The sequence below is a fragment of the Bordetella tumulicola genome, assembly GCF_054779135.1.
The window spans coordinates 1263181-1320851 of the sequence record NZ_BAAGYU010000007.1 but is presented as its reverse complement, the minus strand read 5'-3'; the positions used below and the strand labels follow the sequence as shown (position 1 = coordinate 1320851).

The following is a 57671-nucleotide window of genomic DNA, read 5'->3' as shown; positions in this document are numbered from 1 at the left end:
GTCATGGCACTTCTGAATTGTCGGCGTATGCTGTGTTCAGCATGCGATTTTCGGGAAAATGAAAAAAATGACAGTTGACTTTTCGATTGGCCTTCATAAATCTCCGCCGCCGCTGGCGTTTGAATCCTTTGATCAGGCTCAGGCCGCCGTTGATCGTTTGATGGAGATTTATGGGCGAAATACCGCCTATCTTCGAGCCGCATTCCAAGACGTTGTGAACGGTCGCGATTTACCCGGGCCCGTGCGGGCCTGCTATCCCGCCATTCGCATCCGGGTGACGACCTACGATCTTATTGATACCCGGCTCTCGTTCGGGCATGTGGCCGAGCCGGGTGTGTACCAGACCACGGTGACCCAGCCGACGCTATTTCGCGAGTATTACCTGGCGCAGATCGGCCTGTTGATCCAGAACCACCACGTGGCGGTCGAGGTGGGCGAGTCGGAGGTGCCGATTCCTTTGCATTTTGCATTCCCCGAAGGCGCCTATGTCGAGGGCGAGCGTCTGGAAGGAATGCGGCGGCCGTTGCGCGACCTGTTTGATGTACCCGCTCTGGCCGTGACTGACGACGCCATTGTGAATGGCTCGTGGCGCGGCCGGGAGGGCGAGCCGCGCCCCCTGGCGCCGTTTACCGCGCAGCGCGTGGACTATTCCCTGCATCGCCTGCAGCACTATACGGCGACGGCGCCCACGCATTTTCAGAACTACGTCCTGTTTACGAACTACCAGTTCTATGTGGATGAATTCTGCGCGCGCGCCCGGGCGCTGATAGCCGACGGCACAGGCGACTACGATGCGCTGGTCGAGCCTGGCAATCGCATCACGCGTCGAGGCGAGGCCGCCGCCAACCCGCCTTCGGGCGGGGCGCGGTTACCGCAAATGCCCGCGTACCACCTGGTGCGCCCCGATCATGCCGGCATTACCTTGGTGAATATCGGGGTAGGGCCGTCCAATGCGAAAACCATTACGGACCACATTGCCGTGCTGCGCCCCCACGCCTGGCTAATGCTCGGGCATTGCGCCGGGCTGCGCGATTCCCAGCGCCTGGGCGACTACGTGCTGGCGCACGGGTACGTGCGCGAAGACCACGTGCTGGACGACGATTTGCCCACCTGGGTGCCCGTGCCGCCGCTGGCAGAGGTACAGGTGGCGCTGGAACAGGCCGTCGAAGAGGTCGCAGGTCTGTCGGGCTGGGAGCTCAAGCGCATCATGCGCACGGGCACCGTTGCCAGTATCGACAACCGCAACTGGGAGCTGCGCGACCACACTGAGCTCGTGCAGCGGTTTACCCAGTCGCGCGCGATCGCGCTCGATATGGAGTCGGCCACCATTGCGGCGAACGGATTCCGGTTTCGCGTCCCGTACGGGACCTTGCTGTGCGTGTCAGACAAGCCTCTGCACGGCGAGTTGAAACTCCCCGGCATGGCTAGCGCGTTTTACCGGGATCAGGTCAACCAACATCTGGAAATCGGAATTCGGGCATTGGAGCTCCTGCGAGAGATGCCGCCCGAGCGCTTGCATTCACGCAAGCTGCGCACATTTATGGAAACCGCTTTCCAGTAAATAATTGGCACTTAAGTAGTATTATTAGTTAATAAACTACTTTAGTGCCATTTTTATATTCTTGTTTATGGCAAAATAATACCTATATTAGTTATTACACTACTTTGGTGCTATAACGATAGCTATCTCTCTATAGTGAGCCTCTCGTGACTCACAAAAGGTGACACGATGAACAGCCTATCCGACATTGCCGCCACACTGCGGGCGCGTTTACGTCAACAGGGCCAGACCCAAGCCGGCTTGCGCGAATCCGCGGGCATTGCGCAGCGCACCTTGACCAACGTCCTCAGCGGTGAGCAGGATTTCAAGGTCAGCACTTTGCTCGCCCTGGCTGACCGCCTGGGCCTGGAAATGATGCTCGTCCCCAAGGGGGCGGTGGTCGGCATGGACGCAGGGGGCGCCGCCAAGGCCAAGATCCCCACCCGTATCGAGGTCGCGCGGCGACAACTGAGCGACGCCTCCTCAGAATGACCCTGAACGGAGCCACCTCATGAATGTTCAAGCATTAGCGATTTTCGTCGGCACGCAGCGCGTGGGCGTGCTGTTTCAATACAGCATGCCGGGTGCGGATGTCGTCACGCGTTTCGTCGCCGACGATACCTTTGCCCGGCAGGCCGCGGCCCCTGTCGTCTCAGTGTCCTATTTGGCCGACTCCGCCGAAGACCAGGCCGCATTCTGGGCCGACGTGCGCAGCGAACCGCTCAACGGCCGCCATTCCTCGCAGAATGGCTGGCTGTTGCCGGCATTTTTCCAGAACCTGTTGCCCGAGGGCGTGTTCCGCGATCATGTCGCCCGGGTGCGCGGTTGCGATCCCAAAGATCATTTCGAAATGCTGGCCGCGTGCGGCGGCGATCTGCCGGGCAACGTCTACGCGCGGCCCGTCGAGCTCTCGCGCAACGAACTCGCGCACTATGTGACCCAAGATCAGGACGCCCTGGAGATGACCGTCACGGCGGATCCCATGGAGCAGGGCGTTTCCCTCTCGGGCGTGCAGCCCAAGCTGGGCGTGATTAAGCAAGGCCAACGCTACGTCGGGCGAACTCGCGAGCACGACACCCATATCATTGCCAAGTTGCCTGTCGTCGGCCAGCCCCTGCTACCCGAGCTCGAAGCGCTCTCCCTCCAACTGGCACAGGCAGCGGGCGCCACCGTTTGCCAGGCCTATCTCGAGCCCCTGGAAAACCTCGTCGCCGAGCACGGCTACGACCTGGGTGACGCCGATGCGCGCACGCAGTTTCTGGCCGTCGTGCGCTACGATCGTCAACCCGGCAAACGTATTCATTGCGAAGACTTCGCGCAAATACTCGGCGCCATGCCCGAGGAAAAATACCGCGCCGCGACCTATCTCGACGTGGCCGCCGTCCTCATGGCCTTTCCGTCATTGGGCGAGCCCGCCGTGCACGAGCTTTTACGCCGCATGACGGTCAACGAAATGCTCGGCAACCCGGACATGCATCTGAAAAACCTGGGCCTGATCTATCCCGATGGCCGGACGCCGCAGTTCGCGCCCGCCTACGATATCGTTGGCTACGCGGCCTACCATCCGTGTCAGGGTCATGCCTTGCGCATCATGCCCGAGAGCATGGAGCCACGCCGTACCTCGCGAGCGGACGGTGCCCAGGCTGATGGAAAATCCACGATAAAACCCGCACTATCGCCCGCCATGCTGCGCGCCTTTTGTGCCCAACTGCGTATTCCCGAAAAACCCGCTGCCAAGGCCGTGAGCGACTGCGTCAAAGCCGCCCATGCGCAGTGGCCCGCCTTGATCGAACACGCTAAACTCACCGACCGCCAACGGCAGAATCTGCTGACGCATTTTCACTCGCATCCGATGGTGCAATCCGTGCGTGTGAAATAGCCATCCAATCACAGGAATCGACATGAAAATAATAGCTGCGTTAGCCGTTGGTCTGATGTTGACCGCTTGCACCTCTCTGGACGAAACCGTTGCCTCCGCACCCTCGACCACCGTCCAGTCCGCCAAACCGGTCAGCGACGTTCTCGACTGCATCAATAGTGCGTGGGTTCTGCAAGCTACCGTGCGCACCGAGCAGATACCCGGCGGTCACCGCTTATACACCGACGACTCCCGATTCCGCGGCCCGGCCCATGTCGTCGAAATTGTCCAAAACAGCAAAGGGACAACGGTCCGTTATTGGGAGAACACCCAATGGAACACGCAGGAATTTCAGGGTCCTGTGATGGCTTGTACCAGAGGGTAAGTGCCGCTCCTAGTGGCGGCAATGAAGCGGGCTTGGGAAAAATAGGACGTCAGAGCGTTTTCGAACGGCTTGCCTAATGATCTTCGTCACGTGCCAACTGCCATACGATCTAAGGGCGTCAACAATCGTGCCGCCTCAGGATCCCCTCGAGTATCAGGCTACTCAATATTCTGCGCCTGCTCGCGCATTTGCTCGATCAGCAGTTTCAAGTCCATCGCCGCGCGGGTGACGTCCATGCTGCCGGCCTTGGAGCCCAGTGTGTTGGCTTCGCGGTTCATCTCCTGGAACAGGAAATCGAGCCGCTTACCCGCGCTGCCTTTGGCGCTGCCGCGTTTGCTGTCGGCCTTGCCTCCATTGTTCTCAGCACCGCCCAGCAGATGACGTAGTTCTTCCAAATGCGAACGCAATCGTGCGAGTTCTTCGGCGACATCGATGCGCAGGGCGAACAGGTTGGCTTCGTGCGCCAGGCGTTCCGATAGCTCGGTCCCCGAAATGTGATTAAAGCCGCCCGGAAACGCCGTTTCCACGGATTCGCGCAGTTTGTTGGCGAGCTTCTCGCGATGGTCGGTCAATAGTTGGGGCAGATGAGTTTCCACCGATTCGACGATGCGGGCGACGCCGTCGGCGCACTCCATCATGATCGCGGCCAGGCGTTGGCCTTCGCGTTCGCGGCCTTCTTTTAGCTGCGTCAGTGCTTGTTGCCCGGCCTGTACACAGGCGGCGCTCCAGGCTTGGGGATCGAGGGCATCGTTGCCGCGTTGGCCGGGCCAGTTAAACAGCTCGGCCAGACGAGGGGCTTCGACTTCGGGCAGGACAGTGCGCGCGGCCTCGAGTTGCGTGGCCAGGTGTTGCAGCCAGACGGGGTCGAGCTTGCTCAATTCGGTGCCGACGCTACGGGTGTAGGACGCGCGCACTTCGACTTTGCCGCGGCCCAGATTGGCGGTCAGTAGTTCGCGCAGCGGTGTTTCCGCGTGACGCAGTTCGTCGGGCAGACGGAAATACAAGTCCAGATAACGGCTGTTGACGCTGCGCACTTCGAGCGCCAAGGTGCCTTGTTCGATATCGACACGGGCGTTGCCGAAGGCGGTCATGCTGCGAATCATGGGGAATGTCCTGAACGTAATCTGAAAGATGGCAGGGCTGCGTGGGCCCTTGTTTCCAGCAGGATACCGCAAGCCTGTAGGTGATGCTGTAAATGCGCGTTGGCTGCCGATCCGACATTCTGGGTTCCGTAGCCATGCGGGTATGCATCGCATCACAACGCAAGACAACGTCGCGCCACACGCGCCTCGATCCGTCGCAACGATGGCTGCTATGGGGCGTTGACAATGGTGTCGTCACCAAGGCTGACGGGTAACCCCCGTACAATGCCGCGAAACCCTCTCTTTTCAGGAGTCTTCTGTGTCCACATCACCCGTTATCTCTCGTCCTTCGGGCCGCGCCGTCGACGAACTGCGTCCGTTCAGCCTGGAGCGCGGCTTTACGCGTTATGCCGAGGGGTCGGTGCTGGTGCGCGCCGGCAATACGCACGTGCTGTGCACGGCGAGCGTGCTGGAAAAGGTGCCGCCGTTTCTTAAGGGGCGCGGTGAAGGCTGGGTCACGGCGGAATACGGCATGCTGCCGCGCGCCACGCATACGCGCGGCGATCGCGAGGCTGCCCGGGGCAAACAAAGTGGCCGCACGCAGGAAATCCAGCGCCTGATCGGTCGCAGTCTGCGCGCGGTGTTTGATATGCAGGCGCTGGGCGAGCGCACGCTGCATCTGGATTGCGATGTGCTGCAGGCCGATGGCGGCACGCGCTGCGCCAGTATTACGGGCGCCTGGGTCGCAGCGGCGGATGCCGTGGCCTTGTTGATCAAGCGCGGCGATCTCACCATGAACCCCATTCGCGATACGGTCGCGGCGGTGTCCGTCGGGATGGTCAGCGGCCGTCCTGTGCTGGACCTGGATTATGAGGAAGATTCGGCCTGCGATGCGGACGTGAACGTGGTGATGACGGGGGCGGGCGCTTTTGTGGAAGTGCAAGGCACAGGCGAGGGGGCGACGTTTGCGCGTTCGGAACTGGATGCCATGCTGGGCCTGGCGGAGCACGGGATCGCACAATTAGTGCAAGCGCAGCACGCTGCGATGCAGTCTGTGCGCTAAGGCCCGGCCGCAACTAAAAAAGTCACAAGAGTGTTGCGAAGGGTCACGATGTAAAAGATAGCATTGCGTGCGCGGTCGCAAGTCAATCTCTGTTGATATAACCCTGTTGTTTGGGTAACCAGGGGTATAAATAAGATGATCGGCTTGCGTACGTTGTCATGCGCGGTGGCTTTGCTCTGTCTCGCGGGCTGTTCCAGCGGCCGTTATTATTCTCACCCCGACTTGATGGTGCCGGTCTCGGCTGCCGATTCGGCTGCGGCGCTATCGGCCAGCTTGACCGAAGGCACTTGCCCAGTGCCAATGGCGCAGACGGTATCGAATGACGGCGCCGTGACGAATAACAAGAAGAACACTATCTTCGTGCATCCAGGCATGTTGTCATCGAGCGCCCGCTGGGATCAAGGGTTGGCCGTAGACGGCGGGAAATGGCTGGTGCAGCGCGGCTATGCCGCCCGAATTCTGGAAGTACACGGCCGCGATCCGGAGCGTATTTCGCAGGTCATGGTTGGTGATCCGGGGACGCATTTCATAGGCCTGCACTACAGTTTGGGAGGCCGTGCGGATCTGGTGGTGCGCAGTGTCGCTGCCACGGCGCGAGCATCAAAGCGCTCGGGCCGGCAGTTGTCCTATTTTCCTGTCGTGATCGATCCCGCGTCGTTCTCCTCGGTGGGCGACGAGCTGGATATGAATTCGCCCTATTTAGGGCAACTGTTCTTGCTTGTGTCCGAAGAAGGCGCTGCATTTCGGACCAGCATTACCTCGGTGTCACGAAAAGTGCTGGACCATGCCAAGACGCATCTTTTGTATGCCGAGGATTTTGGCCTGACTTGGGGCCATTTTGATGTACTGGAAGGCTTGATCGCAGAGCAGCCCACCGATGAGCAGCAGCGAGTGCAAGATGTGTTTGAGGTGATCGCGCGCGGGATTGATGCGGGAACCGACGCGAATCAAATCGAGGGGCAGTTGGATGCGTTGAAAATCGACTATGCACGCGCTGACAAGCGGCCAATATTACGGGCGTGGTTGCAGCATACGCGCGGTGCTTGTGGCAGTCAGCGAACCGCGCAGCAGGCTTGCGAGAGCTCGACGCCACAGAGCACGTGCGGCGTCGAAACGGTCAACGTAGACCGATTTTAAGCTGCTGCGGCCACGGCGCAAAAGATGGGCACGTAATTACATTACGTGCCCATCAACCAGAAAACATAACCTTTAGCGCCGAACTAGGATCTCAGCCAGGACTTCAACGGTTCGGTAATAGTGTCCCCATACGGGCGATGTTTTCCAAATCCCATATGGTGTTGATCAAATCGCGAATTTCCCCTTCGCTCGCCGCCTGTGCATACATCCCCAGGCGCATTACCTTTTCCTCGATTTCTTCGCGGCTCAGCGTATTGCCAGGATCACCTTTCGGCTCATCCACGCGTCCCTGCAGGATGCGCCCATCGGTGGTATGGACCGTGACCTTGCCGATCCAGCGCTCGGGATAGGCAGCATCGACTTCGGGGTCCAGCTCCATACGAACCTTGGTGCGTAGCGCGGCCACGTCGGCGTTGCCCAATGCCGCATCGAACTCGGCCAGACCCGCACGATCTTCGCGGGCGATCAGTGCCAACACGGTGCCCATCGAAAACTTCGATTGGTGCACGGTTTTGGGATCCACCACGGGGCCCAACACGTCGATGGCCCCTTGATGCACATGCGTAATCACTTCGGCGAGATCGGTGTCGCGCAGTTTGTATTCACGCATGACCTGTTGCAGCGCGTCGGCGGCCGGATGAGTGTGACGGCACGACGCGTGATACTTGAACGAGGTCTCCGACAGCGCCCAGCGTTCGCCTAGTCGATCAACGAGCCTGGCGGGATCGGCGTCCGTGGACATGCCGGCGGCCAGGCCTTGCTCGCCTTCCAGAATATGGCTTGCGCCGGTAAAGCCCTCTTTGGCCAAGTAGGCCGCCGTCAGGCCATCGGCCGCGGCTTTGGCGGTATGCAGTTGCTTGGAGTCCGCGGCATCGCGCAGAAATTCCCACAAGCCCGCCGCTTGCGTGCCCGCCGAGCCCAGTGCGTGCAGCATTTGCTCGGCATTCAAATTCAGCAAGCGACCCACGGTCACGGCCGCGGCCAGGGTGCCAGCGGTGCCGGTGGTATGGAAAATCTTGTAGTGCGAGCGGCCCAGGTATTCACCGATACGGATGCCGACCTCGTAGCCGGCTACGGACGCGACCAGCAGGTCCTTGCCGGATCGGCCCAGGGCCTGCGCGACGGCCAGGGCAGGGGGGAAGACGACGGCGGCGGGATGAAACACCGAGCCGTTGTGTACGTCGTCTTGCTCCACGACGTGCGCGGCGGCGGCGTTGACCATCGCCGCGAATAACGGCGAGGTTTTCCGCCGGGAGATCAGGACTTCGGCTGCGCCATCGGTCGGGCCCATGGCGGCGGCATAGCGCTCCATCGCCTGGATCGGGCGCATATTGGCGCCGGCCAGAATCGACGCCAGGCAGTCGATCAACAGATCTTCGGCGCGGCGCAGAACGGGTGCCGGAATGTCTTCAAAGCGCAGGTTGGCGGCAAACTCCGCGAGGGCGGCGCTGGGGTGCGGATGAGGGGTGGCAGTCATGATAAGTGTGTGAATTTCTGCGGATAACGCTGCGATTAAAACGAGCGCGGCATGCCCAATACATGCTCGGCCACGTACGACAGAATCAGGTTGGTCGAGATCGGCGCCACCTGATACAAGCGGGTCTCGCGGAACTTGCGCTCGACGTCATACTCGTTGGCAAAGCCAAACCCGCCGTGGAATTGCAGGCACGCGTTGGCGGCTTCCCACGAGGCATCGGCGGCCAGCAGCTTGGCCATATTGGCTTGCGCGCCGCAGGGCTCGTGCGCATCAAACAGGCGGCAGGCCTCGTAACGCATCAGGCTGGCGGCCTCGACGTTGATGTGCGCGCGCGCGATCGGAAACTGCACGCCCTGATTTTGTCCGATGGGGCGGCCGAACACGATACGCTCTTTGGCGTACGCGCTGACCTTGTCGACAAACCAGTACCCATCGCCAATACACTCGGCGGCGATCAGGGTGCGTTCGGCGTTCAGGCCATCCAGAATATATTTGAAACCCTTTCCTTCCTCGCCGATCAGGTTCTCGGCGGGGATTTCCAGGTTGTCGAAAAACAATTCATTGGTCTCGTGATTGACCATGTTGGGGATCGGGCGCACTGCCATGCCGTGCTTGACGGCATGATGCAGATCGACCAAAAAGATCGACATGCCTTCGGATTTGCGAGTGACCTGCTCCAGCGGCGTGGTGCGGGCCAGCAAAATCATCAGGTCCGAGTGCTGGATACGCGAGATCCAGACCTTTTGCCCGTTGATAACGTAGCGGTCGCCCTTGCGCACGGCCGTGGTTTTGATCTTGGTGGTGTCGGTGCCCGTCGTCGGCTCCGTCACGCCCATCGATTGCAGGCGCAGTTCACCATTTGCGATGCGGGGCAGGTATTCGCGTTTCTGCGCTTCCGAGCCATGGCGCAGCAACGTGCCCATGTTGTACATCTGGCCGTGGCAGGCGCCGGAATTCCCGCCACTGCGATTGATTTCTTCCATGATGACCGAGGCCTCGGTCAGGCCCAGGCCCGAGCCACCATATTCCTGCGGAATCAAGGCGGCCAGCCAACCGGCTTCGGTCAGCGCTTTGACGAATTCCTCGGGGTAACCGCGTTGCTCGTCGATTTTGCGGAAGTACTCACCAGGAAATTGCGAACACAAGTCGCGTACGGCTTCGCGGATATCCTGATAATCGTGATTAGTGCTGGGCATGGTTCGGTTCTATGATGAGGCCAATAAATAACAACGGCACTTTGCCTCAATCCGGGTGGACTTGCCAATTTACGATTAGTTAATACCGGGTTAGCAATAGCCGAAGAACAGAGGAATACATGGCAGGGCACTTTGATCTGACAGATCTGCAACTGATTGTGCATATCGGCGATCGCCAAAGTTTGACACGCGCTGCTGAAAAAACGCACTTGTCCTTGCCGGCGGCCAGTACGCGCATCAAAAACCTGGAAGAGCACTTTGGCACGCAATTACTGTATCGCACCAGCCAAGGCGTGACCTTGACCCCCTCGGGTGAGGCCCTGACGCGTCATGCCCGTACGGTCATGCGGCAGGTCGAGCAGTTGCGCGGCGACATGCAAGAGTTTGCCCGCGGGGTAAAAGGCCATGTGCGCGTGCTGGCCAACACCACCGCCATGACCGAGTTCATGCCCGCCGTGCTGGGGAAGTTTCTGGCCGCGCACCCGGATGTGAACGTCGAGCTGCGCGAGCGACTGAGCTATCTGATCATGCGGGCCGTGGCCGAGGGCTCGGCCGATCTCGGCATCGTGGCGGGCTACACCGCCGACCCAAAGCTGGAATTCATCCCATACCGTAAAGACCGGCTCGTACTGGTGGCGGCCAGCGGTCATCCCCTGGCCAAAGAGAGCGCCGTGGCCTTTGCGGACACGCTGAACAACGACTACGTGGGCCTGTCCGAGTGGAGCGCCATCCATCCGTTTTTAGTGCAAGCCGCCGAGGCCCTCGGGCGGACGTTCAAATTCCGGATCGAGGTCGGTAATTTCGACGCCGTCTGCCGCATGATCGAGCGGGGCGTGGGCATCGGGGTGATCCCCGAGTCCGTCGCACAGCGTTTCGTGCGCGTGCACAAGATCTCCATCGTGCCTCTGACCGACGAATGGGCCATACGCAAATTGCAGATTTGCGTGCGTAGCCGCGAGGCCTTGCCGGCCTTTGCGAGGGAACTGGTCGACATGCTGGTGGCGGACGTCCCCGAGGACGAACGCGAGGAAACGCCGGGGACGAGTTAAAAAGGCGTTAAAACGCTAAGGGACGGATGCGCCAAGACATCAAGGCGAATCTCCCAGATTACGCAACATTGTCGGGTGCAACGACGCACCTGGCCCGCGCCAAGTCGTGCACTCTGTCGTTACGGCGCCCCCATTATCAACCAGTAGCCATCATCCAGACGGACGTCCCCGTCTACAATCTCCGTCATGACCTCTGCATCTATTGATTCCTCTCTGCGCCGCGTGGTGCTGGCCTCGAACAACGTCGGCAAATTGCGCGAATTCTCAGCCCTGTTTGCCCCGCTGGGGATCGAACTCATCCCGCAAAGCGAGCTTGGCGTGCCTGAGGCCGAAGAACCGCACGTCACCTTTGTTGAAAATGCGCTCGCGAAGGCCCGTCACGCTAGTCAACTGACGGGCTTGCCGGCATTGGCCGATGATTCCGGCCTGTGCGTCGCCGCCCTGGATGGCGCGCCCGGCGTGTATTCCGCGCGTTATGCACAGCTAATCGATCCGGACGCGCCTCGAAGCGATGCCGCCAATAACGCCTTGCTGGTCAGTAATCTGGTGGGCGTGGCCGATCGCAGCGCCTGGTACGTGGCCCTGCTGGTGCTCGTGCGTGCGCATGACGACCCGCAGCCACTGATCGGCGAGGGGCTGTGGCACGGTGAAATCATCGATACGCCACGCGGCGATCACGGATTTGGCTACGACCCGTATTTTTTGCTGACCGACCTGGGGCGCACGGCGGCCGAGCTTGAGCCCGCCGAGAAAAACGGCCAGAGCCATCGTGCCCGGGCGTTGCAACAACTCCTGGCCAAACTGGCGCCGCAATAAATGGCCATTACCATTCCCATCCGGCAGGCCGGCGCACCCACCCAGACCCGCCTGAAAACGCCGGCCGGCGCGACCCTGACCAGCCTGCCGCCGCTGTCGGTCTATATTCATGTGCCCTGGTGCGTGCGCAAGTGCCCCTATTGCGACTTTAACTCGCATGCCGTGCCCGCCGAGCTGCCCGAACGCGCCTATCTGGATGCCTTGCGCGCGGATCTGGAGCAGGCCTTGCCCTCGATCTGGGGCCGGCAGGTCATTTCTGTGTTTCTCGGCGGAGGGACACCCAGCCTGCTGTCCGCGGCCGCGCTGGACGAAATCCTGGCCATGCTGCGGGCTTATCTCAACCTCTGGCCCGATGCGGAAATCACGATGGAGGCCAATCCTGGCACGGCCGAGGCAGGGCGCTTTCGGGATTACGCGGCCAGTGGCGTCAATCGACTGTCCCTGGGCATTCAGAGCTTTGACGACGCCCAGCTCAAAAAACTGGGGCGCATCCACGACGCCGCCCAGGCGCGCGCCGCGATTGAAATGGCGCAGCGCGCCGTGTCGCGCGTGAACCTGGACGTCATGTTTGCCCTGCCCGGGCAGGACATGGCCGCCTGTATGGACGATGTGCAGCAGGCGCTGTCGTTTGGTACCGAGCACTTGTCGCTGTACCACCTGACGCTCGAGCCCAATACCGTATTCGCCAAATATCCGCCCACGCTCCCCGACGACGACACCAGCGCCGCCATGCAAGACGCCATCGAGGTCGCGCTCGACACCGCCGGACTGCAGCGCTACGAGGTCTCGGCCTATGCCAAACCCGGTGCTCGCAGCCGCCATAACCTGAATTACTGGGAGTTCGGCGACTATCTGGGCCTGGGACCGGGCGCGCACGGCAAGCTCTCCTTTCATGACCGGATCGTGCGCGAGGCCCGCCTGCGCAGCCCCGACACCTGGATGGCCGGCGCCATGGCGCGCGACGGCAGCCATATTGCCGAGACGCGTTCGGTTGGCCCTGATGAGCTGCCATTTGAGTTCATGCTCAACGCCTTGCGCCTGAAAGAGGGTGTGGCGGCGACGACGTTTAGCGAGCGCACGGGGCTCTCGCTCGCGGCGATTTCTCGTGCGCTACAAGCCGCGACCGCGCGTGGCCTGCTGGACTCCGATCCCACGCGCCTGCGCGCGACTCCACTGGGCTGGCGCTTCCTGAATGATCTGCAGGAAATGTTCCTGTAATCCGATCCGCAATAGATTTGCACTAAATTGGTGCGTTTGTGCACCATAATATGCACTATTATGGGGCGTTGATGCCCCTTATGCATGCGTTTCGCTCGCCATGCCCCGTGATGGATCCTGGCACGCATCTTGCTTTCTACTGTTTATGCCAGCCGGAACGTGGCTTCGTCCCCCGGCGCTTTTATCTAATGGAGATGACATGGCAAGCCCGAAAGACATCCTGAAACAGATCGCCGACAACGAAGTCAAATTCCTGGACTTCCGCTTTACCGACACGATGGGCCGTGAGCACCACGTCTCGGTGCCTACGAGTGCCGTGGACGAAGACAAGCTCGAAAGCGGTCAGGCCTTTGATGGTTCGTCGATTCCGGGGTGGAAGGGCATCGAAGCATCCGACATGTTGCTGATTCCTGACCTGGATACCGCCAACCTGGATCCGTTCCGCGAAGAGCCCACCCTGATCCTGAGCTGCGACGTCGTTGAGCCGTCCGACCTCAAAGGTTACGACCGCGACCCGCGTTCGCTGGCCAAGCGCGCCGAAGCCTACCTGAAGTCCTCCGGCCTGGGCGATACCGCCTACTTTGGTCCGGAACCCGAATTCTTCGTGTTCGACGGCGTGACCTGGAATACCGACATGTCCGGCACCTTCGTCAAGATCAAGTCCGAAGAAGCCCCGTGGTCCTCCGGCCTCGAAATGGAAGGCGGCAACCTCGGCCATCGTCCCTCCGTCAAGGGTGGCTACTTCCCCGTGCCGCCGGTCGACTCGTTCCAGGACATGCGTTCCGAAATGTGCCTGCTGCTCGAGCAAATGGGCGTGCCCGTCGAAGTGCACCACCACGAAGTCGCCGGCGCCGGCCAGTTGGAAATCGGTACCAAGTTCAGCACGCTGGTCAAGCGCGCCGACTGGACCCAGATCATGAAATACGTCGTGCACAACGTGGCCCACGCCTACGGCAAAACCGCGACCTTCATGCCTAAGCCCATCGTTGGCGACAACGGCTCTGGCATGCACGTGCACCAGTCCATCTGGAAAGACGGCCAGAACCTGTTCGCGGGCAACGGCTACGCCGGCCTGTCCGAATTCGCCCTGTACTACATCGGCGGCATCATCAAGCACGCGCGTGCACTGAACGCCATCACCAACCCGGGCACCAACTCGTACAAGCGTCTGGTTCCTCACTACGAAGCCCCGGTCAAGCTGGCGTACTCGGCTCGCAACCGCTCGGCCTCGATCCGTATTCCGTATGTGGGCAACCCCAAGGGCCGTCGCGTCGAAACGCGCTTCCCGGATCCCCTGGCCAACCCGTACCTGGCTTTCTCGGCCTTGATGATGGCCGGTCTGGATGGCGTGCAAAACAAGATCCATCCGGGCGATCCCGCCGACAAAAACCTGTACGACCTGCCGCCCGAAGAGGATGCAAAGATCCCGACCGTCTGCGCCTCGCTCGATCAGGCGCTGGAAGCCCTGGACCAGGACCGCGAGTTCCTGACCCGTGGCGGCGTGTTCAGCAACGAAATGATCGACGCCTATCTGGCACTGAAAGAAGGCGAAGTTCAACGTCTGCGCATGACCACGCACCCGATCGAGTTCGACATGTATTACAGCCTGTGATGTCCATGGCTTAGTGGGGCGGACGGGACGGCCCGCCAGCCCGTCCACCCCGGTGCTGCAAATGATAAATGTTGATGCGTTTGATCTATTGGCCACGGCTGTCCTGCTTCTGAACGAACGCGGGCACGTCGAACAAGCCAACGCTGCGGCCGAAGACCTGTTTGGCCGATCCCGCAAGCAATTGCAAGGGCTATCAGCCGCTACATTATTTGGTCACCCAGAGACCGTACAGTCCTCCATCGATCGTGCCGTAGGCGGTCAGTTTGCCGACGTACGACAGTTATCCTCATTACGTCGCGCGGGCGAATCCGTCGAAGTCACCGTCACGACCGTGTCACTCACCGGCCAAACCTGGCCCGTGCTCATCGAAGCGCGCGAGATCGAACAGCGCGTGCTGGCCGATCGTAACCATCGATTAGTCGAAGAAATCACGGCGCATCGTGAGCTGTTGCGCAACCTCGCGCACGAGGTCAAGAATCCGCTGGGTGGCTTGCGCGGCGCCGCGCAGTTACTCGAGGCCGAGTTGCCCGACGCGGCGCTCACCGAGTACACCCAAGTCATAATTTCCGAAGCTGATCGCCTGCAAGTCCTGGTCGATCGGTTAAGTGGTCCGCAGCGTGTCCCGTTGTCCGCGCGTCCCGTGAATATTCACGAAGTCTGCGAACGCGTGTGCGCGTTGATCCAGGCCGAATTTCGCGACAAGGTCACGCTGGTGCGCGACTACGACGCATCCATGCCCGACCTTGAGGGTGATGCCGCCAGGTTGATGCAGGCCGTGCTGAACGTTACGCGTAACGCCGCCCAGGAGCTCGCTGTGCAGCGCGTGAGCGCGGACACGCCAGCCCCTCAAATCACGCTGCGCACCCGTGTCGCTCGGCAAGTGATGCTGGCGCATCGTCAGCATCGACTGGCGCTGGTATTGGCCATCATCGACAACGGGCCGGGTGTCCCAGAAGCAATACGCGACCGCATTTTCCATCCCCTGGTCACCGCCCGGCCCGGCGGCACGGGGCTGGGCCTGAGTCTTGCCCAGGATTTCGTGCAGCAGCACGGTGGCATTATCGAATTCGAATCACGTCCCAGGCATACTGAATTCCGTCTGGTCTTACCGATGGAGCAGAGACCGTGAACAAACCTGTTTGGATCGTTGATGATGACCAGGCCATCCGTTGGGTCCTGGAAAAAGCCCTGGCTCGTGCCGAAATACCGACGCGTAGCTTTGCCCAAGCCTCGGACGTGCTCGAGGCCCTGGAGGGGGATACGCCCGCCGCGCTGGTCTCCGATATACGCATGCCCGGTGGCAGCGGCCTGGACTTGCTGCGCCAAATCAAAGAGCGCCATCCCCGTCTGGCCGTCATCGTCATGACCGCCTATGCGGATCTGGACAGCACCGTCTCTGCCTTTCAGGGTGGGGCTTTTGATTATCTGGCCAAGCCCTTTGACGTTAACGAAGCCGTCGCGCTGATCGAACGTGCCGTGGTCGAATCCGGCCCCCAGGAAAAGCCAGCCGAAGGCGAGGGCGACACCGCACTGAACAGCGAGCGGATGATGACGCAGTCCGCGTCCACCGCCATGCAAGAGGTATTTCGCGCGATCGGGCGCCTGTCCCAATCCAAAGTCACCGTCTTGATCACCGGCGAATCGGGTACCGGTAAAGAGCTCGTTGCGCGGGCCTTGCACGGCCACGGCGCACGGGCGGGTGGCCCGTTTGTGGCGCTGAACGCCGCCGCCATCCCCCGCGACTTGCTCGAAGCCGAACTCTTTGGTCACGAGCGCGGCGCCTTTACCGGCGCCAACTCCTTGCGCCGCGGCCGCTTCGAAGAAGCCAACGGCGGTACCTTGTTCCTCGACGAAATCGGCGACATGCCGATCGAGTTGCAAACCCGCTTGCTGCGCGTGTTGGCCGAGGGCAGTTTTTATCGCGTGGGTGGCGCGCAACCCGTACGCGTTGACGTGCGTATTGTCGCGGCCACCCACCAACCCCTGGAGCAGCGCGTCGAGCAAGGCCTGTTTCGCGAAGACCTGTTTCACCGTCTCAATGTCATTCGACTGCGCTTGCCGCCGCTGCGCGAGCGCGTGGAAGACATCCCCGCACTGGCCAACCATTTTCTGGCGCTTAGCGCACGCTCGTTGGGCGTGCCCGTCAAGCGCCTGACCCCTGACGCCATCGCTGTTCTGACGCGTTTTGACTTTCCCGGTAATGTTCGGCAGTTGGAGAATTTCTGCCATTGGCTCACGGTCATGGCGCCCGGCCAGATTGTCGAGCGCGCTGATCTGCCGCCCGAAATCCGGGCAATGGAATTGCAACAGCACGACGTCTCACAGGGTGGGAGAGTCGTCTCCGGCACCATGAGTGGCGGTCAGTCCTACGCCGTCGGCACGTCACCCAATACGGTTAACAGCGGTGGTTTTCCGGCCGCGGCGCCCGCGTTCGGCTCACCGAACAGCGGCGCTCGTGTCGATTCGGGCACCCCGGATTGGCAGGGCGCGCTGCTGCGCGAAGCCCAGTATCGACTCGAGCGCGGCGAGCCCGCCGTCATGGCCACGCTGACGCGGCAGTTCGAACGAGTCCTGCTGCAAACCGCGTTGGACGCCAGTCGCGGCCGCCGCGTCGAGGCCGCGACGCGTTTGGGCATCGGCCGCAACACCATCACTCGCAAGCTCAGAGAACTGGGTATCGAGGACTAATCCATTTCGGCCCGCACGTGTAGAAACCCGGTCCTACCCGTGCGGTGCCGACTGCTACACGCAGAGCGCCGTATACATTTCGCTGCAAAAAAATGGGTATAAAAACGCCGCTGTAACCTTGGGAACCTAAGCTCATTGTGTTGAAATAAACACCTAGACCGTTGGGAGTCCGCAGTGTCCGCAGCCAGGCGCAAAAAGCTCGAAGAAGTCGCTACCGATACCAAGGCTAAACCGAAAGGCCCCAAAGCCCGAAAATCGAAAGAAGCCAAGGCTACGGCGCCAAAGATCAAAGAGCCCAAAGTCAAACCTTCCAAGTCCACGGGCGCCGACGCAAAGAAAAAGCGCCCCCCCAAGGCTGTCGAACCTCCCCAGTGGTCACCCGAGACCATTCCCAGCATCCCGCATATGGAAGACGCGGGTATCGCCTTACTCGCCGAGCGCTTGAAAGGCGTAAAGATATTCCTGGAATATGGATCCGGCGGCAGCTCGATCATGGCCGCTCAAGCCGGCATACGCCGCATCTATTCCGTTGATTCGGATTTGATGTTCTTGCAGTCCGTGCAAAAGCGCCTGATTGCCGACGGGATCCCGCGCCGGCGTTATGTGCCCGTCTATGTCGATATTGGCAGGACTGGCAACTGGGGTCGGCCCGTCAACGAAAATCACGCCAAGGATTGGCCAAACTACTGCAGCGCTCCCTGGGTCAGGCTGGAGCAGGCCGGCGAGAAGCCCTCGTTGGTGTTGATCGACGGCCGATTCCGCGTCGCTTCATTTCTGGTCACCGCCATGTTGGCGCCGCCGGGTTGCGTGATCCTGTTTGACGACTATGTCGATCGGCCGGAATATCACATCGTCGAACAGCACCTGAAACCCGTCCGATTCGAGGGCAGGATGGCCGAGTTCATTGTCGCGCCGTTGCTCGACGCCAAGGCCGCGTTGTTCGACCTGCTGCAATACAGCACCGAGTCGCGCTGATCACAATCCGGCGGGCTTTCGCTTATTGGCCGTCACGGCCAGGTTCTCGCACATTGGCCGCGCGCTCGCATACCGGCCAGGTTCTCGTACATTGGTCACGCGCTCGCACACCGGGCAGGATCTTGCCTATCGGCGTTCACATACCGAGTAGGCTCTCGCTCAGCCGTGGCGAACGCAGTTTTTCCAGCCACCATGTCAGGGCTTGCCCAGGGGCTTGCTCGCGCCAGGCATAGACGAGTTGCTCCGTCATGGGTACCACGTCGTCCGTTACGCATTGGACGAGTTGCCCTTGCGAGATATGGGGCGCGGCCAGGCTCAGTGGCAAATACCCGCAACCCACACCACGTATCTGCGCCTCGATCTTGGCCTGCATCGTCGGCATGACGATCAAGGGTTGCTGGTTCAGCAAACCTCGCGTACGGGGCGGTAGATCACGTGACGTATCGGCCACGACTACCGCGCAGTAGCTCGCAATATCGGCGGCCGTCAACGGCCGGTTCAACGCCGCCAGAGGGTGGCGCGGCGAGACGCAAAATCCAAATTGCAGTTCGCCCAGCGGCTGCGACCGATAGGCGCCCGATGGCGCGCCCGCGGCATCCGCGCCGATGACCAGATCCGCGCGTCCGCTAGACAGGGCGTCCCACGTGCCGCTCAAAACCTCGGTAGATAACCGTAGCGTTGTCACCGATGCGCATCCCCGAAATCCTTCGATCAGGTCATACATCGGCGGCCACGGCAGCACCGCGCTCACCGCCACCCGCAGCTCCAGTTCCCAACCCGTTGCCACCCGTTTTACTCGGCCCGCCAGGGCATCCAGCGACTGCAACACCTGCCGGCCGTCCTGTAAGAGCGTCTGGCCCGCCGGCGTCAAACGTGCACGATGCCCGCTGCGGTCAAACAGCAGCACATCCAGCGCGTCCTCGAGCTTACGCACCGAATACGTCACCGCCGAGGGGACTTTGCCCAACTCGCGCGCTGCCTTGGCAAAACTGCCATGGCGCGCAATCGCGTCGATGATGTAGAGCAATTCTGGAGTAATCGCTTGCATGGCGAGGGCTCAGTGAAGGCATGAAGTAAATATTCAAATTAATTGAATGATCTCATCAAATCCGTTCAGCCTCAAGAGACCCTGAAACGCGCAAAATATCATTCATCAGCAGTACAAAGACCGAAACGTCCCAGTCCTGCATATTCAATATTCTGAAAGGAGATAACCATGCTGACCCTGCGCCGTAGCGAAGAACGTGGCCACGCCAACCACGGCTGGCTCGATAGCCATCACACCTTTTCGTTCGCCAATTACTATGATCCGGACCACATGGGCTTTGGTTCGCTGCGCGTCATCAACGATGACCGCATCGCGGCCGGTCGCGGCTTTGGCACGCACGGCCACCGTGACATGGAGATCATCACCTACGTGCTGGACGGTGCCATCGCGCACAAAGACAGCATGGGCAGCGGATCCACCATTCGGCCGGGCGATGTCCAGCGCATGAGCGCCGGGCGGGGCGTACTGCACTCCGAGTTCAACCCGCTATCGGACCAAGGCACGCACCTGTTGCAGATCTGGATCGAGCCCGACGTTACCGGCATCGAGCCCGAATACGAAGAGCTACCCGTGCCAGAAGCCGAAAAGCGCGGCCGCTTGCGTCAGGTCGTCTCGCCCGATGGCGCCGAAGGGTCCATGCGCATCCACCAGGACGCGCGCCTGTATGTCGGCCTGTTCGACGGTGCGGAAACCGCCGAGTTGCCGCTAGCCACCGGCCGCAAAGCCTGGGTGCACGTGGCGCGTGGCCAGGTACAGGTCAACGGTCAGTCCTTGTCGGCCGGCGATGCCGTCGCCCTCACCGACGAAACCACTGTGCGCCTGAGCGACGGCCAACAGGCCGAAATCCTGGTCTTTGACCTGTCCTGACCGGCAAGGCCGGCGTTCCGAGCAACATCCTGAACGCCGGCCATTGACGGGCCATTGACTGGTCATTGGCGGATCAGTCACCGGCCATGCATAGGCGATTCACTGGTCATTCACAGATCATTCACCGGCCATGCGTAGGCGATTCACAGACCATGCAGTGGCTAGTTAATGGCCATTTAGCGATCCTCACCCGGCATACGCCGGGACAATTTGCCCCGGCACCTGCCAGAATGTCGTAAAACAGAACCCACGACGCCCACCACGGAGAACTCCATGCCCCACGTAGAAACTCTCATCGTTCCACGCACCAGCGATTTAGGTGACGGCGTCCACGTACGCCGCGCCTTGCCCTCCGCGCAGCGGCGCACCGTCGGCCCGTTTGTATTCCTCGACGAAATGGGACCGATCTTGTTCGAACCCGGCAAGGGCATGGACGTCAGGCCGCATCCGCACATCGGCCTGTCCACCGTCACCTATCTCTACGAAGGCGCCATGATGCACCGCGACGGCGTAGGTCATGTGCAGGAAATCCTGCCCGGTGAAGTCAACTGGATGACGGCGGGGCGGGGCATCGTGCACTCGGAGCGCAGCCCCAGCGCCGAACGCGGCGCCGGCCACCGATTGGCGGGCCTGCAGTTCTGGGTTGGCCTGCCCAGCCAGCACGAAGAAACCGACCCGGGCTTTGTCCATTACGGCCTGGACGCGCAACCCACCCTCGAAGGTGATGGCGTGCGCGCCCAAATCGTGGCGGGCTCATTGTTTGGTAAAACCTCCTCCGTGCAGACACTATCGCCCTTGTTCCTGGGCGACATCATGATGCAACCCGGCTCGACCGTCGTCATTCCCGCCGAATACGAAGAACGCGCCGCCTATCTCAGTCGCGGTACCGTCGAGATCGAGGGTCAGACCTATCAACCCGGCCAACTGCTTGTTCTCCAGGCCGGCCAACCCGTCACCATTCGCGCCATTGATGACGTACGCTTTGCCATTCTGGGCGGTGAGCCCCTGGACGGCCCGCGATTCGTCTGGTGGAACTTCGTCTCCAGCCGCAAAGACCGCATCGAACAAGCCAAACAAGACTGGCAACGCGATCGCTTCGACCAGGTTGTCCCGGGTGACGAAACCGAATACATCCCGTTGCCGCCACCGAAGGCATGAGGGCGCCGCGTTAGAGTTTGAGGCTTGCGCGCATGACGTGTTGATCGCACCTTGCGGCCATTACGCATGGACATAAGCATTCACCGAGGCTGACGTCAGTTGGCTCTGGGGCCGATAGTAGAGGGCTCGCTTAACAGCCCTCACGAAATGCTTTATGGCCCAACGCCCGGACTACGATAGTGCCTGGAAAGACGCCTTGTCTGCGTATTTCCCCGAATTCATGCTGATGCTGCGCCCAGACACGCATGCCCATATCGATTGGACACATCCGCCGAAATTCATGGACAAGGAATTGCAGGCGCTTATGCGCAGCACCGCGCGTGGGCGTCGGCATGTCGACAAGCTGGTTTCCGTGCGCATGCTCGACGGCCAGGACAAGATGCTGTTGATCCACGTGGAGGTTCAAACGCGATGTGATTCGACGTTTTCGGCACGTATGTTTGATTATCACATTCGGCTGAAATCGAAATATCCTGGTGATCGGCTGCTCAACCTGGTCGTGCTCACGGGACGAAGCGGCAGTCGGGGTGAGGATCGCGCCGTGCGGGCATCAAACCTGATGTCTTACGCCTATCAGGACGAGGGCTGTGGTTTGTGCTTTACCTTTCCCGTGGTCTGGCTGGAAAGTTGGCGCCCGCGCATGGTCGAGCTGCACGAACTCGCGCCGCGCAACCCCTTTGCGGTGATCGTGCTGGTCCAACTGGAAGCCAGCGCGCTGCGCCACGGTCACGACCGTTTGGCACGCAAGATCGAGCTCGTTCGGCATTTGGAACAATGGGGATTCACGCGCGATAATAGGCGTACGCTATTTCGGGTCATCGATGCCATGCTGTATCTGCCAGATGACCTAGAACCCGTATTCGAAGCCGCCGTCATTCAAATCGAAGAGGAACACCAGATGACTTACGTGACCAGTATCGAGCGCGTGCGGCTCAAGCGCGAACGCGCTGAGGGCTTGGAAGAAGGTCGAGAACAAGGCCTGCAGAAAGGCAAAATTACAGGCGCTGCCGAATTGCTGACGACACTAATTACCAGTAAATTCGGCATGCTGCCGGATTGGGCGCACGCTCGCATCGTCGAGGCTGATGAAGTCACGCTGAACCAGTGGGCGCTGCGTATTCTGCAGGCTGAACGTCTCGAAGACGTGTTTGCCTGAGTCGAGATTGGGTCGTTTGGTGGCGGTTTGGAGATGAGCGCGGCTTAGCTTCTACCGCCCGCGCGCGTATGCCTGTTGGCGTTGCTCGACCAGCGTTTCGCGACGGATAAACTCGTGTACGAAGTCGTCAGCGGGGTGGTGATGCAGGTTGTAGGGGGTGTCCCACTGCATGACCTGACCATTGTTCATCACGCCGATGCGGTCGGCGATGGCGAAGGCTTCCGCCTGATTGTGCGTGACGAGGATGGCCGTGTGTCCCGTGGATTTAAGGATGTCGCGCACTTCGAAGGCGAGGCGTTCGCGCGTATCCACATCCAGATTCGAAAACGGCTCGTCCAGCAGCAACAAATCAGGAGAGGGCGCCAATGCACGGGCCAGCGCGACCCGTTGTTGCTGTCCGCCGGACATCTCATGCGGATAGCTATCCGCCGACGCAGATAGTCCCACCAGATCCAGCATTTCCTTCACCCGCGCGGCGCGTTCAGGCTTGTTCATCAGCTTGCGCAATCCAAACGCCACATTCTGTGCCGCGGTCAGATGCGGAAACAGGGCATAGTCCTGGAACATCATGCCGACGTGGCGCTGTTCGGGCGCGACTTGCGTCGTTGAGGATGAAATGGTCTTGCCGTCCAGTGCAATATGTCCCGCGCGTACCGGTTCAAATCCCGCAATCGCCCGCAAAATGGTGGTTTTGCCGCAGCCCGACTGGCCCAGCAGACAACCAATATGGCCCGCAGGCAAGGCCAACGACAGATCTTCCACGATGGAACGCAGGCCTTGCGGCGTGTCGTAGGCCAGGGAAATGCGATCGAGTTCTAACAGATCGGCCACCGTATTAATGTCCCATTTTCAAATTCGTACGTGCCAGCAAAATCACCGGCAACAATCCCGCGACCACAATCGCCAACGCTGCGACCGCACCTTCTTCGTAGGTGCCGCGTGCGGCTTCGGCATAAAGCCACGTTGCCAGCGTTTCAAAATTCAGCGGCCGCAACAACAGCGTGGCGGGCAATTCCTTCATCGCATCCACAAATACTAGCAACGCGGCTGTCGCCAGCGCGGGCTTGAGCAGAGGCAGATGGACGCGGCGCAGCGTGCCGCCGGCGCTTTCATTCAACAACCGCGACGCTTGCTCCAGCGACGGTGGAATGCGCGACAGACCCGCCTCGATACCACCTACCGAGATCGCCAGAAAACGCATCGTATAGGCACATACCAGCGCGCCCACCGATCCCATCAAGATCAAGCCTTGTGTCCCAAACACCGAACCCAGTTGCCGATCGATCCAGGTAAACGGCATCAGCAATCCAATCGCCAGCACCGTCCCCGGCACCGCATAGCCCAGGCTCGCGATTCGTGCGCAAGCGCGTCCCGGATTAACGTGCGCGCTTTCACGTAACGTGCGACCCGCCCACGCCACAATCAGCCCGCAGACCAGCGTCACCACCGTGGCTGCGAACGCCACGGTGACCGTGTTCTTCAGGCCATTGATCAACTGATCAGATACCCCACCCACCAGATGCAGGCGCTTGTAAGTCTCGACCACGAGATAGCCCGCCGGCGCCAAAAACCCCAGCAACACCGGAATCCAGCCCAACACCACCGCTAACAACGCGGCACCGCCACGCAAACGACGCGCCTGCATCGGCCGCATCCGCTGCGTATTCGCAAAGCGTTGCCGTTTGCGACCGTGGCGCTCCAGCAAAATCAAGGCCACCACAATCGCCAGCATCGTCAGCGCGATCTGCGCGGCACTGGCCAAATCAGACCGGGTCACCCATGTCGTATACACCGACACTGTCAGCGTCTGCACGCCCAGGAACTCCGAGGCGCCGATATCGTTCAGCGTTTCCAGCAAGGCCAGGCTGGCGCCGACCGCGATCGCGGGCCGCGCCAGCGGCAACGCCACCCGCACAAACACCCCTACGCGCCCCGCACCCAGCGTACGCGCGGCCTCGAGCAAACTCGCCGCCTGCGTCATAAACATGACGCGCGTGCTCAGGTACACATACGGGTACAACACAAAGCCCAGCACAAAAATCGCGCCGTAAATCGAGCGCAGGTCCGGCAATCGAAACTCGCGCGGGCTGCTATAGCCCAGCAGCGCGCGGATCGCCGTCTGGATCGGTCCGATAGGGTGCAGCAAATCCAGATAGGCAAACGCAATGATGTACGTCGGCACCGCCAGTGGCAGCAACAACGCCCACGTCAGGATCTTGCGACTGGGAAAATCATACGCCGTCACCAGCCAGGCAGCCCCGGTGCCCAACATCGTGACCAGGACACCGACACCCGCCAGCAAGATCGCGGTGTTGGCCAGCGCCTGCGGCAACACGTACGTCGCCAAGTGCGACCAATGAGAAAAATCAGCGTCCAGCGCCCGCCACGCCAGCGCGCCCAGCGGCAACAGCACAGCCAGCGCAATCAGGAAAGCGCCCGCCAGCCAGCCCGCGCCGCGCTCGGCGCTACGCAGTCGCCAGGGGCGGGGTAATGTATCTGCTTGCATGCTTCAAAAAAAGTTGGTGTCAGGTCCCTTGCGGCGCCTGACACCCGGTTACTGCCTGCGCCGCGTACGGGGTCGGCGCCAGCGTATGGAATTGTCGCATCTCAGACAAGATCAGGCTGATGGCCAGCGCTTGTCGAGTTTTGCCAACCCCAGCGGTTTAATTGTCGAAGCCGACCTTGTCAACCAATTCACTCGCCTGCTTGCGGTGTTTCGCGATTTCCGCCACGGGCAGAGAATCGATCTTCAGCTCACCAAAGCTCGCCACGACCGGGTCCAGTTTCACGCCCTTGCGGATCGGGTATTCATAGTTAGCCTGCGCGTACAGCGTCTGGGCGGGCTCCGACACCAGGAACTCCATCAACTTGACCGCGTTTTCCTTGTGAGGCGCATGGGCCGCCACGGCCGCACCACTGATATTGACGTGCGTACCCGTGCCGCCATTCTTGAACGTCGGGCGCACGACCTTGATCGCGTCGCCCCATTTACGAGCATCCGTGCCGGGTTCGGCGTTTTTCATGTGGCCCACATAATAGGCATTGGCGATACCGATATCGCAGATGCCGCCCAAAATGTCGCGCGCCACGTCGCGATCACCGCCGGTCGCCTTGCGGCCCAGATTGGCCTTGACGCCCGTCAGCCATTTCTCCGTCGTCTCGGCGCCATCATGCGCGATCATCGCCGCGATCAGCCCGGTGTTGTACGGGTGCTGGCCCGAGCGAATGCAGACCTTGCCCTTCCATTTCGGATCGGCCAGGTCCTCATAGTGAAAGCTGTCCAGCTTGATGTCGTTGGCCGCGTACAACACGCGATCGCGCAGCGACAGGGCATACCACTTGCCATCGGCGCCGCGCAGATTCTGCGGAATGACCGAATTCAGCGTCTCGGACTTGATCGCCTGCGTAATGCCGCCATCAACCAGGTCGATCAGATTCCCGATATCCACCGTCATCAGCACATCAGCCGGCGACTGCGCACCCTCGGCTTTTACGCGCTCGAGCAGGCCATCTTTCACAAAAACGGTATTGACCTTGATCCCCGATTCCTTCGTAAACGCGTCCAGCATCGGCTGGATCAGCTTGGGCTCGCGGGTCGTGTACAGGCTGACTTCCTCCGCAGCCAAGGTCGGCGCTGCGACTACCGCACCGGCCAGCGCCAGGGCGCCGATCAGAGGGGACAAGAAAAAGCGTCGGGTCGACATAGGGGTGCTCCGGTGGAATGTTAACGAAAACGATTATCAAGTAAGTGGGTGCGACAATAACAGGAAGCCGCAACCCCTTCAACTACCTGTCAGGACAGTTTTCTCCACCCGGGGCGAACCCGTGTTCTACCCGAAAGTTATAAGGGCATTACGGATTAATGAGATGAGCTATCAAGAAGACAGGGTAAAATCGGGAAAACCCTGAGCCCCGCGCCGGCCTATTGCGAACTTTTTTGCACAGCGCGGCACTTTACCTGGCGCACCTGGTGCGTTGCACTGACTCAACGACATGGCAGCTTTTAATACTGAACGCGTACTTAGCGTGCGCCACTGGAACGATTCGCTTTTTTCCTTTACCACCACGCGCGACGCGGCCCTGCGATTCCACAACGGCCACTTTGTCATGATCGGCCTCGAGGTCGAGGGCAAGCCCCTGGTACGCGCCTATAGCATCGCCAGCGCCAACTACGAAGAAAACCTCGAATTCCTCAGCATCAAGGTCCAGGACGGCCCGTTGACCTCGCGCCTGCAGCACCTGAAAGAGGGTGACACCATCCTCGTCAGCCGCAAGCCCGTCGGTACCCTGATCGTCGATGACCTCAAGCCCGGCAAAAACCTGTTCCTGTTCGGTACCGGTACCGGCCTGGCGCCATTCATGAGCATCATCAAAGACCCCGACGTCTACGAGAAATTCGAAAAAATCGTGCTCGTGCACGGCGTGCGCTGGGCCAGCGAGCTGGCCTATGCCGACTTCATCGAAAAAGAACTCCCCAATAATGAGTTTTTTGGCGATATCGTTCGCAGCAAGCTCGTCTACTATCCCACCGTCACGCGCGAGCCGTTCCGTAATCAGGGCCGTATCACCCACCTGATCGAAAACGGCAAACTCTGCCAAGACGTCGGCCTGCCGCAAATCAACCCCGAAACCGACCGTGCCATGCTCTGCGGCAGCCCCCATATGCTGGCCGACATCAGCGGCATGCTGGATGCCCGCGGTTTCCAGGTATCGCCGGGCGTCGGCGAGCCGGGCGATTATGTCGTCGAACGGGCGTTCGTAGAGAAATAATCCGCGGAAACGTGGATTCTCGCTTGATAGGCCGATAGGCCTAGTTGCTGCGTTTGACCATGGCCAAGATGGTCTGCAGTAGTTCGTCTCGAGCTTGTTCTTCGGTAATTTCGCCAGCGGCGGCGGCATTCGATAATGCATCGGCCGCGCCGAGCATGGCCCACAAGCTCGCGGTTGAAACGCCTTGAGGCCCGGAGAACGGCGCCAGAATGGTCTGGCATTTCTCGATGAAAGCGTGTTGATACTGCCTTTTTATCGCGGTGAGTTCCGGTGATCCGTTCAGCGCGGCAAGTACGCCGGGGATCTCGCGGCCTTGCGTAAGCACGCATTCGACATAGCAGGATGTGATGACGCGCGCCTTGTCCTTTAACGTCGGCTTGCTAGCGGCGATGGCGGCGTCGATGATCGCGGTCTGCCGCACATCGAAGTCCTGATACAGTGCGGCCAACAGCCCATTGCGTGTGCCGAAATGGTCATACACGACAGGCTTGGCGACACCCGCTGCCTTGGCAAGCTGGCCTAGTGTCAGCGCATCTGTGCCCTCACCACCAATGAGCTTCCAGGCGACATCCAGAAGCTGTCGCGTTCTTTCCTGTCGCGGCAGACGGCGTCGCGGCGGCGTACCAGAGCTAGGGGCTATCAATATTCGTTTTCCTGCATTGCGTTACTGCGCCGACGCAAAAATCTTGCCGCCTATCGCATAGGCCGCATCGAGATGGGACGCCGGGAATCCGGAATCGGAGGCAAGCAGCAATTCGGATGTCGCCACGCGTGCGCCGCAGTAACCGAAGATCCCGTGATCGATCTGTGTTTTCATTGCACCAAAGTAGCCGTGTCGGGCATAGGTTCGCATATCAGCACCGCCAATGGCGATCAGATGCACCTGGAGGTGCTGCAGCTTTTTCATCACCTTACCATCCGGGTTTTCATCGTAGGCCCAGCCATTGGTAAATACCCGGTCGATCCATCCTTTTAACAAGCCGGGAAATGACCACCAGTAAATAGGATAGACCAGCACCAGCGCGTCCGCACGGTCGAGTCGGGTATGTTCGGCTGCGACATCGGGTAATGGCTCGGCTTTCTTGAGTTGCAGGGCTACATCGGTCGGTGTAAACCTGGGATCGAAACCTTCCGCAGCAAGATCCGCGATTTCGAATGAATGCTGTGTGTTGGATTCGCTGATCCCTTGTGCCACCTGGGCAGCGACGGCGTGGGTGAGGGACGCCGAATCGGGGTGACTAGTAACGATGAGTGCGTGCATGATCGGTGTGACTCTCGGATTGGATTGATAACCTACTTATCGTAGCCTACCTTTAGTAGGTTATTGTTTTCCAATCACGAATTCACTGTTCACGGCACGCCGCCCCACCGCCGGCGGCTTCATTTTCGAGGCCACCGGCTCCAAGCATTTACTCCGCCGTAATCCCGGCCTTTTTAATAATGTCGCCCCATTTCTTCGATTCGGCACTCTGGAATTCGGCTAGTTCTTTGGGTGTCGATGTGGCCGGGGCTGTACCAGTGGTTTGATAGAACTGCTTGGCCGCTTTGCGTTCGGTGGCGTTGACCAACAGATCGTGCAGTTTGGCGACGACGTCGTCGGGCGTGCCGGCAGGCACATACGCGGCGAACCAATAACCCATTTCGTAACCCGGCACGCCAGCTTCGGCGATGGTGGGCACGTCGGGGGCCAGGGGAGAGCGCTCGCTGCCGGTAAAGCCCAGTGCGCGTAGCTTGCCGGCCGAGACTTGCGGCAAGCCGGTGGCAGTGTCGGTGATCATCGTATCGATTTGCCCGCCGAGCAGGTCGGTGATGCCGAGCGGGTTGCTCTTGTAGGGCACGTGCAGCAGTTTGACGTTTGCCATTTGCTGCAGCAGTTCACCCGCGATGCGGCTGCTGGAGCTGCCGCTGCCAAAGCTCAGCTTACCCGGCGATTCTTTTGCGAGCGCCAGAAATTCCGATACGGTTTTGGCCGACGATTTTGGATTGACCACCATGATCTGGCCGCCTTTGCCCAACAGCGTGATCGGCGAAAAGTCCTTTACGGGATCGTAGGACAAGCTTTTGTACAAGTGCTCGTTTGCAGCGTGCGTCGTATTGGTCGTGATCAATACGGTGTAGCCATCCGGTGCGGCACGCGCGCCGGCCTGAGCGCCGATCATGGCGCTGGCGCCGGGCTTGTTCTCAATGACGACGGATTGATTGATTTGCTCGGCCACGCCCTGGCCGATCGCGCGGCCAAGTTGATCCGTCGCGCTGCCTGCGGCGAACGGAACAATAAACGTAATCGGCTTATTCGGAAAATCTTGTGCCGCCACCGTTAACGGCAATGCGGTGCATAGGGCGGCAAGCAAACGTAAAGGGGTCAAGCGCATTTGAGTCTCCTGTGTTGTTATAGAAAATGAAAATAGGTACTACGCAACTACGTGATGCATCCCAAGGGTGAGGCGAAAATATCACCTGGAACATCCGGCAAACGCGCCGCCAATTCCGCGCTGACATCCACCTGCAGATCCAGCAAGTGAAACGACAAACTCTTGCCGTGGGTATCCAGATTCAGCGCATCATTCACGCCGCCATCGAGGACGCCCTCCAGCACAAAATTCATCGCCTCCAAACTCGGAATCACATATCGTGTCACGCGCGTGGGGTGACGATAGCTGAACCATTGCGCGACGCGCGCTTCGGTGACTTGGCCGACCATCACCGCGTAACACTCGGGATCCCACGCAATCAAGCTGAGATTGGAAATATCCCCCTTGTCGCCCGAGCGACTGTGCGCCAGGCGATAGAGCGGGACAGAGACAGTGGGTGAGGGCGCGTGCATCGTCGTGGATGAGGACGCAGTTGCTTCCGATGCCGAATTCATGGTCGTCATTGCGCGGCCTCCATCAAACTCCAGCCGCTTTTCACCGCATCGCGCGGGATCGTGCACGACACCATATTCAAACGCGAGCGCAGCGACGTACGTACCCCGCCGCCGCCGGCGGGCCCACAGCAATAGAGCGCCGTGACCTCGCGCAGCAGCTGTTGTGCGATGTCGGCGTCGGCGTGTTCCGCGGCTAGCCGCAGACGTACGTCGCGGGCGTGGCCGGCGGATTTCGTATGCAGCAGGTTGCCGCGATCGTCACCCAGAATACTCGTCACCCCGATCAGATCCGTGCGTACCTTTAGCGCCGAGCCCAGGCGCCGTTGCACGATATCCGCCGCCAGGCGGGCGCGTGCCTCAGCCTGTACGCCTGCATAAGAAATCTCGGCCTCGGCCAACCAGCCGCCGCGATGGCACACATTGACCTTTAATTCGTCAGGCCGCGCGTGTCCGGTGATGCCCGTCACGGCTACGCGATCCGGTCCCAGTACCCGCACTGTTGCCTGGCTTAAATCCGCCACCACGTCTGGTGTCAAATAGCGCGCGGGATCGTGTACTTCGTATAACAGTTGTTCTTTGACCGTGCGCGCATCGACCGCGCCGCCCGTCCCATCCGGTTTGGTAATCACAAACCCGCCATCCGCATCGATCTCGGCAATGGGGTAGCCGGCCACATGCACATCGGGGACTTCTTTGAGGCCCGGCACGCAGAAATAGCCCCCCGTGACCTGCAGGCCGCATTCGAGCATATGCCCGGCCATTGTGGCGCGGCCCAGTCGCTGCCAATCGTCTAGTGCCCAACCGTAATGCGCCAAGGCAGGGCCAACCGTTAATGAGGGGTCCGCCACGCGTCCGGCCACCACGATCTGTGCGCCGGCGCGCAACGCCTCGGCAATCTCGTTCGCCCCCAGATAGACCGTGGCACTGACGACGTCCATCTCGTCAAACGTCGCGCCGATTCGTTCGCGCAATAACGCACGTTGCTCCGGCGTCGTCAACGCATCGCCATGCACCACGGCAATACGCGGAGCGGGCAACCCCTGTTCTCGCGCCAATGCCGCAATCGCCCGCGCGGCAGCCGGCGGATTGGCCGCGCCAAAATTGCTCACGATCCGGATATCGTGCCGCAAACAATCCGCCAACACCGGCGCGAGCAACTCCCGCAGCAGCGGCTCATAGCCACTTTCCGGATCGGCGTTGCGCGCCAGTTGGGCCAGGGCCAACGTCCGCTCGGCCAGCGTTTCGAAAATCAATGTCCCGCCGCCACGTGCGGCCAACGCCTGCACGACCGGCAGCGCGCCATCCGTGCGGTCGCCAGAAAAACCCGTGGCGCAGCCGATCAAAAAGGGGGAAGCCATTGTGTTTGTCTCTTTACTGAATCCACGGCGGGGACAGGCCATTGACCGACATATTCCACCCGCGTGTACTTGTCATAGTCCCCACTATAAGTACGCTTGCTTCATAAGTGAAATAGAAATATAAGATTGATTCATCCAAAGTTTCTATGAATCTATCTAGCCGCCAACTCCGTGCATTCGTGGCCCTGGCCGACGAAAAACACTTCACTCGTGCCGCCCAGCGCTGTCACCTGACGCAGCCCGCCTTCAGCGCATTGATTCGCGCGCTAGAGGAGTCCGCCGGCGTGCGCCTGTTCGACCGTAACACGCGCAATGTCGAGCTCACCGCCGAGGGCAGGGTGCTGGATGCCTCCGCGCGCCGCTTGCTAGGGGAGTTTGATCTGGTCGTCGAAGACCTGCGCGACCACGCCGCCCGTCGGCGCGGGCACGTTACCGTCGCGGCATTGCCATCATTGGCGGCCGGTTGGTTGCCGGGCCTATTGGCACAGTTTCACCAGGACTATCCCGGCATCACGCTGCAACTGCGCGATGCCTTGCTGGATCCCTGTCTAGACCTGGTGCAAAGCGGCGCGGCGGATTTCGCGGTCGCCGCGCAGCGTGCCGACATGTCGGACCTGGACAGCGAGTTCCTGCACGCGGACCGGTTTTTCCTGGTGTGTCGCAAAGATCATCCCCTGGCTACACGCGACCGGATACGGCTGCGCGACCTGGGACGCTGGCCCATGATCCAGCTCGCCCGCGGCAGCAGCGTGCGGCGCCATCTGGACGATGCCATGGGCGCGATCCCCGCCCAACCCTTACTCGAAGTCGAGCACCTCGCCACCGTCACTGGCCTGGTGTCCGCGGGTCTGGGTATCACCATCGTTCCCGCCATGACTCTGTTTCACTTTCGTCGCGGCGACCTTGTCATCAAACCCCTGGCGGGCAAGGCGCTCACCCGTCCGCTATACCTCGTCCGCCGCCAGGGCCGCACCCTGTCCACCGCCGCCCAAACCCTGTATGACCTGCTAAAGGAACATCGCGGACAGATTGGCGAGGCATAGTCCGGTAATAGAAGCGATCGCATCTATTACGTGAAATTTCGGTCTGATTTACCCAAAAAAGATGCAACTGCATCTTTTTTTTGCCGCTGGGCCGCCCCAAGGCAAAAGCCCCCTGGAGGGCAGCAAGCCGAAGGTGCCGCGTGGGGGCATTTTTTCTTACCCTCAACACAGCCAACCTTTCGCAAATACCTATAGCCAGATAAACTCTAATAGTCCAGTCTATCAAGATTGATTTTTCTTCAAGGATACGGCCCATGAGCAAGCAAATCATCCATACCGATGCGGCCCCGGCAGCGGTCGGCCCTTACTCGCAAGCAGTCTCTGCCACGGGCAGCAAGACCGTATTTCTCTCGGGCCAGATCGGCCTGGAGCCCAGCTCCGGCGAGCTCGTGTCGGAAAACTTCGAAGCCCAGGTTCGTCAGGCCTTTACCAATATGACCGCGGTCATCGAAGAGGCGGGCGGTACATTGAGCGACATCGTCAAACTGACCCTGTTCCTGACCGACCTGAACAAGTTCACCGCCGCCAACGCCATCATGGCCGAATTGATCCCGCAACCGTTTCCGGCGCGCTCCACCATCGGTGTGGCCAGCCTGCCCAAGGAAGCGCAGTTCGAGGTCGAAGCCATCCTGGTTCTGCCCTAACGCATTGGACGTACGCTTGAGTCAAGCGTCCTGATTGATTGCCTATGTCGTCGGCCACCGCCGCCGCCCGTCCTCGTGCCAATGCCTCGCCCGGCGCTAAACCCAGCGCCAAGCGGGGTGCCAAACCAGGCCCCAATGCAGGCCCGAATGCAGGCCCTACAGCAGGTCCTAAAGCAGGCACCGGACTGACAGACGTGCAGCGCAAGCTGCACAGTCTGGGATTGGCAACGCCCGGCGACTGTATTCTGCATTTACCGCTGCGCTACGAAGACGAGACGCGCATCGTGCCCATCGGCGCGTTGCGCCCCGGCGCGCCTGCCCAGGTCGAGGGCGAGATCCTGCGCAGCGAAGTCCTGTTTCGGCCCCGCCGTCAGCTCACCGCCGTCATCGCCGACGACACGGGTGAGCTGCAACTGCGCTGGCTGAATTTCTATCCTAGTCAACAAAAACAGCTCACCCCTGGGCGCCGTTTGCGAGCGCGCGGCGAGGTCAGGGGCGGCCTGTTTGGCCGCGAGATGGTTCACCCTCGCATGACCAGCGCCGATGCGGCGCTGCCCGAGGCGTTGACCCCCGTTTATCCCAGCACCGACGGGCTGTCTCAGCCGTCCCTGCGCAAGGCCATCGCCCAGGCGCTAAACGAGGCCGACCTGAGCGACACGTTGCCCCCTGTCGCACTGGCGCGTTACGACCTGATGTCGTTCGAACCCGCGATCCGGTTCCTGCACGCGCCACCACCAGGCGTTTCTGAACAAGACCTGATCGAACGCGGCCATCCCGCCTGGCATCGCATCAAGTTTGACGAACTGCTGGCCCAGCAGTTATCGCTGGCCGCCGCGCGCGCTGCCCGTCGCACGATCCGGGCGGTGCCATTGCCGCCTCAGCCAGACGGCGTATTGTCGGCTGCGCCAGTGATGGAAACTCCCGCGCCTATCACCATACGTAAATCGGCTGCCAAACAGGCCCCGACCGCCTCCGCCATTCCTCGCGATCTGGTCTCTCGCCTATACCAAACGCTGCCATTCAAGCTTACCGCCGCCCAGCAGCGCGTCGTCCGCGAAATCTCCGCCGATCTTGCGCAACCGTACCCCATGCATCGTCTCTTGCAAGGCGACGTGGGCAGTGGCAAAACCGTGGTCGCCGCTGTCGCTGCCGCGCAGGCCATCGCCTGTGGTGCGCAGGTGGCATTGATGGCGCCTACGGAAATCCTGGCTGAACAGCATTTCCATAAATTGGTCGCGTGGCTGCAGCCCCTGGGCGTGAACGTGGCTTGGCTGACAGGCAGTCAGTCCGCGAAAGCACGCCGTGCCGCCGCCGCGGGTGCGGCCGACGGCACGATACAGTTGCTGGTTGGCACTCAGGCCCTCATTCAAGATCACGTCGAATTTCAACGCCTGGGCCTTTCCATCGTCGACGAACAACATCGCTTCGGCGTCGGCCAACGCCTGGCCCTGACCCGCAAAGGCGAGACGCCGATAGGGGGCAAACTAAGCGACGCTAACGACCCCAATGTACCGAGCGACCTCGACGCACCGAACGACGTCAACGCCACCAAGGTAGCCAACGCGGCCAACGCAACTGGCGTAATCAAGGCAACCAAGGTAGCCAGCGTAGCCGAGGCAGCCGGTGCAACCAAGGTGGCCGGTGTACCCAACGCACCCAGCCCTTCATCCCCAACCATCCCGCATCAACTCAACATGAGCGCGACGCCGATTCCGCGTACGCTGGCCATGACGTTTTTCGCGGACCTCGATGTCTCCGTCATTGACGAACTCCCGCCGGGTCGCACGCCCGTTGTCACGAAGCTCGTCTCCGACAACCGTCGCGAAGAAGTCATCGCGCACATTGCCAATGCCGTGCGCGAAGGTCAGCAAGCCTATTGGGTCTGCCCTCTGGTCGAAGAAAGCGAAGCACTGCAATTGCAGACCGCCGTCGATACCTACGAGGCCATGTGCGTAGATTTACCCGATCTGCGAATCGGTCTTGTGCATGGCCGTCTTCCGCAGGCCGACAAGGCCGCCGTCATGCAGTCCTTTCGGGACGGCGAGATCGATCTGCTGGTCGCCACCACCGTGATCGAGGTTGGTGTCGACGTGCCCAAGGCCTCGCTCATGGTGATCGAGCACGCCGAGCGTTTTGGTCTCGCCCAACTGCACCAATTGCGCGGCCGAGTAGGGCGGGGCAGCACCGAATCCGTTTGCGTATTGCTGTATCAAACGCCCTTGTCGCAAATCGCGCGTCAGCGATTGCGCGCCATGTTTGAAACGTCCGACGGTTTCGAGATCGCGCGTCGCGATCTCGAGCAGCGCGGGCCCGGCGAATTTCTCGGCACGCGCCAATCCGGTATGGCGCTGCTGCGATTTGCCGATCTCGACAGTGATGTTGGTATTGCCGAACAAGCGCGCGACGCCGCCACGTGGTTGCGCGCCGAGCATCCGGGTGCCGTTGATGCCCACCTCACGCGTTGGATGCGTGGCCGCGAAGATTTTCTGCGTTCATGAAGATCCCTTTTAGCCGCCGCCCTAATAAGTCGGCCCACCGCAGGTACGATTCACTATGACTCTGACCGAACTCAAATACATCGTTGCCGTCGCGCGCGAACGGCATTTCGGCCGCGCGGCCGAGGCCTGCTTTGTCAGCCAGCCGACCTTGTCCGTTGCCATTCGCAAGCTGGAAGACGAACTCGGTGTCACGTTGTTTGAACGCGGTGGCGCAGAGGTGGGTGTGACGGCCATCGGCCAGCGCATCGTGACCCAGGCCCAAAAGGTCCTCGAAGAGAGCGCCAGCATCAAGGAAATCGCGCGCCAGGGCCACGACCCGCTGGCCGGCCCGCTACGCGTCGGGGTGATCCACACTATCGGCCCGTATCTGCTGCCCAAGCTCGTTCCCACGCAGATCGCGCGCACCCCGCAGATGCCGCTCTTGCTGCAGGAAAACTTCACCCTGCGTCTGGTCGAACTGCTGCGCCAGGGCGAAATCGACTGTGCGATCATGGCTTTGCCTCTGCCCGAAGCGGGCCTGGTGACGCAGCCTCTCTACGACGAATCCTTCATCGTGGCCGTGCCCCGCGATCACGAATGGGTCAATCGCGAGAGCGTCAGTTCCGAAGACCTGAAACAGCAAACCATGTTGCTGCTGGGGTCGGGGCATTGCTTTCGGGATCAAGTCCTCGAAGTCTGTCCCGAGCTCTCGCGCTTTTCCGCGGCGAGCGATGGCATCCAACGTACCTTCGAAGGGTCTTCGCTAGAGACCATCCGCCACATGGTCGCCGCCGGGATCGGCATCACCGTCCTGCCCGTCACCGCCATCCCGGAAAACCCACCGGCCAAATCCCTGCTGCGCTACTTGCCCTTTGAAGGCCGTCCTCCCGAACGCCGCGTCGTGCTCGCCTGGCGTCGCAGCTTCCCGCGCCTGGCCGCCATCGAGGCCCTGGCCGAGGCCGTTTACGCCTGCGAGTTGGCCAACGTCACCATGCTCGATCACGAGCCTGCAGTCATCTCCAAGTCACTCGATACCGTCTAATCTGGTGGTATCCTAGATACATCTCTTTCACCTACCAGGAGCGCTATATGGCAAAGTCGTCCAAGGCAGATAACACCGCCGGTACTCGTATCAATATTGGCATCTCCGACAAAGACCGTGGCGCGATCAGCGCCGAGCTGTCCAAGGTGTTGGCAGACTCGTACACCCTGTACCTGATGACGCACAATTTCCACTGGAACGTCACCGGCCCGCTGTTCAATACCCTGCATCTGATGTTCATGACGCAGTACACCGAGGAATGGAACGCGCTGGACGACATCGCCGAGCGTATTCGTGCACTGGGCGTTCACGCCCCCGGCACCTATCGCGAGTTCGCCAAGCTCTCGTCGATCTCCGAGCCGCAAAACGTACCGGACGCCCTGGAAATGGTGCGTCTGCTCGTCAAAGGCAACGAGGCCGTCTCCAAGACCGCCCGTGCCGCGTTCAGCATTGCCGACGACGCTAACGATCAGCCCACGGCCGACTTGTTGACCCAACGCATGGACATCCACGAAAAGAACGCCTGGATGCTGCGCAGCCTGCTCGAATAAGCAGACCTGCCCACGCATGCATTGCATTGCCTGGCGCGACACAGGCCTGGGTCTACACCCATTGTCCACCGTCCGCCAGCCCCGCCGGCTTCCCCTTGGGGTCTTTAAACGACCCCTGGCGAGGCCGGCGTCGTATTCATCTCTGCCGACACCCGAATGACTCCTTCCGCTACCCCGTCCGCCAACGTTCCCGCGTGCGTCCTGATTACCGGCGCGACAGGGGGCATCGGCGGTGCGCTGGCCATGGAATATGCTCGGGCCGGCACGCAGACGCTAATCTTGCAGGGCCGCAACCGCGCGCGTCTGGACGAGCTCGCCCAGGCCTGTGGCACGCTCGGCGTCCGTGTCGTCCTGCACGAGCTGGATGTCCGCGATCACGACGCCCTGCGGCAATGGCTGGCCGAGATGGGTGACACCGAAGCCCCCGATCTCGTCGTTGCCAACGCCGGCGTCAATATCAACATCGGCCCCCAGCAGCAGGGTGAAACCTGGGACGACATGCATCGTCTGTTCGACGTCAACATCAAAGCCGCGATGGCCACCTTGCATGCCAGCCTGCCTGCCATGCAGGCGCGGCGCGGCGGACAAATCGCGCTGGTCAGTTCCCTGGCCGCCTGGCGCGGCCTGCCCGAAACCCCCAGCTACAGTGCCAGCAAATCCGCCGTCAAAGTCTATGGCGAAGCCATGCGCGATCTGCTGGCGGGGCAGGGCATCAAGGTCAACGTCATCATGCCCGGCTACGTCGAATCGCAAATGTGCTTTGACATGCCTGGCCCCAAACCTTTTTTGTGGCCCGCGGACAAAGCCGCTCGCGTCATCCGGCAGGGCCTGGCCCGCAATCGCGCGCGCATCAGCTTTCCGTTTCCGCTGAACCTGGGATGTTTCTTGCTGTCCGTCCTGCACCCTGCGGTATCGGGCAAGATCCTGAAATGGCTGGGCTACGAGTAGGCGACTACGCCGCCGTCAACAACGTCTGCATGAGCGTCGGCGTCTCGATGACAGGCGTCGAATGCCGCGCATGCGCGGCTGTGCGCAATGCATTTAGCCGCGCGCGATTTTCCACCAGCTCCGCAATCGTCTGCACCCACAAATCGGGCTCGTTTTTCAGTAGCAAGCCGTCTTCGCCGTGCACGATCGCATTGGTATAGGCACTGGGCGTCGAATAAACTCCGATCGCCCCGCAACGCGTAATGTCGTAAATCTTGCTGTGCGATCGACCTTCATTAAAAGACGAGGGCAGCAATGGGGCCAAACCAATATGGCCATTAATCGTTTGGCAATGGCTGATATAGCTATGCCACGACATCGGATGTAAAACCCGCGTCCGGGGCAGATCGCGAAATTGCAGATTGACCGCGTGATTGCCGATCACTTCAAAATGTAGATCCGGGCACTGATACAGCAGTCTTTCGACGATCGGGTGCAGCCAGTCGAGCTCGGCCTGATGGGTTGCCGAGCCGTGATAAAACATCTGGACGGGACTTTGCACATCCAACGGGCGCAAGGGCAGCGGCGTATTATCCACGCCCAACGGCAGCGGCCGGGGCGGTATGACCTGCATCACCTTGAACTGATAGCGGTCTTGCAGTGTCTGCGTCGAAAACCAATACGCCGACGCCAACGCGCGAATATCCGGAATAAATGCACCGCAATATTTTTGCAGTTTCTTGATATAACTACGTGGTAATCCCGCCCAGTGTTTGGGATGCAGCAAATCATCATCCATAAAATACGCCACATAGCTCAGTTGGCTACGGTGCGTACGCAGGGCGGCGACCCATCGCGCATTCAAATAACGCACGATCACTACGCCCGTCCCGGGCGCCAGATCGCCAAAATGCGGCGTATCTTGATCCAGATCCTTATATGACACGGGGAGCCCCGTTTCTTCCAGACGAGAGCGGATGTAATAATCGGTAGACGGATTGTTATTTTGTTGCAGAACCAGCCAACGACTTACCGTATTCTGCGGCCAAATAGCTTGGCCGCGACTCGAAGGCTTGAAACGGTGAAGTATGCGAGACAGCGGCGCCATCATTCCCTGGGTGCAAAGATTTATACTGGTGTGTTGAATGGTACATTACCCGCCGAAATGTCGGGGAATGTTCATTTGCGGTACGGCACCCAAGCTTTTGCCTGACTATGTGATAGCTGATTGAAAGATGACAATACTCGTAACGGGCGGTGCCGGGTTTATTGGTGGCAATTTTGTCCTGGATTGGCTTGCCCAGTCGGACGAGGCCATTATCAATCTGGATAAACTGACCTACGCAGGCAACCGCCAGACCCTGGCGTCACTGCGGGATGATCCCCGGCATGTCTTTGTGCAGGGCGATATTGCCGACCGCGCTTGTATTGATCGCCTCTTGGTCGAGCACAGTCCCCGGGCCGTGGTGAACTTCGCAGCGGAATCCCATGTCGATCGTTCCATTGACGGACCGGCGCCTTTTATTCAGACCAACGTCGTCGGCGTATTCACGCTGCTCGAGGCCGTGCGGGCGTTTTATGGCACGCTCAGTGGTTCGCCGCGTGAGCAGTTCCGCTTTCTGCACGTCTCCACCGACGAGGTCTATGGTTCGTTGTCCCCATCCGATGCGCCGTTTGCGGAATCCCATCCGTATCAGCCCAACAGCCCTTATTCCGCCTCAAAAGCCGCGTCCGATCATTTGATCCGGGCCTGGCATCACACCTACGACCTGCCGGTACTGACGACCAACTGTTCCAACAACTACGGTCCCTATCATTTCCCGGAAAAACTCATCCCGCTGACGATCCTGAACGCACTCGCGGGCAAGGACCTGCCCGTCTATGGCGATGGTCAGCAAGTGCGCGATTGGCTCTACGTCAAAGACCACTGCCATGCACTGCGCCGTGTCCTGCAAGACGGCCGGGTGGGGCAGACCTATAACGTCGGCGGCAATAGCGAGCGCACCAACCTGCAAGTCGTCCATGCAATTTGCGCCTTGCTCGACGATATGCATCCGCGCGCGGACAGCCAGTCTTATGCGCGGCAGATCACGCACGTCCAGGATCGCCCGGGCCACGACCGGCGCTATGCCATCGACGCGGCCAAGATCGCGCGGGAATTAGGCTGGTCGCCCGCCGAGACCTTTGACTCAGGGTTGCGGCAGACCGTACGGTGGTACCTCGATCACGCCGACTGGGTGCAGGGCGTCGTCAGCGGGGACTACCGGCAGTGGGTCGCGCGGCAATACGGATCCGCAGGGGACGCTGCGTGAAAATACTGATCGCAGGAAAAAATGGCCAGGTCGGCCATGCGTTGCAACATCGTCTGGCCGGGATGGGCGAGATCATCGCCGTCGACCGCCAGCGTTGCGACCTGGCGCTGCCTGACGCCATCAAGGCCACGCTGGACGCCGAGCAGCCCGACATCATCATCAACGCCGCCGCCTACACCGCGGTGGATCGGGCCGAGCAAGAGCCCGATCTAGCCATGCAGATCAATGGTGTTGCCCCCGAGATCCTGGCCCAAGAGGCCCAGGCATCCGGCGCGCTGCTCGTGCACTATTCCACCGACTATGTCTTTAGCGGCGACAAGGCCGGCGCGTACCTCGAGTCCGACCCTGTTGCACCGCAATCCAGCTATGGCCGCAGCAAACTCGCGGGCGAGCAGGGCATCGCGCGTCATTTATCCCGGCACCTGATCCTGCGCACCAGCTGGGTCCACAGCGAACACGGCGGCAATTTCATCAAGACGATATTGCGCGCTGCACAACAGCGCGACGAATTAAACATCGTGGCCGATCAGGTCGGGGCGCCGACCAGCGCCGCCTTAATTGCTGACATCACGGCACAGTTGCTCATACGCTATCAGCAGCACAATCAACTAGGTGAAACACCACCGTCGGGTTTCCCGTATGGCTGCTATCATCTGGCCGCATCAGGCTACACATCCTGGTACGAGTACGCTCGTCTGCTGGTTCGACTGGCCGGCGACGCTGGAATAACACTAAAAGCGACACCGGAGACTGTCCTGCCGATTCCTACCGCCGCCTATCCATTGCCAGCCCGTCGGCCCGCCAATTCCCGCCTGGACACCGCAAAACTGCGGACAACATTTGGGTTGTCGCTGGCAACGTGGGAAGATGGCGTTCAGCAAACGGTTGCGCGGTTAGCGCGGTAATAACAAAACGCAAGGGAAACACCTGAATGACGAGGCGTAAGGGCATTATCTTGGCCGGTGGCTCAGGCACCCGGCTTTACCCCGCTACACTGGCTGTGTCTAAACAGCTGCTGCCTGTCTATGACAAGCCCATGATCTATTACCCGCTCAGTGTGCTTATGCTGGCGGGTATTCAGGATATCCTGGTTATCTCCACGCCCCAGGACATGCCGCGGTTTCAGCTACTGCTGGGCAACGGCAGCCAATGGGGCCTGAATCTGCAATACGCCATCCAGCCCAATCCCGAAGGGCTGGCCCAGGCCTTCTTGATCGGCGACGCCTTCCTCGACGGCGCACCGTCCGCGCTGGTGTTGGGTGACAACATCTTCTACGGTCACGACTTTTCCAAACTGCTGCACCAGACGGCCGAACAGCAAGCCGGGGCCACCATCTTTGCCTATCACGTACACGACCCGCAGCGTTATGGCGTCGTCGAGTTCGACAAGCAAGGCAAGGCCCTCAGCCTCGAAGAAAAGCCCTTGCGTCCGCGTTCCCACTACGCCATCACCGGGCTTTACTTCTACGACCACCAGGCCGTCGACATCGCCAAGACCATCAAGCCCTCGATCCGGGGCGAGCTGGAAATCACCGATCTCAATCGTGCCTACCTCGCGCAAAATGCGCTGGACGTCGTCATGATGGGGCGCGGCTATGCGTGGCTGGACACCGGCACGCACCAATCCATGCTCGAGGCCAGCCAGTTCATCGCCACCATCGAGGCCCGTCAGGGCCTGAAGGTCGCGTGTCCCGAAGAAATCGCCTATCGCCTGGGTTATATCAACGCCGAGCAATTGGTTCGACTCGCTGAACCTTTACGCAAAAATGGTTATGGTCAGTACTTGATGAATATCGTCACCGAAATCTGACCGATGAAATCCACCGCTACCGCGATTCCCGACGTACGCCTGTTCGAGCCGCAAGTGTTCGAAGACGCACGGGGATTCTTCTACGAAAGCTTCAACCAGCAATGCGTCGACGAGGCCCTCGGGCGGTCCGTGGCTTTCGTCCAGGACAACCACTCGCGCTCCGCGCGCGGCGTCGTGCGCGGCCTGCATTACCAGTTGGCCCCGCGCGCCCAGGGCAAACTCGTGCGCGTCCTCGCGGGCGAAATCTACGATGTGGCCGTCGATCTGCGTCGCGGCTCGGATACCTTCGGGCTGTGGGTAGGTGAAATCCTGTCCGAACAAAACCGTCGCCAACTCTGGATCCCCGAGGGTTTCGCCCACGGCTTCGTTGCCTTGTCCGAGACGGCAGACGTGCTCTACAAAACCACCGACTATTGGGACAAGAGCCTCGAGCGCTCCATCATCTGGAACGACCCCCAGCTGAACATCGACTGGCCCACGACCCCAGAGCTGATCCTGTCCGAAAAAGACCTTCAGGCCGGCCCCTTTGCCCGGGCCGATCTGTTTGACTGATCGTCGTCGCCCATGACGCTGCCCAGGTTAATCATCTGCTCTGCCGGTGTACGGAAAATCGCGACCCTGGCCGCCTTGCTGGATGATCATGAGCTCGTGCGTCAATCCGCCCAGCCCCAGCCGGGTGACAGCGTTGTTGCCTGGGGCCAGCGCCCCAGCGCACTGCGTGCCCAGCGATATGCCGAGCGCCATGGACTGGGCGTTCGTCACATCGAGGATGGCTTTCTTCGCTCCGTCGGCCTCGGTTACATGGATGCCCCCTTATCCATCGTCTATGACGACCAGGGGCTCTATCTGGATGCCAATCACCCCGCACGACTCGAGACCCTGGTCCGACAACCGCTAGACACCGCCCAACAGCAGCGGACCCACGCCCTGATCACCGCGTGGCGAGAAGGGCGGGTCTCCAAATACAACCACACCCGCGACGCCCATCCCGACCTGCCCGCCGGTTATATCCTGGTCGTCGACCAGACGTACGGCGACGCCTCGGTCACCGCCGGCGCCGCCGGGCCCGACGCCTTTACCCGCATGCTCGCCGCCGCACTCGACGAGCATCCCGATCGCACCATCGCCCTCAAAATCCATCCCGACGTCGTCTCGGGCCGCAAGCGCGGCTACTTCAACGTCGATCAGGTTCGCGCCACCCCCCGCGTCGTCCTGCTGGACCAGGACATGCATCCCGCCGGCCTGCTGGCCGATGCCCATGCCGTTTACACCGTGACCTCGCAGTTGGGTTTCGAGGCCCTGCTGTGGGGCAAACCCGTCCGCACCTTCGGCATGCCGTTCTACGCTGGCTGGGGCCTGACGCAGGACGACTTGCCCGCGCCCGCGCGACGCCAGCCAGTGCCGCTGCAGCAACTCGTCCACGCCGCCCTGATCGGCTATTGCCGCTACGCCGATCCCGAGACCGGCCAGCGCTGCGAAGTCGAAACCGTCCTGGCCTGGCTCGCCCTGCAGCGCCGGATGCGCCAGCGCTTTCCCGAACGCATCACCGCCGTGGGTTTCTCTGGGTGGAAACACGGCTACGTACGGGAATTCTTCGACGGCAGCCGCGTGCATTTTGCCTGGTTCGCCAAACGCGCCAGCCAGGACGACACCGTCGCCAGCTGGGGCCGCAAGAAAGACGCCGCCCTACAGCACCGTCCATCGGACAAGCCCGTCATCCGTGTCGAAGACGGCTTTCTGCGCTCCGTCGGCCTGGGCGCCGACCTGATTCGGCCCGTCTCCTGGGTACAAGACGACCTAGGTATTTATTACGACGCCACTCGGCCATCCCGGCTCGAACACCTGCTCGCGCACACCGATTTTCCGCCCGCCGTGCTGGCCCGTGCCGCCGCGTTACGACAGACCATCTGCGACGCCGGCATCACTAAATACAACCTGACGGGGCAGGTCGCCTGGACGCGTCCCGCCGAGGCCCAGCGGGTCTTGCTCGTCGTTGGCCAGGTCGAAACCGACGCCTCGATTCGCTACGGCGCCAGCACCATCCGGCGCAATATCGACCTGCTGCGTGCCGTGCGCCGGGCCTATCCCGACGAATACGTCCTGTACAAACCGCATCCCGACGTCCTGGCCGGGCTGCGCTCATCCGGCGAAGGCGAGGGCGAGGCACTGGCCGACTGCGATGAAATCATCGGCGACACCTCGTTAGAGCAGATCCTGCCCCTCGTCGACGAGGTCCATGTCCTGACCTCCCTGGCCGGTTTCGAGGCCCTGCTGCGCCACAAACCCGTCGTGACCTACGGCCAGCCGTTTTACGCCGGCTGGGGGTTGACTGACGACAGGGGGCTCACCCCCGATGTCCGGCGCCGGCGCAGCCGCACCCTCACGCTCGACGAACTGGTCGCCGGGACTCTGATGTTGTATCCGACCTACGTCAGTCGGGTCACCCATCGGTTCACCACCCCCGAGAGGGTGTTACAAGAACTGATCACCTGGCGTGAAATGCCTCGACAGAGCAGCCGTTGGCGACACGGTATCGCCAAATTATTTCGTGAGAAATGAGACACAATATTGCCGAACCCGCGCTTTGATGTGTATTTGTCACTTTACTGTAGATTTATGTTACATCAGTGATGTATCGTTGCAGTCCGCATGACATTAGTTCTTCAAAATGCCCGGCTAATATTCTTGTAGCGCAGTTTGCTTTTGTTTGCAGACTTGCCAGTGGCCTTCCTTCATACTCGCGTTTTCTCGTAGGTAGCTATGAAACCAATCCGTAAAGCCGTATTTCCTGTAGCGGGCCTGGGCACCCGTTTTTTGCCCGCCACCAAAGCGATGCCCAAAGAGATGCTGCCCGTCGTGGACAAGCCTCTTATTCAATACGCCGCTGAAGAGGCCGTCGCCGCAGGAATTACCGAGCTTATCTTCGTCACGGGCCGCAACAAGCGCTCGATCGAAGACCATTTCGACACGATGCCCGAGCTCGAGGCCGAACTGGAAGCCAAAAACAAACTGCAGCAGTTGCAAGCCATACGCAGCATCCTGCCCGCGCACGTCAACTGCGTCTATATCCGCCAATCGGCCCCGCTAGGCCTGGGCCACGCCGTGCTGTGCGCCGCTCCCGTCGTCGGCAACGAGCCGTTCGCCGTCCTACTGGCCGATGACCTGATCGACGCCGACATCCCCGTCACCCGCCAACTGGTACAGGTCGCTCACTCGTGCGAGGGCAGCGTCTTGGGTATCCAGAACGTCGAGCGTCACGAAACCAACAAGTACGGCATTATCGCCGGCACGCAGTTGGACGACGAAACGTGGCGTCTGACCTCCATGGTCGAAAAACCCGAACCCGCGCTGGCGCCGTCCACCCAGGCCGTAGTGGGGCGCTATGTGCTAGAGCCGGAGATTTTTGAATATCTGCGCCAAACCACCCCCGGCGCCGGCGGAGAAATCCAGCTGACCGACGGTATCGCCGCCATGCTGCGCGATCGTGCGGTGTTCGGTTATCAATATGAGGGTACGCGCTACGACTGCGGTAACAAGCAGGGCTTCTTCTCCGCCACGCTGGCGTTGGGCAAGAAGTACCACGGCTTTACCGAATAAGCGCCGCGGCATCTGATAACGAGCTCTAGCGGTCATTTTGATCCAACATCCTTTGACTGCTCCCTTCCCTGAAGGAAAGGGATTCCCACTTCACAGAACCGAGCCGTTGCGCATCAACACTCATGCACTCAGGTCTTACCGTTTCTCCATGGGCTAACACCGCCAGCCCGGCGGCTAATACGTTATGCGCTGCGTTGATGTCGCGATCGTGGTCTGTGCCGCATGCTGGACAGGACCACCGTCGCATACTCAGCGGCAGCTTAGGTAATACGTACCCACAAGTGTGGCAACGCTTGCTGGAGGGATACCAGCGATCCACGCGCACAAACTCACGCCCAACCCAACGCGCTTTGTACTCAAGCTGTCTCACGAACTCCGCCCACCCGGCATCACCGATGGATTTAGCAAGACGGCGGTTTTTCTGCATATTTGATACAGACAAGCTTTCCACGGCAATCACTTGGTTTTCGTGGATCAACCGGGCAGAAAGCTGGTGCAGGAAATCTCTGCGGGTGTCTGTGATCTTGGCATGCAGCTTGGCGACTTTTAGCCTCGCCTTGGCACGGCGAGCCGAGCCGCGTTGTTTCCTGGCCAGATGGCGTTGCAGCTTGGCCAACTTGGCTTCATGCTTACGAAAGACCTGCAGCGCATTGATTTTTTCTCCTGTTGAGAATGTCGCAAAATGAGACAACCCCAGATCAATGCCGACGCAGTCCGAGACGGGCGCCTGCTGCGCCACGACGTCATCGCACAGCAGGCTGACGAAGTATCGTCCTGCGGGGTCTTTGCTGACGGTGACTGTGGTGACCTTGGCCGCCTTGGGAATCTGACGGGACCAACGAATCGGGAGCGCCTCGCGCATCTTCGCCAATTTGAGCGACCGGCCATCCCAGCGAAAGGCACTGGCGGTGTATTCGGCCGATTGCGGGCCGTCTTTCCGTTTGAATCGCGCGTATCCGGAGCGTTTCGCGAAGAAATTAACAAACGCCGTTTGCAAATGGCGCAGCGCTTGTTGCAACGGAACACTACTGACCTCGTTCAACCAGATGTGGTCTGGCGTCTTTTTCAGCGCCGTCAGCGCAGCCGAGGTCGCGTGATACCCCAGACGTTCTTGCCGCTGGGCCCAAGCCGTCGAACGAAGACTAAGCATGTGGTTATAGACCACGCGTACGCACCCAAACGTGCGAGCCAGCGTGATCGCTTGCTCGGGCGTGGGATAGAACCGGAATCGGTAGGCACGTTTGGTTTGCATGGGCCAAAGACTATCCAAACCAAACCCAATGACTGGATATTTATCCAGTCATTGGGTCAAGTCAGACCAATCCTACAACCTGACGGCCGCGCTCCTTTCCTCCCCGGCATGAATGCCGAGGTTTCTCGGAGCAAATGATGAAGTTTGCAGTGGGTGCGATCTTCAAGAACGAAGACGCCTATGTATTGGAATGGCTGGCGTTCCACAAGATCGTCGGATTCAGTCATTTTCTGATTGCCGACAACGATAGTACAGACCTGACCCGTCAGATCCTGTCGATCTTGCAGCGACACGAGCCCATTACGCTGGTGGACTATCCGGACGAACCGGACGTCCGCCCGCAGTTGGGTGCCTACAATTTGCTCTCGCGCGAGTGCCCGGACGACATCGACGCCATCGCATTCATCGATGCCGATGAGTTCATCACGCCGATGGATGGTGCGAACTCGGTTGTCCCGAAACTGACCGAGCTGTTCTCGGATCCGGACGTGGGCGGGGTCGCGCTGAACTGGGCGTGCTTTGGCTCCGGCGGCGAGCGTTTTTGGGAAGACGGCTTGGTGATTGAGCGATTTTTACGCCGATCGCTGATCAAGTTTTCCGTTAATCAGCATTACAAGGCCGTGGTCAGGCCCACCAGCGTGGATCACTGGGCGACGCCGCACCATGCCGTGCTGACCCAGGGGCGTTACGTAGACGCAACGGGAACTGATCTGATTTTTCGTGATGGCCGGCAAGACAGCTTGAGCAAAGCCGTGATCTGGTCGAACATGCGTATTAATCATTATGTCGTGAAATCATTCGAAGAATTTGTGCTGCGCAAAAGCCCCAAGGGCAGTGCGACCAAAGCCGGGCGCATCAAGCATCGCAAATACTTTGAGTTGCACGATAAAAACAACGAACAGTGCGACGATATGTTGACTTTTGTACCCGCAGTTAAAGCCGAAGTAGCTCGTTTAGAGGCCCTGATCGCCCCTGAACTGGAAGCACGAGCGCCAGGATCGCCCTGGCGGCAGTGGTTGCATAGCCTGAAATCAGGCTTGCAACGGGGCTAATCGGGCATGTTTTTTGAAAATACCGTATTTACGCAGCAGACTCCCGATACCTGGTTGACGCCGTCCAGGCAGGGAGACGGCGCGTCGGCTGGCGGCGTGTACTTGATCCAGGGCAGGGCTGTTGGACATGATCGTGCCTATAGTGCCGTCCTGACGCTGAGCCTGGTGGATGGTCAAACGGCAAACGTGGATGTCCTGGTGACGCGGCGCGGACAGATACAAGAGATGGTCGATGTGCCCGTTGGTATTCGAGCTATCAGGGTCAAACCCGCATCCGACTCAACGACGCCAGGCGATGTCACCGTGTCATTGCGTCGGTTGTCTTGGCCGGAATATCGGTTTCGCCAGTTGCGGCGGATCGTGCCCGTCTTTTTTCGGCAAACACAGCAGCGCCGTGCCCGGGCAGGCCTGAAGCTGCACACCCTGTTTACGAATCTGAACCACGCGTATTCCGTGTCTTGCCGGTTCAGGGCGAACGCGTATATGCGTAGCTATGCCGATTGGCATGCCGAGTTTTATAGTGTGTCTCCTGAAGACCGCCATTTAATGCTGAAGCATTTGCGCCATTGGCAGCAGCCTCCCCATTTTCAGGTCGTCATCCTGGCGGGTGAGGGCGATGATGTGGCGGTGGATCCGTTCATTGACGAGACGCTGGACAACCAGATCTACCCGCATTTTTCAAGAATCCGCTTACCGTACGAGGGCTGGGTTCAGGCATTGGCTGACTTGTCTCAGGTGACCCCGCTAGGTTCGGCATCTGCAGGCGCCAAAGACACCAGGCTTGGTGCAGACTGGACGATCGTCCTGCGCCATGGCACACAGCTGTCCGAAGCGGCCCTATATTGGCTGGCGCACAGTACGACGGATGCCAGTCAACCTGCGGTCGTTTATGCAGACCACGATAGCATCGATGCTGACGGACGCTTGTCACAGCCCGCTTTCAAACCGGACTGGTCGCCCGAGTTACTACGTGCGACCAACTATATTGGCGACGCCTTTGCCTGGCGCACTCGACCGTTGGCCCCCATCTGGGATGTAGCACAGGCTGCAACTTACAGTACAGACGGTGCACTGCATAGTCTATTGCTGGCCCTGACAGCCGATACACCCCGAGTGGCGCATGCGCCCGCGCCACTGTGGCACGTAAACGAAGAATTAGTACAGGTTGATCGTAGTTCCAGCACCGAAACGCGCGATGTCGTTGCTGCCGATTTGCAGAGACGGGGTATTCATGCGTCGGTAGAGGCAACCGGCACAGGCCGTTGTCATGTGCGCTATGCCTTACCAGTGCCCCCACCGCTGGTCACCATCGTGATTCCTACGCGAGACGGCTTGGCTCATCTGCAGTGCTGCATCGATCGTCTTTTGCAAAAAACTTCGTATTCCGCGTACGAAATCATCGTCATGGACAATCAAAGCGTCCAACCTGAGACATTGGCGTATCTGCGGACGATTGAGGCCAGGCCGAATATTCGTATTTTGCCATTTGATGAGGCATTCAATTATTCCAAAATTAACAACCTTGCGGTTCAGCAGGCGCGAGGGGATTTGATTTGTTTGCTGAACAACGATACCGAGGTCATTTCACCCGAGTGGCTAGAGGAAATGGTCAGCTTGTTGATGCAGGAGGGTACCGGCGTCGTCGGCGCCAAGCTACTGTATGGTGACAACACTGTTCAGCATGGTGGGGATACGGTCGGTCCCGGAGGATGCGCAAACCATCTACACACCGGCATAGACAGAGACGATCCGGGCTACTGTGGGCGCGCCTTGGTGTCACAAGACTTGTCCGCAGTGACGGCCGCTTGTCTACTGACGCACAAGTCCCTGTATCAGTCCCTAGGCGGCTTGAACGAGATCCAACTGACTGTTGCTTTTAACGACGTAGATTTTTGTTTACGTGTACGAGATGTGGGACAGCGGGTAGTGTGGACTCCTCATGCGTTACTCTATCACCACGAATCGATCACTAGAGGAAAGGACACGAGTCCGGCACAGACTCTGCGCGCGCGGGCCGAGGTGGAGTATATGCGTACGAGCTGGGCTCATTTGATGCACCATGATCCATTCTATAACCCGAATCTCAACTATCAATATCCTGACTTTAGTTTGAGTGGCATGCCACACGTGATGTTGCCTTGGGGTAGAAAGTAGGCTGTGTTTGAGCGGAATCCCATTATTTGTTTAGCAGCTTGCAACATTCGCTAAGTTTATTCGCATGTTTTCATAGGTATACTGCGATGCAATATCGATCTACCAGAGTTTCGTCCCTATGACGCCACGCACTCCGTTTCAAATCACTCGTGCGGTTATTTTTGCACTGTTGTTGCGCGAAATGCGCACGCGCTTTGGTCAGCGACGGATGGGGGCATTTTGGATGTTGGCTGAGCCAGTTATTCAACTGATAATTATGGTCGTCGTGATGGGGGTCATTCGTGGTCGAGGGCCTACTCAAGGTATTCCATTTGCCATGTTTTTGTTGACGGGTATTGCGCCCTTTATCATGTTTAGAGGCGTTGCGACGCTGATTATGGAGGGGCTAGCCGCTAACCGAGGGCTATTTGCGTACAAGCAATTGACTCCGATGGATACTTTCGTGGCTAGAACGATAATGCAATGCTGTATTGCCAGCATTTCATACTTGTTTGTTTTAGCGGCGTTCGCATGGTATGGCTATGATGTAAGCATTCATAGACCGTTGGAGTGGCTCGGCTTATTGCTAGTAGGGATTGCTTTGGCTTTCGGCATGGGTATGGTGCTCGCTGTGATTGTAGATGCCATTCCTGAAGTACGCACTTTCGTCCGTTTCTTTTTTATGGTGCTTTATTTTTCGTCAGGTGCGATTTTTCCAGTGGCCAGTTTTCCCAGCTATGTGTTGCCATATATAGCTTGGAATCCATTTCTGCATATGATGGAGTTGATACGGGAGGCCGTATTTCCGTTTTACGTTGTCTTGGATTTAGTGTCTTTTCCCTATGTACTAATTTGCACGGCTGTCTTGCTAAGTGCCGGTCTGGGACTATTTAGAATCAGAAAATCGAAAATGTTGGCTATTAAAGGAATTACTTAGCTGATGTTTACCCTCGATAATATTACGAAATCGTATCTCACGACGAGTGGGCGAAGGTATATTTTCCGAAATCTGTCCATGGTGGTGCCACCGGATAAAAATATTGGACTGATCGGCAAAAACGGTGCGGGAAAATCTACATTAATGCGATTGCTATCGGGGGTAGATACCCCTGATTCAGGCGTGATTCGCACTGATAAAAGCATTTCCTGGCCTGTTGGCCAGTCAGGCGGATTTCAAGGGAGCTTAAGTGCACGAGACAATGTAAAGTTTGTTTGTCGTGTCTATGGCTTCGTCGGCGAGGAAATGACGCGTAGAGTGCGTTATGTTCAGGAGTTTGCAGAGATCGGCTCATGGTTTGATGAGCCTGTCCGTACGTATTCCTCTGGGATGCGTTCGCGTATAGCGTTTGGTCTGAGCATGGCCTTCGACTTTGATTATTATTTGATCGATGAAGTGATGGCCGCCGGAGATAACACTTTTAGAAGAAAATGCGAGGAGGTATTCCGTGAAAAACTGGGAAAATCAAAAATTTTCCTCACGACGCATAATATGAAAGAAGTTGAACGCCTCTGTGATACGGTGCTTCTGGTGGATAACGGGGAGCTAAAGGTTTATGAAGATGTCGCAGAGGGTGTCGCGATGTATCGAACAAAATAATGCGTGGAAATAAATAATGAGCCGGAATAACAAACGACGAAATAAACTTCTTCTGCTATTTATTGTTGTGGTTCCTATGGTCCTTGCAATAATTTACTATGCATTTTTTTCGGTTAATCGCTATGCCAGTACTGCGCAGGTCGTAGTGGTTGATTCAACTGGGGCGTCCAGTTTGACTCAACAAACGGCTGGAGCCGCGATATTAGCCTCTAGCGCCAAGCAGATATCGAGGCAAGAAACTATTTTCTTGTTGTCTTATTTGACTTCGCCGGATTTACTCGCAGTGCTGGAAGATAAGCTCAAATGGCATAAGCATTTCGCGGAGCAGTTATCTGATCCATTCTATTGGATCGCGGACGAGGTATCGCGCGAGGACTTGTTCGAATACTACCAGCGCTTAATAACAGTTCATGTAAATGAGTTGACGGGTCTTTTGACGATCGAAGTACAGGGTTTAACGCCTGAGTTTGCGCATTCAACTCTGACGGAAATGTTAGGGCAGAGTCAGAGATTCATTAATGATTTGTCGCGTCAACTAGCAACCGATCAAGTGAGTTTTGCAGAGGATGAGTTAGTCAAGGCGCGTAGTGACTACGAGGATAAACGGGCTGCATTAATTGATTTTCAAAGCAAGAATAGTATATTGGATGCTGAGGCGGCAGCTAAATCGCAGGCAGGAATCATTGCTACGCTCGAAGCTACATTGGCGACAGAGCAGGCCAATTTAAAAGTATTGCTGGCAACGCTTAATCCCAATTCTCCACAAGTACGCCAACAAAAGAACCGTGTAAACGCAATCGAAAAGCAACTGGGTTTTGAGAAAAAGGCACTAGTTTCGTCATCAGTAGACGGTCATCTCAATGTGGTCGCCGCTGATTTTCGAAAACTGACGGTCGACGCTGAGGTTGCCGAAGAAGCATATAAGCTTAGTGTGTCTGCTTTACAAAACGCAAAAATTGAGGCGAATAAAAACATACATAGTTTGATCACAGTGGTTCAACCGAATATGCCGGAAGATTACACTTATCCACAAAAAATTTATAATTTATTTACATTTCTGATTATTCTTATATTTATCTACGGTATTACTCGATTCATAATTGCCAGCATTGAGGATCATCGTGACTAGTCATGTCTTTTCTTTCAGATATCCCTCTCGGCTTTCTGTCGCGCTGGCGGTATTAGTAATGCTTTCTGGTTGTGCCGGGGGAATCCTATCGGGTGCCGGGCCACGTATGACGACCATTGTCTCGACTGATCCGGAAGATCAGACAATTCAATATGACTTGATTGAGCTTGGGCCCGAGACCATAGCCCCTTACGCTCGACCTATTGATGTGCCAGTTGCCACGACGGTATCCCCGACGAAAGCCTTTGAGATTCGTTTGGTACCCGGTGACGTGCTGCAGATCATCATCGCGGATATCGGTGAGGAAAATGCCATGTTTGCGCCGTTGGCAACGGGGGGCACAAAGTTCGAGGCCCGTGTTGATTCCGCAGGAAAAATTTCGTTGCCCTACGCCGGGCGATTTTCGGTAGCCGGGAAGACGCCGGATGGGGTAGGAAGCGAAATTCAGCGCCGATTGCGAGACGTGGCGACCGACCCGCAGGTGATGGTCAGCCTGCTTGGTGATGTGTCCGGTTCGGTGTTGGTTGCGGGGGCCGTAAAGGCGCCTGGCAGATTTTCTGCTCTTCAAGGGCCGTTGACATTGCTGGATGCCATTAATTTGGCAGGTGGCCCAGTGTTAGAACCTCATCTTGTTGACGTGACCGTGCGAAATGGTAAAGAGGCACAAGTCTACTCTTACCAAAGTCTATTGAATGGACTGAATCGACCGGTTTCCCCGCGTTCGGAAATTGTCGTTTCCAGGTCGAAGAAGCGTTTCGTCGCTATGGGAGCTGTGGGCCAACCGGGTTTGCACGACCTTCCGTCCGATCAGTCCAGTTTGTTAGAGGTGCTTGGGACGGCGGGATGGCTGGATGAGTCCAAGGCTGATCCTCATGGAGTTTTTGTATTCCGCCTATCGCGTATGCCAGGTGCGGCAGAGGCTACCCCGGAGGTTTTCGCCCTCAATATGCGTGACCCTGCAGCTGTATTCTTGGCAAAACAGTTTCTAGTACAGCCCGAAGATGCTATCTATGTAACAAATGCCGCTGTCTATGAATGGCAGAAGATCATCACGCCTATCGTCCAGGCCATAGCGGCTGGAAGAACGTTGCAAAATGGGTTCTAACCTGCTCGGTAGGCTTGAATATAGGACTGTCATTTTCATGTATGTCTAATAGGGTATCGTGATGTCGTACCTTTGTTCATACGGAGCTCCTTAAACTATAGGTCAATAGCCTATTGACGTTCTTTTGAGCTAGACAGTTGCTATATCACATTATTAGCACAAAGCGATGATTTTGGGGCACTGCAATCAGATTGCTTCAGTGCGAAATTAATCGTGTGAAATTTGATATGGGTAGTGATTTTTGATGCTATTCGGTATTTTAATCAAGACACCGGGTGTTGCAGGTTGGGTTCACTTTACAGTAATCCGTAACAGTCCGGATTTTCGATGAGCATTGAATGTCCTATCAGAATTGATGGTTGGTTGACAATTTTTAAGTAATTTGTGCTTGGCAAGACACTTCGATAATGTAGCGACGAATTGTTAGGCCTGGTTTCGAGCGATTGAGGGTATTTAATGAAAATTGCTATTGCAGGTACAGGTTATGTTGGGTTATCCAACGGCATATTGCTCGCTCAGAACCACGAGGTTGTAGCACTGGATATTATCCCAGAAAAAGTTGAAATGCTTGAACGCAAAGAGTCTCCGATCGTAGATTCGGAAATTGAGTTTTATCTGAAAAATAAGCCACTTAATTTTCGGGCTACTCTTGACAAGCATGAAGCGTATGTTGATTCTGATTATGTAATTATTGCTACACCTACGGATTATGATCCTGAAACGGATTATTTTAATACCAACTCTATTGAGGTGGTGATTCGTGATGTTATGGCCATCAATCCGCAATCGATTATGGTCATAAAATCAACGGTGCCAGTTGGCTATACGCAGAGAATAAGTCAAGAATTGGGTTGTGAGAACTTATTTTTTTCACCAGAGTTTTTGCGTGAAGGAAAAGCGCTTTATGATAATTTACATCCGTCTCGAATCGTGATTGGTGAAATATCGGATCGAGCTAGAGTGTTCGCAGAATTACTGTGTCAGGGCGCTGTGAGACAGGACGTTCCTGTGCTTTACACGGATTCTACCGAAGCGGAAGCAATTAAATTATTTGCGAATACTTACTTGGCTATGCGAGTCTCATTTTTTAATGAGTTAGATACCTACGCAGCTATTCATGGCTTAGATACTAAGCAAATTATCGACGGAGTGTGTTTAGATCCTCGTATCGCTAGTGGGTACAACAATCCTTCCTTTGGTTATGGTGGTTATTGTTTGCCAAAGGATACAAAGCAGCTTCTTGCTAACTATAGATTGGTGCCGCAAAATTTAATTCAAGCTATTGTTGCATCTAACACCACACGCAAGGATTTTATCGCTGAAGATATTTTGCAGCGGAACCCAACTGTGGTTGGCATTCATCGACTTATCATGAAGAGTGGGTCCGACAATTTCCGATCGTCTAGCATTCAAGGCGTGATGAAACGTCTTAAAGCCAAGGGTGTAGAGATCATTGTTTATGAACCTACGATCGATAGTAGTGAATTTTATCGCTCTCGCGTGATAAAGGATCTGGAGGAATTTAAGAGAATGTCTGATGTGATTATAAGTAATCGCATGACTGATGCACTCGAAAATGTGGCTGATAAAGTTTATACCAGGGATATTTTTGGTAGTGACTAAATAGATTTGTAGTTTTAAAAGGCTTCAGTGTAACTTTATACAATGATATAAGGTTAATTCAGGCAGGATTTTTAAAGGCAGGCGACGGATATTTTTTCAGATATTAGCGCATGATTGATGGGGTCTCTGTAAGTACCGAGTTATAAATACTGTTTTAAGGTATTTTTGATCAACGTAATCCGTTTTAGTTATGGATTATTTGAATATGTACTAGTATCTAGAGCCTTATTGTAAAGGGGAATTTCGTGAGAAAACTCTGTAGCGTAGAAGCCGAGCCCCTATTTTGAAAACATAAAAATATTTTTTTATAATATTTCGTCGTAATGAAATGTATTGTTTTTTTGTTTATCATAAAACCAGCGCAGTAATTTTGTAGTATTTTTTAAAAATATTCTAGGTTTTCGATTTAGATATATAAGCGGCCTCATGCGTGATGGCTACGATGAATTTCGGATGTAAATTTCGAATGTTCATCAAATGAACGAGGTATTCGGCGAATGGGCACTTCACATGGTCGTAGGGAGCGAAATTCTGATCACTCCAATGACTCTTCAAACGATAAGGCGCTTCGAGCGCGTGCGGAGGGTAATCGGGTACAGCCTGAGGCATACATTTCGCCCCTAGGGGAATCTCTGGACTCTGGAAATAGTCAAGTTGAACGATTGCAGAGACAACTTCAGGAGATGGCGTGTCAGCAACAGGATTTCACCGCTAAACTCGATGAGCGCAATCGTGAGATTGCTGATTTAATTGTAATGCTTGAGGCCAGAGATGCCGCTGTAGGGCGCTTGCTTAAACAAGAAGAGTTCGCGGAGAATTTAGCCTCTACAACCGAGCATGAAGATGCAGTATATGCGGAGCGTCCAGCAGATAAATCTAGTGCTCTGTCTCACAGTGAAGCAGAGCATGATACGCTGGGAATATACGAACAGACTATTATCGAACTTTCAAAAGAGACTGAAAGTTTGAATGCTGAAATAGCGTTTGTGCGCAACGAACTTTTAGCCGCACGTAAACAGATCGTCCAAATTGAACGCGAGAGAAATAAAGCTAAGCAGGAGCTACAAGCTCATTTTACTGAAACGGCAAATTTAACCTCCCAACTCGAGGATGCGTCGCAAGAGATTCAGCTTCTTCGGCAAGAATGGTCGAGCGCAAAAAGCGAGGTAACAGCTGCGAGCGTTACAGGAACAACTGTTAAACCTTCGACGAAGAAGTTGTTTCGATCATTGAAGTCTTGGGTGAACGGTAACGACGGTGGAAGAAAAGTGAAGAAAGCTTTGACGGCTGAGATAGAAATAGTGCAGGGTTCAGAGTATTTTAATGCGACTTGGTATCTTGAAACCTATCCCGACGTTGCGAAAAGTGGTATGGAACCAGCCATGCATTATGTGAAATTTGGTGCAATGGAAGGACGTGACCCCGGCCCCAGGTTCTCAACAATGGGGTATATCCGCGAGTATCCTGCCGTGTTAGATCAAAAGATGAATCCCTTAGTTCACTATATGACGTTTGGGAAAGTTAAGTAATTGTCTTCTATTAATGTTGCTAGAGAAAAATGGGTTTCTGTAAGAATTCAAGGGATTGCAATGGCGCATCTGATGATCAATGAGAATCATATTAAAGCTATAGAAAATTCAGGTTTATTTGATAAGGAGTGGTACCTTAATGAGTATCCTGATGTCGCTCTATCGGGCTTGGACCCGATAGTTCATTACTATAAATATGGTGCGTCGTTGGGAAGAAATCCTGGACCGGAATTCGATAGTAAATTTTATCTTGCCAGTAATCCTGACGTCCAATCAGCTGGTGTAAATCCATTGTTACATTACACGCAATTCGGGCAGAAGGAAAATCGAGAGATTAAACCATCTAGTGCATTGACTAATTCTGTTTCCATGTTTAATGACTCTACCGGTGTTTACACTGATTTCGATCTTTCACGGGAGGCTGAATTCCTGCAAGAAATAGCAAGTCGTTTCAGTGCTTTAGCCACATCTTCACTTCCATTGGTATCTGTTGTGATGCCAACATGGAATCGAGGGGATCGTATTCAGA

At 58.1% G+C, this 57671-nt stretch carries 52 protein-coding genes (1 of these 52 running past the window's edge); 38 read left to right on the top strand and 14 right to left on the bottom strand.

Translation table 11 applies throughout. The features are described from left to right. Positions 1 to 67 precede the first annotated feature (67 nt). The 4 genes from ACYVDM_RS14410 (at position 68) to ACYVDM_RS14395 (ending at position 3783) form a co-directional block, all read left to right on the top strand. Positions 68 to 1561, top strand: a complete 1494-nt coding sequence (locus ACYVDM_RS14410) for an AMP nucleosidase (protein ID WP_415792768.1) — start codon at positions 68 to 70, stop codon at positions 1559 to 1561. Between the two features lie 168 nt (positions 1562 to 1729). Then, positions 1730 to 2032, top strand: coding sequence for a helix-turn-helix domain-containing protein (locus ACYVDM_RS14405; RefSeq protein WP_415792769.1), 303 nt, complete (start codon positions 1730 to 1732; stop codon positions 2030 to 2032). 19 nt (positions 2033 to 2051) lie between these two features. Beyond that, positions 2052 to 3419, top strand: a complete 1368-nt coding sequence (locus tag ACYVDM_RS14400; RefSeq protein ID WP_415792770.1) for a type II toxin-antitoxin system HipA family toxin — start codon at positions 2052 to 2054, stop codon at positions 3417 to 3419. A 22-nt stretch (positions 3420 to 3441) separates the two neighbouring features. Continuing rightward, positions 3442 to 3783, top strand: a complete 342-nt coding sequence (locus ACYVDM_RS14395; RefSeq protein WP_415792771.1) for a hypothetical protein — start codon at positions 3442 to 3444, stop codon at positions 3781 to 3783. Between the two features lie 158 nt (positions 3784 to 3941). Here ACYVDM_RS14395 and ACYVDM_RS14390 read toward each other — a convergent pair whose 3' ends face one another. Next, on the bottom strand, positions 3942 to 4886 hold the full coding sequence (locus ACYVDM_RS14390; protein WP_415792772.1) for a YicC/YloC family endoribonuclease: 945 nt from the start codon (positions 4884 to 4886) through the stop codon (positions 3942 to 3944). Positions 4887 to 5184: 298 nt separating this feature from the next. On the opposite strand from ACYVDM_RS14390, the gene rph reads away from it, so the two are divergent. Together rph and ACYVDM_RS14380 are read left to right on the top strand one after the other, a co-directional pair. Next, the gene (rph, locus tag ACYVDM_RS14385) at positions 5185 to 5928 is read left to right on the top strand and encodes a ribonuclease PH (RefSeq protein ID WP_415792773.1); all 744 of its coding nucleotides are present in this window, start codon (positions 5185 to 5187) and stop codon (positions 5926 to 5928) included. 135 nt (positions 5929 to 6063) lie between these two features. Continuing rightward, the gene (locus tag ACYVDM_RS14380) at positions 6064 to 7065 is read left to right on the top strand and encodes a hypothetical protein (RefSeq protein ID WP_415792774.1); all 1002 of its coding nucleotides are present in this window, start codon (positions 6064 to 6066) and stop codon (positions 7063 to 7065) included. Positions 7066 to 7168: 103 nt separating this feature from the next. Here the strand turns inward: ACYVDM_RS14380 and ACYVDM_RS14375 are convergent, their stop codons facing one another. Together ACYVDM_RS14375 and ACYVDM_RS14370 are read right to left on the bottom strand one after the other, a co-directional pair. Further along, on the bottom strand, positions 7169 to 8542 hold the full coding sequence (locus tag ACYVDM_RS14375) for an MmgE/PrpD family protein (protein WP_415792775.1): 1374 nt from the start codon (positions 8540 to 8542) through the stop codon (positions 7169 to 7171). A gap of 35 nt (positions 8543 to 8577) precedes the next feature. Then, complete coding sequence (locus ACYVDM_RS14370; protein WP_415792776.1) at positions 8578 to 9738, bottom strand: acyl-CoA dehydrogenase family protein; 1161 nt, start codon at positions 9736 to 9738, stop codon at positions 8578 to 8580. 119 nt (positions 9739 to 9857) lie between these two features. On the opposite strand from ACYVDM_RS14370, the gene ACYVDM_RS14365 reads away from it, so the two are divergent. The 7 genes from ACYVDM_RS14365 (at position 9858) to ACYVDM_RS14335 (ending at position 18096) form a co-directional block, all read left to right on the top strand. Further along, entirely contained in the window at positions 9858 to 10787 is a 930-nt protein-coding gene (locus ACYVDM_RS14365; RefSeq protein WP_415792777.1) for a LysR family transcriptional regulator, read from the top strand. 186 nt (positions 10788 to 10973) lie between these two features. Next, positions 10974 to 11603 (top strand): RdgB/HAM1 family non-canonical purine NTP pyrophosphatase, encoded by a 630-nt coding sequence (gene rdgB, locus ACYVDM_RS14360; protein ID WP_415792778.1) that lies wholly within the window; start codon positions 10974 to 10976, stop codon positions 11601 to 11603. Further along, a complete protein-coding gene (hemW, locus tag ACYVDM_RS14355) occupies positions 11604 to 12821 on the top strand; it encodes a radical SAM family heme chaperone HemW (RefSeq protein ID WP_415792779.1) in 1218 nt (405 codons plus the stop codon). A 199-nt stretch (positions 12822 to 13020) separates the two neighbouring features. Continuing rightward, on the top strand, positions 13021 to 14433 hold the full coding sequence (gene glnA, locus ACYVDM_RS14350; protein WP_415792780.1) for a type I glutamate--ammonia ligase: 1413 nt from the start codon (positions 13021 to 13023) through the stop codon (positions 14431 to 14433). A 61-nt stretch (positions 14434 to 14494) separates the two neighbouring features. After that, entirely contained in the window at positions 14495 to 15562 is a 1068-nt protein-coding gene (gene glnL / locus ACYVDM_RS14345; RefSeq protein ID WP_415792781.1) for a nitrogen regulation protein NR(II), read from the top strand. Next, positions 15559 to 17121 carry a nitrogen regulation protein NR(I) gene (gene ntrC / locus ACYVDM_RS14340; protein ID WP_415792782.1) on the top strand — a complete coding sequence of 521 codons (1563 nt, stop codon included), beginning with the start codon at positions 15559 to 15561 and terminating at the stop codon, positions 17119 to 17121. The genes glnL and ntrC overlap by 4 nt, the downstream gene beginning before the upstream one ends. 174 nt (positions 17122 to 17295) lie before the next feature. Continuing rightward, a complete protein-coding gene (locus tag ACYVDM_RS14335) occupies positions 17296 to 18096 on the top strand; it encodes a hypothetical protein (RefSeq protein WP_415792783.1) in 801 nt (266 codons plus the stop codon). A 136-nt stretch (positions 18097 to 18232) separates the two neighbouring features. Here ACYVDM_RS14335 and ACYVDM_RS14330 read toward each other — a convergent pair whose 3' ends face one another. Continuing rightward, positions 18233 to 19144, bottom strand: a complete 912-nt coding sequence (locus ACYVDM_RS14330; RefSeq protein WP_415792784.1) for a LysR family transcriptional regulator — start codon at positions 19142 to 19144, stop codon at positions 18233 to 18235. Positions 19145 to 19312: 168 nt separating this feature from the next. Between ACYVDM_RS14330 and ACYVDM_RS14325 the strand changes: the two genes are divergently transcribed. The 3 genes from ACYVDM_RS14325 (at position 19313) to ACYVDM_RS14315 (ending at position 22325) form a co-directional block, all read left to right on the top strand. Further along, positions 19313 to 20011 (top strand): pirin family protein, encoded by a 699-nt coding sequence (locus tag ACYVDM_RS14325; protein ID WP_415792785.1) that lies wholly within the window; start codon positions 19313 to 19315, stop codon positions 20009 to 20011. 273 nt (positions 20012 to 20284) lie between these two features. Beyond that, positions 20285 to 21169, top strand: a complete 885-nt coding sequence (locus tag ACYVDM_RS14320) for a pirin family protein (RefSeq protein WP_415792786.1) — start codon at positions 20285 to 20287, stop codon at positions 21167 to 21169. A 154-nt stretch (positions 21170 to 21323) separates the two neighbouring features. Beyond that, positions 21324 to 22325 (top strand): RpnC/YadD family protein, encoded by a 1002-nt coding sequence (locus ACYVDM_RS14315; RefSeq protein WP_415792787.1) that lies wholly within the window; start codon positions 21324 to 21326, stop codon positions 22323 to 22325. 51 nt (positions 22326 to 22376) lie between these two features. Here ACYVDM_RS14315 and ACYVDM_RS14310 read toward each other — a convergent pair whose 3' ends face one another. The 3 genes from ACYVDM_RS14310 to ACYVDM_RS14300 form a co-directional block, all read right to left on the bottom strand. Beyond that, positions 22377 to 23156: an ABC transporter ATP-binding protein gene (locus tag ACYVDM_RS14310; RefSeq protein ID WP_415792788.1), complete on the bottom strand. Its 780-nt coding sequence runs from the start codon at positions 23154 to 23156 to the stop codon at positions 22377 to 22379. 4 nt (positions 23157 to 23160) lie between these two features. Beyond that, positions 23161 to 24831, bottom strand: a complete 1671-nt coding sequence (locus tag ACYVDM_RS14305) for an ABC transporter permease (protein WP_415792789.1) — start codon at positions 24829 to 24831, stop codon at positions 23161 to 23163. A gap of 157 nt (positions 24832 to 24988) precedes the next feature. Continuing rightward, on the bottom strand, positions 24989 to 26029 hold the full coding sequence (locus ACYVDM_RS14300) for a Fe(3+) ABC transporter substrate-binding protein (RefSeq protein WP_415792791.1): 1041 nt from the start codon (positions 26027 to 26029) through the stop codon (positions 24989 to 24991). A 289-nt stretch (positions 26030 to 26318) separates the two neighbouring features. On the opposite strand from ACYVDM_RS14300, the gene ACYVDM_RS14295 reads away from it, so the two are divergent. Further along, the gene (locus ACYVDM_RS14295) at positions 26319 to 27095 is read left to right on the top strand and encodes a ferredoxin--NADP reductase (protein ID WP_415792792.1); all 777 of its coding nucleotides are present in this window, start codon (positions 26319 to 26321) and stop codon (positions 27093 to 27095) included. Positions 27096 to 27135: 40 nt separating this feature from the next. On the opposite strand, the gene ACYVDM_RS14290 is transcribed toward ACYVDM_RS14295, so the two are convergent. The 5 genes from ACYVDM_RS14290 to ACYVDM_RS14270 all read right to left on the bottom strand — a co-directional run bounded on the left by ACYVDM_RS14290 (position 27136) and on the right by ACYVDM_RS14270 (position 31319). Continuing rightward, positions 27136 to 27738 (bottom strand): TetR/AcrR family transcriptional regulator, encoded by a 603-nt coding sequence (locus ACYVDM_RS14290; protein ID WP_415792793.1) that lies wholly within the window; start codon positions 27736 to 27738, stop codon positions 27136 to 27138. A gap of 21 nt (positions 27739 to 27759) precedes the next feature. Continuing rightward, a complete protein-coding gene (locus ACYVDM_RS14285) occupies positions 27760 to 28356 on the bottom strand; it encodes an NAD(P)H-dependent oxidoreductase (RefSeq protein WP_415792794.1) in 597 nt (198 codons plus the stop codon). A gap of 148 nt (positions 28357 to 28504) precedes the next feature. Continuing rightward, positions 28505 to 29467, bottom strand: coding sequence for a Bug family tripartite tricarboxylate transporter substrate binding protein (locus ACYVDM_RS14280; RefSeq protein ID WP_415792795.1), 963 nt, complete (start codon positions 29465 to 29467; stop codon positions 28505 to 28507). Between the two features lie 47 nt (positions 29468 to 29514). Beyond that, the gene (locus ACYVDM_RS14275) at positions 29515 to 29919 is read right to left on the bottom strand and encodes an AtuA-related protein (RefSeq protein ID WP_415792852.1); all 405 of its coding nucleotides are present in this window, start codon (positions 29917 to 29919) and stop codon (positions 29515 to 29517) included. 47 nt (positions 29920 to 29966) lie between these two features. Then, the gene (locus tag ACYVDM_RS14270) at positions 29967 to 31319 is read right to left on the bottom strand and encodes an acyclic terpene utilization AtuA family protein (RefSeq protein WP_415792797.1); all 1353 of its coding nucleotides are present in this window, start codon (positions 31317 to 31319) and stop codon (positions 29967 to 29969) included. A gap of 146 nt (positions 31320 to 31465) precedes the next feature. Here ACYVDM_RS14270 and ACYVDM_RS14265 point away from each other — a divergent pair, with 146 nt between their 5' ends. The 6 genes from ACYVDM_RS14265 to ACYVDM_RS14240 all read left to right on the top strand — a co-directional run bounded on the left by ACYVDM_RS14265 (position 31466) and on the right by ACYVDM_RS14240 (position 38024). Next, positions 31466 to 32362 carry a LysR family transcriptional regulator gene (locus ACYVDM_RS14265; RefSeq protein WP_415792798.1) on the top strand — a complete coding sequence of 299 codons (897 nt, stop codon included), beginning with the start codon at positions 31466 to 31468 and terminating at the stop codon, positions 32360 to 32362. A 254-nt stretch (positions 32363 to 32616) separates the two neighbouring features. After that, positions 32617 to 33006 (top strand): Rid family detoxifying hydrolase, encoded by a 390-nt coding sequence (locus tag ACYVDM_RS14260; RefSeq protein WP_415792799.1) that lies wholly within the window; start codon positions 32617 to 32619, stop codon positions 33004 to 33006. A gap of 44 nt (positions 33007 to 33050) precedes the next feature. After that, positions 33051 to 35504 (top strand): ATP-dependent DNA helicase RecG, encoded by a 2454-nt coding sequence (gene recG / locus ACYVDM_RS14255; protein WP_415792800.1) that lies wholly within the window; start codon positions 33051 to 33053, stop codon positions 35502 to 35504. Between the two features lie 55 nt (positions 35505 to 35559). Beyond that, the gene (locus ACYVDM_RS14250) at positions 35560 to 36525 is read left to right on the top strand and encodes a LysR substrate-binding domain-containing protein (RefSeq protein WP_415792801.1); all 966 of its coding nucleotides are present in this window, start codon (positions 35560 to 35562) and stop codon (positions 36523 to 36525) included. 47 nt (positions 36526 to 36572) lie between these two features. Next, positions 36573 to 37076, top strand: a complete 504-nt coding sequence (locus tag ACYVDM_RS14245; protein WP_415792802.1) for a Dps family protein — start codon at positions 36573 to 36575, stop codon at positions 37074 to 37076. A 156-nt stretch (positions 37077 to 37232) separates the two neighbouring features. Continuing rightward, entirely contained in the window at positions 37233 to 38024 is a 792-nt protein-coding gene (locus ACYVDM_RS14240; protein WP_415792803.1) for an SDR family NAD(P)-dependent oxidoreductase, read from the top strand. 4 nt (positions 38025 to 38028) lie between these two features. Here ACYVDM_RS14240 and ACYVDM_RS14235 read toward each other — a convergent pair whose 3' ends face one another. Then, on the bottom strand, positions 38029 to 38949 hold the full coding sequence (locus ACYVDM_RS14235; protein WP_415792804.1) for a glycosyltransferase family protein: 921 nt from the start codon (positions 38947 to 38949) through the stop codon (positions 38029 to 38031). Between the two features lie 289 nt (positions 38950 to 39238). Between ACYVDM_RS14235 and rfbB the strand changes: the two genes are divergently transcribed. The 6 genes from rfbB (at position 39239) to galU (ending at position 45722) form a co-directional block, all read left to right on the top strand. Beyond that, positions 39239 to 40315 carry a dTDP-glucose 4,6-dehydratase gene (gene rfbB / locus ACYVDM_RS14230; RefSeq protein WP_415792805.1) on the top strand — a complete coding sequence of 359 codons (1077 nt, stop codon included), beginning with the start codon at positions 39239 to 39241 and terminating at the stop codon, positions 40313 to 40315. Continuing rightward, the gene (gene rfbD, locus ACYVDM_RS14225) at positions 40312 to 41220 is read left to right on the top strand and encodes a dTDP-4-dehydrorhamnose reductase (RefSeq protein WP_415792806.1); all 909 of its coding nucleotides are present in this window, start codon (positions 40312 to 40314) and stop codon (positions 41218 to 41220) included. Before rfbB ends, rfbD begins: the two co-directional genes overlap by 4 nt. A 26-nt stretch (positions 41221 to 41246) precedes the next feature. Continuing rightward, positions 41247 to 42125 (top strand): glucose-1-phosphate thymidylyltransferase RfbA, encoded by an 879-nt coding sequence (gene rfbA / locus ACYVDM_RS14220; protein WP_415792807.1) that lies wholly within the window; start codon positions 41247 to 41249, stop codon positions 42123 to 42125. 3 nt (positions 42126 to 42128) lie between these two features. Beyond that, positions 42129 to 42677 carry a dTDP-4-dehydrorhamnose 3,5-epimerase gene (rfbC, locus tag ACYVDM_RS14215; RefSeq protein WP_415792808.1) on the top strand — a complete coding sequence of 183 codons (549 nt, stop codon included), beginning with the start codon at positions 42129 to 42131 and terminating at the stop codon, positions 42675 to 42677. Between the two features lie 12 nt (positions 42678 to 42689). Continuing rightward, positions 42690 to 44684, top strand: coding sequence for a capsular polysaccharide biosynthesis protein (locus ACYVDM_RS14210; RefSeq protein WP_415792809.1), 1995 nt, complete (start codon positions 42690 to 42692; stop codon positions 44682 to 44684). A 201-nt stretch (positions 44685 to 44885) separates the two neighbouring features. Continuing rightward, a complete protein-coding gene (gene galU, locus ACYVDM_RS14205) occupies positions 44886 to 45722 on the top strand; it encodes a UTP--glucose-1-phosphate uridylyltransferase GalU (protein WP_415792810.1) in 837 nt (278 codons plus the stop codon). A 25-nt stretch (positions 45723 to 45747) separates the two neighbouring features. On the opposite strand, the gene ACYVDM_RS14200 is transcribed toward galU, so the two are convergent. Further along, entirely contained in the window at positions 45748 to 46974 is a 1227-nt protein-coding gene (locus ACYVDM_RS14200) for an RNA-guided endonuclease TnpB family protein (protein ID WP_415792811.1), read from the bottom strand. A gap of 134 nt (positions 46975 to 47108) precedes the next feature. Here ACYVDM_RS14200 and ACYVDM_RS14195 point away from each other — a divergent pair, with 134 nt between their 5' ends. From ACYVDM_RS14195 to ACYVDM_RS14155, 9 genes are all read left to right on the top strand, one after another. Continuing rightward, positions 47109 to 48026: a glycosyltransferase family 2 protein gene (locus ACYVDM_RS14195; protein ID WP_415792812.1), complete on the top strand. Its 918-nt coding sequence runs from the start codon at positions 47109 to 47111 to the stop codon at positions 48024 to 48026. A 6-nt stretch (positions 48027 to 48032) separates the two neighbouring features. Next, complete coding sequence (locus ACYVDM_RS14190; protein ID WP_415792813.1) at positions 48033 to 50180, top strand: glycosyltransferase family 2 protein; 2148 nt, start codon at positions 48033 to 48035, stop codon at positions 50178 to 50180. Positions 50181 to 50298: 118 nt separating this feature from the next. Beyond that, on the top strand, positions 50299 to 51096 hold the full coding sequence (locus ACYVDM_RS14185) for an ABC transporter permease (RefSeq protein ID WP_415792814.1): 798 nt from the start codon (positions 50299 to 50301) through the stop codon (positions 51094 to 51096). A gap of 3 nt (positions 51097 to 51099) precedes the next feature. Beyond that, positions 51100 to 51756 carry an ABC transporter ATP-binding protein gene (locus ACYVDM_RS14180; RefSeq protein ID WP_415792815.1) on the top strand — a complete coding sequence of 219 codons (657 nt, stop codon included), beginning with the start codon at positions 51100 to 51102 and terminating at the stop codon, positions 51754 to 51756. Positions 51757 to 51772: 16 nt separating this feature from the next. After that, complete coding sequence (locus ACYVDM_RS14175; protein ID WP_415792817.1) at positions 51773 to 52885, top strand: ABC transporter permease; 1113 nt, start codon at positions 51773 to 51775, stop codon at positions 52883 to 52885. Positions 52886 to 52991: 106 nt separating this feature from the next. Continuing rightward, positions 52992 to 53990, top strand: coding sequence for a polysaccharide biosynthesis/export family protein (locus ACYVDM_RS14170; protein ID WP_415792818.1), 999 nt, complete (start codon positions 52992 to 52994; stop codon positions 53988 to 53990). A gap of 456 nt (positions 53991 to 54446) precedes the next feature. Then, complete coding sequence (locus tag ACYVDM_RS14165) at positions 54447 to 55613, top strand: nucleotide sugar dehydrogenase (protein ID WP_415792819.1); 1167 nt, start codon at positions 54447 to 54449, stop codon at positions 55611 to 55613. 497 nt (positions 55614 to 56110) lie between these two features. Next, a complete protein-coding gene (locus ACYVDM_RS14160) occupies positions 56111 to 57142 on the top strand; it encodes a hypothetical protein (protein ID WP_415792820.1) in 1032 nt (343 codons plus the stop codon). After that, positions 57143 to 57671, top strand: the 5' portion of a protein-coding gene (locus tag ACYVDM_RS14155) for a glycosyltransferase family 2 protein (protein ID WP_415792821.1). It continues 5024 nt past the right edge of the window; 529 of the gene's 5553 nt are visible here — the first part of the coding sequence; it begins with the start codon at positions 57143 to 57145; its stop codon lies off the right edge, out of view.

Excerpts from the sequence above, each read along its gene's own strand:
- ACYVDM_RS14410 (WP_415792768.1), top strand. The coding sequence starts at position 68 with ATGACAGTTGACTTTTCGATTGGCCTTCATAAATCTCCGCCGCCGCTG.
- ACYVDM_RS14405 (WP_415792769.1), top strand. The coding sequence starts at position 1,730 with ATGAACAGCCTATCCGACATTGCCGCCACACTGCGGGCGCGTTTACGT.
- ACYVDM_RS14400 (WP_415792770.1), top strand. The coding sequence starts at position 2,052 with ATGAATGTTCAAGCATTAGCGATTTTCGTCGGCACGCAGCGCGTGGGC.
- ACYVDM_RS14395 (WP_415792771.1), top strand. The coding sequence starts at position 3,442 with ATGAAAATAATAGCTGCGTTAGCCGTTGGTCTGATGTTGACCGCTTGC.
- ACYVDM_RS14390 (WP_415792772.1), bottom strand. The coding sequence starts at position 4,886 with ATGATTCGCAGCATGACCGCCTTCGGCAACGCCCGTGTCGATATCGAA.
- ACYVDM_RS14380 (WP_415792774.1), top strand. The coding sequence starts at position 6,064 with ATGATCGGCTTGCGTACGTTGTCATGCGCGGTGGCTTTGCTCTGTCTC.
- ACYVDM_RS14375 (WP_415792775.1), bottom strand. The coding sequence starts at position 8,542 with ATGACTGCCACCCCTCATCCGCACCCCAGCGCCGCCCTCGCGGAGTTT.
- ACYVDM_RS14370 (WP_415792776.1), bottom strand. The coding sequence starts at position 9,738 with ATGCCCAGCACTAATCACGATTATCAGGATATCCGCGAAGCCGTACGC.
- ACYVDM_RS14365 (WP_415792777.1), top strand. The coding sequence starts at position 9,858 with ATGGCAGGGCACTTTGATCTGACAGATCTGCAACTGATTGTGCATATC.
- rdgB (WP_415792778.1), top strand. The coding sequence starts at position 10,974 with ATGACCTCTGCATCTATTGATTCCTCTCTGCGCCGCGTGGTGCTGGCC.
- hemW (WP_415792779.1), top strand. The coding sequence starts at position 11,604 with ATGGCCATTACCATTCCCATCCGGCAGGCCGGCGCACCCACCCAGACC.
- glnA (WP_415792780.1), top strand. The coding sequence starts at position 13,021 with ATGGCAAGCCCGAAAGACATCCTGAAACAGATCGCCGACAACGAAGTC.
- glnL (WP_415792781.1), top strand. The coding sequence starts at position 14,495 with ATGATAAATGTTGATGCGTTTGATCTATTGGCCACGGCTGTCCTGCTT.
- ACYVDM_RS14330 (WP_415792784.1), bottom strand. The coding sequence starts at position 19,144 with ATGCAAGCGATTACTCCAGAATTGCTCTACATCATCGACGCGATTGCG.
- ACYVDM_RS14325 (WP_415792785.1), top strand. The coding sequence starts at position 19,313 with ATGCTGACCCTGCGCCGTAGCGAAGAACGTGGCCACGCCAACCACGGC.
- ACYVDM_RS14320 (WP_415792786.1), top strand. The coding sequence starts at position 20,285 with ATGCCCCACGTAGAAACTCTCATCGTTCCACGCACCAGCGATTTAGGT.
- ACYVDM_RS14315 (WP_415792787.1), top strand. The coding sequence starts at position 21,324 with ATGGCCCAACGCCCGGACTACGATAGTGCCTGGAAAGACGCCTTGTCT.
- ACYVDM_RS14305 (WP_415792789.1), bottom strand. The coding sequence starts at position 24,831 with ATGCAAGCAGATACATTACCCCGCCCCTGGCGACTGCGTAGCGCCGAG.
- ACYVDM_RS14300 (WP_415792791.1), bottom strand. The coding sequence starts at position 26,029 with ATGTCGACCCGACGCTTTTTCTTGTCCCCTCTGATCGGCGCCCTGGCG.
- ACYVDM_RS14295 (WP_415792792.1), top strand. The coding sequence starts at position 26,319 with ATGGCAGCTTTTAATACTGAACGCGTACTTAGCGTGCGCCACTGGAAC.
- ACYVDM_RS14285 (WP_415792794.1), bottom strand. The coding sequence starts at position 28,356 with ATGCACGCACTCATCGTTACTAGTCACCCCGATTCGGCGTCCCTCACC.
- ACYVDM_RS14280 (WP_415792795.1), bottom strand. The coding sequence starts at position 29,467 with ATGCGCTTGACCCCTTTACGTTTGCTTGCCGCCCTATGCACCGCATTG.
- ACYVDM_RS14275 (WP_415792852.1), bottom strand. The coding sequence starts at position 29,919 with ATGCACGCGCCCTCACCCACTGTCTCTGTCCCGCTCTATCGCCTGGCG.
- ACYVDM_RS14270 (WP_415792797.1), bottom strand. The coding sequence starts at position 31,319 with ATGGCTTCCCCCTTTTTGATCGGCTGCGCCACGGGTTTTTCTGGCGAC.
- ACYVDM_RS14265 (WP_415792798.1), top strand. The coding sequence starts at position 31,466 with ATGAATCTATCTAGCCGCCAACTCCGTGCATTCGTGGCCCTGGCCGAC.
- ACYVDM_RS14260 (WP_415792799.1), top strand. The coding sequence starts at position 32,617 with ATGAGCAAGCAAATCATCCATACCGATGCGGCCCCGGCAGCGGTCGGC.
- recG (WP_415792800.1), top strand. The coding sequence starts at position 33,051 with ATGTCGTCGGCCACCGCCGCCGCCCGTCCTCGTGCCAATGCCTCGCCC.
- ACYVDM_RS14250 (WP_415792801.1), top strand. The coding sequence starts at position 35,560 with ATGACTCTGACCGAACTCAAATACATCGTTGCCGTCGCGCGCGAACGG.
- ACYVDM_RS14245 (WP_415792802.1), top strand. The coding sequence starts at position 36,573 with ATGGCAAAGTCGTCCAAGGCAGATAACACCGCCGGTACTCGTATCAAT.
- ACYVDM_RS14240 (WP_415792803.1), top strand. The coding sequence starts at position 37,233 with ATGACTCCTTCCGCTACCCCGTCCGCCAACGTTCCCGCGTGCGTCCTG.
- rfbB (WP_415792805.1), top strand. The coding sequence starts at position 39,239 with ATGACAATACTCGTAACGGGCGGTGCCGGGTTTATTGGTGGCAATTTT.
- rfbA (WP_415792807.1), top strand. The coding sequence starts at position 41,247 with ATGACGAGGCGTAAGGGCATTATCTTGGCCGGTGGCTCAGGCACCCGG.
- rfbC (WP_415792808.1), top strand. The coding sequence starts at position 42,129 with ATGAAATCCACCGCTACCGCGATTCCCGACGTACGCCTGTTCGAGCCG.
- ACYVDM_RS14210 (WP_415792809.1), top strand. The coding sequence starts at position 42,690 with ATGACGCTGCCCAGGTTAATCATCTGCTCTGCCGGTGTACGGAAAATC.
- galU (WP_415792810.1), top strand. The coding sequence starts at position 44,886 with ATGAAACCAATCCGTAAAGCCGTATTTCCTGTAGCGGGCCTGGGCACC.
- ACYVDM_RS14200 (WP_415792811.1), bottom strand. The coding sequence starts at position 46,974 with ATGCAAACCAAACGTGCCTACCGATTCCGGTTCTATCCCACGCCCGAG.
- ACYVDM_RS14195 (WP_415792812.1), top strand. The coding sequence starts at position 47,109 with ATGATGAAGTTTGCAGTGGGTGCGATCTTCAAGAACGAAGACGCCTAT.
- ACYVDM_RS14190 (WP_415792813.1), top strand. The coding sequence starts at position 48,033 with ATGTTTTTTGAAAATACCGTATTTACGCAGCAGACTCCCGATACCTGG.
- ACYVDM_RS14185 (WP_415792814.1), top strand. The coding sequence starts at position 50,299 with ATGACGCCACGCACTCCGTTTCAAATCACTCGTGCGGTTATTTTTGCA.
- ACYVDM_RS14180 (WP_415792815.1), top strand. The coding sequence starts at position 51,100 with ATGTTTACCCTCGATAATATTACGAAATCGTATCTCACGACGAGTGGG.
- ACYVDM_RS14175 (WP_415792817.1), top strand. The coding sequence starts at position 51,773 with ATGAGCCGGAATAACAAACGACGAAATAAACTTCTTCTGCTATTTATT.
- ACYVDM_RS14170 (WP_415792818.1), top strand. The coding sequence starts at position 52,992 with ATGACGACCATTGTCTCGACTGATCCGGAAGATCAGACAATTCAATAT.
- ACYVDM_RS14165 (WP_415792819.1), top strand. The coding sequence starts at position 54,447 with ATGAAAATTGCTATTGCAGGTACAGGTTATGTTGGGTTATCCAACGGC.
- ACYVDM_RS14160 (WP_415792820.1), top strand. The coding sequence starts at position 56,111 with ATGGGCACTTCACATGGTCGTAGGGAGCGAAATTCTGATCACTCCAAT.